This window comes from Streptococcus gwangjuense, assembly GCF_003627155.1.
Taxonomy (GTDB): domain Bacteria; phylum Bacillota; class Bacilli; order Lactobacillales; family Streptococcaceae; genus Streptococcus; species Streptococcus gwangjuensis.
In genome coordinates this window covers 690,777-748,447 of the sequence record NZ_CP032621.1, presented here as the reverse complement: position 1 = coordinate 748,447, position 57,671 = coordinate 690,777, and the positions used below count along the sequence as shown (strand labels likewise).

The window sequence follows — 57,671 nt, the reverse complement described above, 5'->3', positions numbered from 1 at the left end:
CTTTTCATCAAGACTTTCATCCTTAACTTGAGAAGTGAGTTTAGAGTGTCTCAGCACCTCCTGATAAGTCATGGAACGCAAAGTCACATCTTCCGATAAGGCTTCGACCAAGATATCAACTGCACCAGCCAAGGCTTCCTTACCAGTCGCAAATCCTTCACAGACGAACTTTTCTGCTTCCTTCTCTAAGTCAGTTACATTCTGCAAAATCAAGCGAGCAAGTGGGAAGAGTCCTGCTTCACGGGCAATAGTTGCCTTGGTCCGACGCTTTTCCTTGTATGGAAGATAGAGTTCTTCTACATCAGCTAATTTTTCGGCAGCTAAGATAGCTTCTTCCAACTCCTTGGTCAACTTGCCTTGTTCTTGAATCTTAGCTAAAACAGCTTCCTTACGGTCGTTGAGATTTGTCAGACTTTTATCCAAGTCAATAATGGCCTTAATCGCCACCTCATCCAGACTACCAGTCATGTCCTTGCGATAACGCGCGATAAAGGGAATAGTCGCCCCTTCAGCTGTCAAACTTAGAACGGTATCAATTTGCTTTAACGTCACTCCCAAATCCTGGGAGATTTTTTCATATTTTTTATCCATGAATCTATTATACCACAAGCTAAACGTTTCAAATTACCTCTTACAATTTTAAAACATAAGTTGGGAAATAAATTTACTTCATTTCAATATTCTATTCATTGAGAAGGTTTCAATTTAGAATTCTACTAGATTACAAAAGGATTAGTGATTAAATTTTCACTGTTTTTATTTTTGACAATAATGCGCCACTATTCTCCCTCTCTATTCATCAAGAAAACCCTTTTTTTGAACAATAGGATTGTAATTTCTGTTTCTAATCGTCCAAAATGCGTGTTTTTGAGAAATAAAAAAATCGCAAGCCTGAGCCTGCGGTGAGTGTAATCTATTTTGAAATTTTTAAACAAAAAAGGAGCATTTAAGCTCCCTCCTTTGAAATAACGGACACTTGGCTGGTCGGTGTACCCAGCATCTCAGATACCTTCTTCAAGGTGCGGCAGGAACCTTTCTGCCCTCAAATGTCTTTCGTTAATGTTATTCTAGCACTATCTACTTTTTTTGTCAAGCTTTCTCAATCTACCAGACTTAATACGACTTTGTAACTTGAAATCTTGTAAGCGATACATGGTCGGAACATAAAAGAAATCTCCACTTTTATGTAACTTGATGGCAACAAGAACATTATCATCAAATCTTTTAACATATTCAAAACTAGCATCTTTCTCTCGTGGATTGACCCCAACGAAATCTGGATTACTTAGTATAAGTTCCAGGTCTTCAATATGATGAATCACATCATTATGATGCCGTTTCAACATATGACTTCTTAAACCTTCTTTGTTAACTTTGATATCACTAGCTTCAAGAACAATATTAAAAATTTCTTTTACTTCGTCAGTCACCTGACCGATCTTTTTATGTTCCATCATTTCCTCCGTTATTCCACAATTATTATATCACAATCATAGTGTATATTAGGATATATCACGCTCTATTATTCGTTAGATCCTCAATTCTAACTTTTCCCTTTTCCTCAAAATAATAGTATAATAGAGGTAGAATTTAGAATCGAGGTGCACCTATGGCTGTAAAATTTACAAAAACGGACGACTTGGACAAGATGTTTGAGGAGTTTGCGAAACTCCCTGATTTGAAACAAGTTACTTTCCCTGATGACAAAGAGAAAAAAGCCAAAGCAGAAAAGAAAAACTAGATGACTGCTTTCCAACAACTCCCGTCTAGTGTGCTTCAAACTGGGGCTATTTTTCTCTCCATTATCATTGAAGCCCTACCCTTCGTTCTGATAGGAAGTATTGTCTCAGGACTGATTGAGGTTTATATCACACCTGACAAGGTTTATCATTTTCTCCCTCGAAATCGTTGGGGGAGAATCTTTTTTGGCACCTTCGTTGGGATACTTTTCCCTTCTTGTGAATGTGGAATCGTCCCCATTATCAATCGTTTTCTGGAAAAAAAGGTTCCCAGTTACACGGCCGTTCCCTTTCTCGTAACAGCACCTGTTATCAATCCTATTGTTCTCTTTGCGACCTATTCTGCCTTTGGCAACTCCTTCCATATCGCCCTTTTACGAGCTCTTGGTTCCATTCTTGTAGCTGTGATACTTGGGATTTTTCTGGGATTTTTCTGGCAAGAACCTATTCAAAAAGAAAATCGTTTTTCCTGTCATGAGCACGATTTTTCTCACTTGACCCCTGCAAAAAAAGTTTTTCAGGTTTTTGTGCAAGCCATTGATGAGTTTTTTGATATGGGACGCTATTTGGTATTTGGCTGTCTTTTTGCCTCTATGATACAGGTCTATGTTCCGACTCGTATTCTTACTTCTATCAGCGCAACCCCTCTTTTTGCCATCCTGCTCTTGATGCTTTTGGCCTTTCTTCTCTCTCTCTGTAGTGAGGCGGATGCCTTTATCGGTGCTTCTCTTCTCTCGAGTTTCGGTTTAGCACCAGTTCTGGCCTTTCTCGTTATTGGCCCAATGTTGGATATCAAAAATATTCTCATGATGAAAAATTACTTGAAAGCACGATTTATCGGTCACTTCATTATGATTGTGACTCTTGTCGTCTTAGTGTATTCTCTCTTGATTGGAGTCATCCTATGATTCGATTTTTAGTTTTAGCTGGCTATTTTGAATTGACTATTTATCTCCATCTGTCCGGAAAATTAAACCAGTACATCAACATGCACTATTCCTATCTGGCCTATTTTTCCATGGTACTTTCCTTTATTTTGGCAATTGTTCAACTGTATATCTGGATGAAGCAAGTCAAAACCCATAGTCATCTGAACAGCCGATTGGCGAAGGTGACGAGTATTGCTCTTCTGGTTATTCCTATTGTCGTCGGCTTAACTTTTCCAACTGTTAGCTTGGATTCTCAGACCGTTTCTGCCAAAGGCTATCACTTCCCCTTATCAGAAGGCACGGATCAAGCCATTCAGACAAGTGAAGGAACGACAAGCCAATATTTGAAACCAGATACCAGTTCTTATTTTTCAAAATCAGCTTATGAAAAGGAAATGCGAACTGCGGCGGATAAATACTTATCCCAAGATAGTATTCAGATCACTAATGAAAACTATATGGAAGTCATGGAGGCTATCTACGACTATCCAGATGAGTTTGAGGGTAAGACGGTCCAGTTCACAGGCTTTGTCTATAACGACCCCAGTCATGCCAATAGCCAATTTTTGTTCCGCTTCGGCATTATTCACTGTATCGCGGATTCAGGTGTCTATGGATTGCTGACCAAGGGAAATACCCGTCAGTATGAGAATAACACCTGGATAACAGCCAAAGGAAAACTGGTCAATCACTACCATAAAGAACTCAAACAAAATCTCCCAACCTTGGAAATCGATAGCTTTACCAAAGTCGATAAACCAGAAAATCCCTATGTGTATCGCGTGTTTTAAAAAAGTAGCCTGGAAAGGGCTACTTTTTCTATTTAGAAATAATAATCTAAAGTATGGATAATTTTATATAAAACTCCGATTTCCTACTCAGCATCCTTCCAATTCCGAGCAATTTCTTCATCCTTCTGGAGTTGGTCTACCAGTTCTTCAACGGAGTCAAATTTGACCATTTCTCGAACACGGTCTAGCCAGTAGACAATCACTGTTTCACCGTAAATGTCATCTGAAAAATCAAAAATATTTACTTCAAAACGTGGCTCTTCTCCATCGAAAGTAACGTTTTTCCCGACACTCGCCATTCCACGATATCTTTTACGCTGCACTTCAATATCGACTACGTAGACACCGTCTGCTGGCATATAAGTTCTATCTCTTAAAACTAAGTTTGCTGTTGGGTAACCGATAGTCCGTCCACGAGCATTGCCATGAACAACCATTCCACGTGATGGTAGAGGAGTGCCAAGTAACTGACCAGCTTCTCTGACATCTCCATCAAGAATAGCTTGACGAATACGAGTAGAACTAATTTTCCCCTTTTCATCCTCAACAGGAGGAACAATGATGATTTCTCCATCAAAATAATCCTTCAAATCATCCGCAGTTTTCTTATCAGAACCAAAGGTGTAATCAAATCCCGCTACAATAATCGCTGGTTTTAAAGCTCTAACATAGGTATCAAAGAACTCTTGCCCCGTTAAACTAGCAAATTTACTACTAAAGTCAAGTAAGAAAAGAGCCTCTACTCCATGCCATTTCATCTTATGTTCTCGTTCTTCATGGCTAACAATATGAAGCATTAATTCTGGCTTGTAAGGTTGCAAAGCGAGTTTAGGGGACTCTGTAAAGGTCATCACGACAACTGGTAGATAATCTTTCATAGAAGCCTTGCTAGCTACTTCAAAAAGCTTCTGATGTCCTTTGTGAATACCGTCAAAGTAGCCTAATACAAGAACTGTTTTATCAGGTACTGCGATGTCTTTTTCATTTTTTATAGGTACTGTTGTAATCATGAAACTATTATATCATAGAGAAAGCCTTTTCGCTAAAAGGAAATTCCAAATGTCGTTTTTTACTCCTGAATTGACCTTAAAAAATCATTCAAGATGTTAGTTTTAAAAAATAGCATCCCCTAAGAGATGCTATCGTTTGGTGCTTAGTCTAGTTTTTCATCCAAATCTTTTAACTTCACCGAAACAATTTTTGAGACACCCGATTCTTGCATAGTCACTCCATAAATAGAATCAGCCGCTGCCATGGTTCCCTTACGGTGGGTCACAACGATAAACTGGCTGTCCTTGTCAAAGCGGTTGAGGTAATCCCCAAAGCGTTTTACATTGGCTTCGTCTAGCGCAGCTTCTACCTCATCCAAAATGACAAATGGAATGGTCTTGACACGAATAATGGAGAAAAGCAAAGCAAGAGCTGATAATGCTTTTTCACCACCACTCATGAGGTTAAGCGACTGGATTTTCTTACCCGGAGGTTGAACAGAAATCTCAACCCCAGCTGTCAACAAGTCACCCTCAGTCAAGATTAAATCTGCCTGACCTCCACCAAACATCTGTTTGAAGGTCACTTTAAAGGATTCACGAATAGCTTCAAAGGTTGATTTAAAGCGTTCCTTGACCTCATCATTCATCTCTGTAATGGTCTCAAGGAGCAAGTTTTTCGCTGACAAAATGTCATCACGTTGACTATTCAAGAAATCCAGACGGTTATGGACTTCTTCATACTGGTCAATAGCTTCTATATTGACAGGACCAAGTGAGCGAATAGCCTTTTCTAAATCCTTAACCTCTTGCTCTGCCAGATTGAGATTTTCTAACTCATGCGCTTTTTCTAGAGCTTCAGTGTAGCTAATCTGGTACTGGTCTGTTAATTGACTTTGTAAATGACGCAAGCGCTCGCTGACCTTTTCTTTCTTGGCTTCAGCTCGTGTTTGCTTGCGAATCCACTCCTCGTTCTGCTGGCGAGCCTGGTCCAAATGACTAGCAATATCATCCAGCTGACCTTCAATATCATCCAACTCAAACTGCTTGCGAATCAAACCTTGTTGGAGGTTTGTTTTCTGAGTTTTGGCTTCTTCGGCCTGTTGACTGAGCAAATCCGTATCAACTTTCTCAAGATTGTCAACCTTTTCTTGAAGAAGGCGCTGGATTTCCTCTTGTTCGATATTCAGATTATCCAATTCCTTGCCTAAACGTTCAATGTCAGCCACTTCATAACGTTTTTGCCCTTGCAGTTCTGTCTTAAGCAGGCGAGCTTGCGCTACCTCTTCCTGCAAATTTTGATAACGTTCTTGGATGGCGTTTTTGTTAGACTTAATCTCTTCAATCTCAGCTTCCAGATTTTGCTTGTCACTGGCGATTGTAGCAAGGCGCTCTTGGCATTTTTCCTTATCTGCTTGCCAATCATCCTCAGTAAGACGATTTAATTCCTCTTCTTGAAGTTTCCAAAGAGTTTCCAGTTCCTCAACTTGCTGACTGGTCTGCTGATAAGCGAGGGACAAGCCTTGTTCCTGAATACGAGCCTGCTCCCCCTGAGACTTGATGGCTTCTAATCTTTCTGTCAATCTAGCCATCTCATCTTGCAAGGTCTTAAAAGTCTCCTCTTCTGAACGCAAGCTTGCTTCTTCTTCAACAATTTCTTTTTGTAATTGCTCCAGCTCTGGCTTAATAAAAATACTGTTATTCTGGCGATTGGCTCCACCTGCGTAAGAACCACCTGTGCGCAACTCTGTACCGTCCAAAGTCACCATACGAACCTGATAACGAACTTGTCGAGCAGCTGCACGCGCATGCTCTACAGTATCAAAAATAGCCGTCGTAGCTAGCAAGTTTTTGAAAATAGCTTCCAGTCTAGTATCGAATTTCACCAACTCATCTGCCATGCCCAGAAATCCCGGACTTGCAGCGATAGCATCTTGATTCTGGCTAGAAATCGTACGCGCCTTGATCGTTGTCAAAGGAAGGAAAGTTGCACGACCGGCTCTGTTCCGTTTGAGGAAATCAATAGCCTTAGTCGCCGCGTTCTCATCTTCTACGATGATATGCTGACTGCTTGCCCCTAAGGCAATCTCTAGAGCAGTTTGATAATGAACATCAAAGGTCAGGTGCTCACTGACTGCACCAATAATCCCACCAAGGCGGTCTTTTTCTTGGAGAACACTCTTAACACCCGCGTAAAAGTTGCTATGATTTCTCAGGATATTTTCCAAACTCTGAGCTCTGGCCTGCTTATTTTTAAGACTGTCCAGACGGTCAAAGAGTTGACTTTGTTGAGCTTGATAGGAAGTTTTCTGCTCCTCTTGCTCCTTGGCAATAGCTTGGTAGTCGGCCAATAATTTCTGAACTTGCTCCTTGGCAGTTTCAAGCTCAGCCTTTTGCTGACTTGCCTTCTCTTTAGCTGTAGTCAGCTGTTCTTTCAGCTTTTCTAGTTGATCTGCTTGTTTTTGAGAAAGCTGACGACTATTTTCCAACTCGTTTTCGACACGGGTCAGCTGGTTTGATACATCAGCTTCTTCTTGTAAAAGCGCCACAAAGCGTTCACGCAAAAGCTCAATCATCTGATCAGGATCATCTGAAAAAGCTAGCAATTCAGCTTCTAGTCGATTGAGTTTTTGATTATTTTGGACTAGATTTTCCTCTAAGAGGGCTAAAGAACTTTCTTTATCAGATTTTTCTTTGCTGAGTGAATTTCTCTTATCCTCCAAAGCAGTCAAACGAGCTTGCGCTTCCTGTTGATTGAGGGCTACTTGCTCAGATTCTAGTTTAGAAAGGGCTAATTTTCTCTCTAAATCACTAATCAGACTGGTCAAATCCATCAAACTGCCTTGGTCTTTGGCCATTTCAGCTTGTAAATCTTGACGTTGCTTCTTGAGATTCTGATTTTCTTCTTCTAATTTTTCACGCTTTTGGTAATAACTTGTCAATAATTCCTGAACCTGAGCCAACTCTTCTTCTGTCGACTCTAGTTCAGCCTTATTTTCCTTGATTTGAGCAACCAAAACATCCAAGTAAATAGCCTTGCGTTGGCCTTCCAAATCTAAAAACTTACGAGCATTTTCAGCTTGCTTCTCAAGAGGCTTGATTTGATTATCCAACTCGTAGATAATGTCTTCTAGACGATCCAGATTATCCTGAGTTTGCTGCAGTTTACTCTCAGTTTCTTTTCTGCGAGTCTTGTATTTCAAAACTCCAGCAGCTTCTTCAAAAATAGCTCGGCGTTCTTCAGGCTTGGAATTAAAAATCTCCTCAACCTTCCCTTGAGAAATAATAGAGAAGGAATCTCGGCCCAAACCTGTATCCAAGAAGAGGTCATGAATATCACGCAGACGGACTTTCTTGCCGTCAATCTTGTATTCGCTATCACCACTACGATAGATATGGCGTTCTACCCTGATTTCTTGACCTGCATCCTTGATAAATCCATCATTATTATCCAGAGTCACAACTACAGAAGCATAATTGAGCGGTTTGCGACTTTCAGTTCCAGCAAAAATTACGTCCGGCATCTTGCCCCCACGGAGACTCTTAACACTTGACTCCCCCAAGGCCCAACGCAGACTTTCAGTAATATTGGACTTTCCAGATCCATTGGGACCAACAACTGCCGTCACACCTTGGTCAAAGACGACCTTAGTCTTGTCAGCAAAAGACTTGAATCCCTGAATTTCGATTTCCTTTAAATACATGAATTCAGCCCTTTCTCAACGGCATTTTTGGCAGCTTCCTGCTCTGCTAATTTCTTAGAACGACCTTGACCTTGACCAATGCTCTTACCTTCCACCAGAACTTCTACATCAAAAACCTTATCGTGGGCAGGACCCGTTTCAGAAATCACCTGATAACGAATAGCCACATCGCCATTGACCTGAAGTAACTCTTGAAGATGGGTTTTGTAGTCTGTAATCATCTCAAATTCGCCTGCTTCAACCTTAGGAATCATGACTTGATAGATAAATTCCTTGACCTTGGCCACATCCTTGTCCAAAAGGAGAGCACCAAGAAAGGCTTCGAAGGTATCACCAAGAATGGTGTCACGATTGCGTCCACCAGACTTCTCTTCCCCCTTACCCAGCTTGATAAACTGGTCAAACTGGCAATCACGCGCAAAACCAGCCAAACTCTCCTCACGGACAATCATAGCACGGAGTTTGGACAAATCACCCTCAGGCTTTTTAGGATATTTTTTATACAGATATTCTGAAATCAATAACTGTAGAACAGCGTCTCCTAAAAATTCCAAGCGCTCATTGTGTGAAATTTTTAAGAGGCGGTGCTCATTGGCATAACTCGTATGAGTAAAGGCAGTCTCCAGTAAGTTTTTGTCTGCAAATTCGATTGCAAAATGGTTCTTTAGTACAGTTTGTAATTCTTTCATACCAACCTCTTTCTAACTGATAACAGTCCTTTTTATTATATCAAAAAAAGCCCCCTGAGTCACTTTAAAACGGGACTGGAGCGGATTTGGGTCAGAAAAAAGAAAAAAGCCCTACTAAAGGCTTTCTTAGGATGTTTACATCCACCCTGAGGGAATCGAACCCCCATCTCAAGAACCGGAATCTTACGTGATATCCATTACACTAAGGGTGGAAACTTGTTTTATTATAACAGAAATTTGCTCTAATAACAAGTTTTTTTCTGGTCAAATAGCCAGTCTTAGTGGGAAGCATCCCCATTCCAGATAGAGTTTTTCACGATCACATAATCAACGTGTTTAAGGTCAGCAACCTGACGTCCACCTGCATAAGAAATAGCACTTTGAAGATCTTGTTCCATCTCAGTCAAAGTGTCTTGGAGATGTCCTTTAGCAGGAAGTAAGATGCGTTTTCCTTCCACATTTTTGTAAGCACCTTTTTGATATTGTGAGGCTGAACCATAATATTCTTTGAACTGTTCACCATCGACTTCAATCGTTTTCCCTGGACTTTCAATATGTCCTGCAAAGAGGGAACCAATCATGACCATGCTGGCACCGAAACGGATAGACTTGGCAATATCACCGTGAGTGCGAATCCCTCCATCAGCGATAATCGGTTTACGCGCAGCCTTGGCACACCAGCGTAGAGCAGCCAACTGCCAACCACCTGTACCAAAACCAGTCTTAACCTTGGTGATACAAACCTTACCAGGACCGATTCCGACCTTAGTAGCATCCGCACCAGCATTTTCCAATTCACGCACCGCTTCTGGTGTTCCTACATTTCCAGCAATGACAAAGGTATCTGGCAATTCTTTCTTGATGTGTTGAATCATAGAAATCACGCTATCCGCATGACCATGGGCAATGTCAATCGTGATGTACTCAGGAGCATCAGCCTTGAGCTGGCTAACGAAATCATACTCGTAGTCCTTAACACCAACAGATATAGAAGCAATGAGCCCTTGCTCGTGCATGCGTTTAATAAAAGGAATGCGTCCTGCCTCATCAAAACGATGCATAATGTAGAAGTAACCACCTTTAGCCAGTTGCTCTGCTACATTTTCATCCAAAATTGTCTGCATATTAGCTGGCACAACAGGTAGTTTAAAGGTGTGATTTCCTAGAGTGACACTTGTATCTGCTTCTGCACGGCTTTTAATCACACATTTATTTGGGATCAATTGAATATCTTCATAATCAAAAATTGGAAATTCATTTAACATATCGATGTCTCGTTTCTTTTGTAATGACCTACCTATGCTCTCGCATCACTACGCCTTTTCCGACGTTTCCTTAATTCATTATAAACTAAAGTACAGTTTTTGTCAAATAATTTTATAAATTAAATTATATTGTTCGGATTTTACTTATATCAAAGACAAAAAAGTGGAGAGATTATTTTCTCCCCACTTCTTTAGTAATATTCCTTTTAAAAGTTTCTTCAGAGTTTTCCATCATTTCACAAAATTCACGATAAGATGAAGACTCTCTAGGAATTTGGATAGACCACTTCTTTAACAAAGCTCCATAACCTGCCAGCTTTCCTATCTCATTATCAACAACCTTGTCCTTGCTCGGAAAAACAAGACCAACCTTCTCAGCTTTTAAAATATAAGAATAGGAAATCAGCTGGAATAAGTCCTCACGGTTGATTCCTTTTTCAGTCAATTCCAGTTTTTTATACTTGGCATCTAATACTATTTTAAGCTCTTCTTGATAAAAATCTGGAAATACTTTTCTTTCTCGACTAGAAAATACTGAAATTCCGTCCGTCTTATCTTTATTTCGTGGATGGATGAAATCTTTTGGCAACAAAGTATGAACATACTCTTCCCAAAGCCAGGCAACATCAAAAAGAATACCATGAATTTTTTGATCTTGATACCCTAAACCGTGCTTTTCTTGGTTTAGAATCATCAGGCAAAGTTCTTGTAATTTTCTGTACTCGTGAAAGTATGCATGACGTATAGGTTTAGATTGATTTACCCGAATAATCTTAGCACGATCAGCTAGTTTATAAGAGGGCGTTACACGCACGATTTCAGCTACGTTTTCACGACTAGTTGAGAGATTATCTAGTACCCCTTGACCAATGCTTTTCTGATTCTTAATGTATTCAATAGTATGACGGACCAACTGCATGAGGGGATTATCATAGGTGAACTCTCTCGTTGTGTAGGCAATATTTCCCGTGAAAGGAAGGTTTTTCTTGAGATGGTTTCTTACATCAATCACTCCCTTAACATGACTGTCGTTATGAGAAAATCTCTGGTATTCCTTATAAAGACCTTTTCGCATTGCAGCTTGTAGATACTTGGGGAAGAGATACATCAAAAGTTGATAGAGCTTATCTTCACTCGACAAAGCTACATCTAAACTAGTGAGATTGATATGAAAAACCTTTTGTAAAAGATAATGCAAAAAATAGTCATTACTCTCATCAGAAAAGCGAGAGGAAATCGTTAATCTTTCCTGACCACACCCCAGAAAACCAATCACATTTCCAGTCTTGATTTTCTGATTAACTGTTTCAAAGATTTTTTGGTCCTTTTCTAAGTCAGGGGAATTCTTCAAATCGTTTGGAAAAATGAAAACACGTTCATCTTGGGATAGACTTTCCAAGGTTCTGTCTAAAAGAAGATTGCTTAGTTTAGGATATTCTTCAACAAATTCTTCTTTAACAATCTTGTGTTGATTATCAGTGATCCGCATCATCGTTTTCATCGCCTTCATTGTCATCAGCTACTGTCTGATCTTTTTGCTCATTCTTTGTCAGATCGAATGCTTTTTTCAATGTTTCCAGAGTTTCATCCTCTTCATAAGAACCCCGTAAGTAATCTTCCAAAAGTGGTTTGAGGTAATCAGACCAGAGCAATTCATAGTCAAAATCTACATCTTTCAACTTAAGGAAATAACTTGGTCCGATATGATAATGACTGTTTAACTCCTGAACATTTTCGATAGCAGCATTTAAGTTTCTTAAACGTTTTTTCGCTTCTTCTGCTTCATCACCGAGAACATCGTCTAGCATACCAACTTGACTCTCGGCAGTAACTTCAACAAAACGGAAACGACGGCGCATAGCAAAATCAAAGGTGTCCACCGAGCGGTCAATATCATTCATTGTTCCAATTATATAGACATTCTCTGGAATATAGAACTTGTCATCAGTCTTGTGTAAGTTAGCATACTGAGTAGAAACACTTCCCATTTCACCACGATAGCCAGGGTCGATAGAGAAAAAGAGTTCGCCAAAAATCTTAGAAATCTCCCCACGATTGATCTCATCGATGATGAAGACAAAATTCTTGTCTGTGTCAATCGTTGGAGACACATAATCACATAAGCCATAACTTTCTTTCATGTGATCTAAAACGATTTTTTGATAAGTTTCGTACTTTAACTTAGTCTCCTCACCCTTGTATAAAAGATACACTTTTTCTTTGGTAGCAACAGGAGAATCAAACTTCACATTCCCTTGACTATTTAAACTGGCTGGAACCGAACTACGATGGAAGAAGTATTGTCCTTGCTTTTCATTGATAGCATCCGTTAGCTTAGCCCACGTTTCTTCAAAATTATCTTGTCCTCCAGTTTTCTGAGCTTCTTTAGCCTTCTGGCAAAACTGCTTAAAAATACCATCTTGTAATTTAAACTCAATAGCTCCATCACCATTTGATACTGGTCTCAACCCCTCGACAAAATCCGTATAATCATAAGATGGATGAAACTGTACAAAGCCGATTTGCTCCTCATGACCTTCCGTTAACTCTTTAGCAATTTCTTTAGCAAGATAAGTTTTTCCTGTACCAGGTGCACCTCGGAGGATGAGATTTTTGGATTGTAATAAGATATTCTTATACTCGTTGATATTTTCTGACATGTTTATCTCTTCCTTTTCTGATTCTCTATAAAAACTAGTGAAATTATCATAAAACTCTTTTAAAATATCCTTAGGTTCAGCAGTTGATTCCAACTCTAAGTCCTTGACAAAGTATTTATAATCTAAATCTTCATCTCGATTATTACTATACCATTTTACTATTTTAAATTCTGTGAGTTTAAATCTCTGAAAACCACACCTTATATTTATCCATGAGTTATCCACGTCACTCAGCCGATAACCAAAGTAAGGTGATTTAATATATCCATTACCACTCTTTGGACCAAAATGACCTGTGTTAAGCATTTCAACTTTGTAGGGAATCCCCTCAATAGTCAGAGCAGGGTAAATATGTTCAGCTCCATCTAATTTTTGAGAACGTTTAATTTCTATATCTTTTGAATTATAGATATTTGCTTGATTCACAAATTTAGACAAAAATTCTTTGAAGACTTTATAACACTCTGATTTAATTCCACTTTTTACAAATTCATAAGATTTATTTATAAAAGGTAAAATCTCATTTAATGAATTTTCATCCTCAATAAAATACTCAGCATCAAGTGTCCAACCGAATGAATCAGACTTCTTATTAAACAACAAAATATCTGAATCATGAAGACTCTTAGAGAGAACGGCAATCTTTATTCCTTTATTTTGAAATTTAATCTCTATAAAATTTTGTAACTTCCCTTTCCTATTTTTAACCTGAAAAGAAATATAACTTTTTGTTTGATTTTCAATTGCATCTGGGAATTCTTTTTTTATTCTGTCAATGAAAGTTTGTTTTGAAACCATTGTGTTTTCCTTGCTTATTAAAAATTTATTGTTAGACGTAAATTATATTTGTTTCGTTCAAAGTAAGATATTTTACTTTGCAGAAACCACATTCTATTAATATATTCTGCATCTAGCATATCATATCCTATTAAAAAAGAAAAGAAACTCTAAATAAAAAGCCTAGTGTAAAGAGCTTTATTTCCTTATAACACTAGACTTCTTTTTTATCTTAATAATACTCACCCTGGCGGTAGTCCCATGAGTTAAAGGTGTCTGACAGGTGCATCATGATTTTATCAATGTCAAGCCCTTTACGGATCACAACTGGAGCTGGTGAAGTTGATCGCGCTCCTCCTTGTTCTGGGATGAGTTTGCCGTCCTTATCGACCATAGACACCATCACGCCTTGCTCGTAGCGAGTTTCAATCGTTTTGTCAGGCTGGATAGATGCCACATAGTCGTCTGCTTCGATGACAAGGTCCACTGCCCCTTCGATACGTTCTCCGATACCTTCTACCTTACCACGGTTTCCTTTTCCAGATGGGTTAGCAGATGAGGCATAGACCATCTTGCCTTCTTCCCAAAGTTTGGCAGCCAATTGTTCACCAGCTTTCCCGAATTTGATAACAAAACAGCTAGTACCACGCACGTCCGTCATGAGTTCTTCACGACCATCACCGTATGCTTTGAGTTTTTCAAAGGCTTCTGGTTTCCAAGGAAGGATACAACCAAGAAGAATATCTTCATCCCAATGTTTTTGGTAAAAGGCTTCAATTTCTGGGTTGAGTTGTGCTAAAGCGCGAAGCTCATCCATGCTACCGCAGAGAACAACACCTGGTTTGTTACGGTTACGTTCTTTGGCTTCAAACTTACGTTCAAGACCAGCCTTGTCACTAGTCATGATGATATAACCAACTTTTGTAGGACAAACGATACATCCGCCCTCACCTTTTAAAATGTCATAGCCTTCTTGTGAAAGTGTTCCGTTCCATTGAATGTGTTTTGTCATAGTTCTATTTCCTTTTCTATTTTTCTTCTAATCCTGCCAGTAGTCTGGTCGTTGTTTTTCATAAGCAGCAATCAAGTCTTCATACTGCAAAGTAATACCGATATCATCCAAACCATTTAAGAGCTTGTGTTTCCATTCGCTATCGATTTCAAAAGTGAATTCTCCAACTGGTGAGATGATTTTTTGTTGTTCCAAGTCCACAATTACCTGGTCACTTGGTTGTAGCTGAGCTAGTTTCTCTCGAACCTCTCTGGGCTGAACAATGGGCAACATGCCATTATTGAGTTCATTATTGTAATGAATATCACCAAAAGACCCCGCAATCACGACTTTAAAACCATAGTCAGCTAGGGCCCAAGCTGCGTGTTCCCTTGAAGAACCTGCCCCAAAGTTATCCCCTGAGATGAGTATAGTTGCTTTACGGTATTCAGGTCGGTTAAAGACAAAGTCTGGATCCTCAGTATACTTGTCATCCAAATAACGCCAAGCATACATGAGGTACTTACCAAAGCCTTTTTTATCAATCAGCTTGAGAAACTGCTTGGGTAGGATTTGGTCGGTGTCGATGTTATCATTCATGAGAGGAACGGTCGTTCCCGTATAAACTGTAAATTTCTCCATATCCTCTCCTTACTGGGCTTCTGGCATTTGCCGAACATCTACGAAACGCCCTGCAATAGCTGCCGCAGCTGCCATAGCTGGACTACAGAGATGAGTCTTAGCACCAAAGCCTTGTCTATCTTCAAAGTTTCGATTGCTGGTTGAGGCACAGTGGACACCATCAGGTACCTTGTCAGGATTCATCCCTAGGCACATAGAGCAACCTGGGTCTCTCCACTCAAAGCCAGCATCTAGAAAGACCTTGTCCAAACCCAACTTCTCAGCAGCTCGTTTGACAGGACGAGAGCCTGGAACTACAATTGCTGTTAGATTGGGAGCGATTTTCTTCCCTTTGACAAATCGAGCAGCTAGTTGCAAATCGCTGAGACGAGCATTGGTACAAGATCCGATAAAGATATAGCCCAGTTCAATATCTGCCGGCTTTTGACCTGGTTCCAAGTCCATGTAATTGTAGGCGCGCTCATCATTCATATCCTTAATTTCTGGGAAGCTACTGTCAAAGTCAACCCCCATAGCAGGATTGGTGCCCCAGGTCACCATTGGAGCCAAGTCTGAGACATCCATCTGGATAACCTTATCGTAAACAGCATCCTCATCACTGACAATTGTTTTCCAATCCGCCACAGCCTCTTCAAAGTCCTCTGGAACACATTCTCGTCCCTTGAGATAATCATAGGTAGTTTGATCCGGATTCATGATTCCCATCTTGGATCCAAACTCGATGGACATATTGCAGATGGTCATTCGCTCTTCCATGCTTAGTGCATCAATCGCTTGTCCATGATATTCCACCACATAGCCTACACCACAAGCAACGCCGTACTTGGCAATCAAGGCTAAAATGAAATCCTTGGAGTAAACTCCTTTTTGAGGAACACCAGTGAATTCCACCAACATTTTCTTGGGCTTGACCTGCCAAAGTGTCTGAGTAGCGAAGACATGCTCAACCTCACTGGTCCCAATTCCAAAAGCAATTGCTCCGAAAGCTCCGTGGGTTGCCGTATGGCTATCTCCACAGACGATAAATTTCCCTGGTTGAGTTCTTCCTGTTTCTGGACCTACCATGTGCACGATTCCCTGTTTTTCAGAACCGTGGGCTGCATGTTCAATCCCAAACTCCTCAACATTTTCAGCTAGCTTATCAATTTGAGCCTTGGAAATGACATCTCGAATATCGTAGATATTGACCGTCGGGACATTGTGGTCAAAAGTTCCAAATGTCAAGTCTGGTCGTCTCAATCTGCGACCTGCGTCTCGTAATCCTTGAAAAGCCTGAGGACTGGTCACCTCGTGGATATAGTGCTGGTCCACATACATGAGTTGGGGCTGCCCCTCTTCTCCTATGATGACATGACGGTCCCATAATTTATCAAAAATTGATTTTCCTGCCATCCATTACCTCCAAATAACATATAAGGCTACTAGTGTGGTCACCATCCCAAGAAACCAAACTGTTTTAAAATACCATTTTCGAGTCTTGTGGTGAAAGATGATTCCTGCTAACCAGGCCCCAAAACCACCACAAGTAAAGGCTAAAATAAGTAAGATTTTCTCAGGGATGCGCCAAGCTCTTCTCCTTGCCTTGGATTTGTCAATACCATAAATCAAGAAAACCATGACATTCCAAATCAAAAGGACTAGAGTAATTTTTTCGTCTAACTTCATAACCTTGCAATAATAGCTTCCGTCATTTCCTTGGTCGAAGCCTGTCCTCCTATATCTCTCGTTAAAATTCCAGCTGCTAAACTGGCCTCAACAGCACGCTCGATACGCTCCGCATCCTCATAACGTCCGAAACTATCTCTCAACATCATGGCAACTGATAAAATCATGGAAATAGGATTGGCGATTCCTAGGCCTGCGATATCAGGCGCCGAACCATGAATGGGTTCATAGAGACTTGGTCCATTTTCAGAATGACTGGCTGATGGCATAACTCCAAGTGTGCCAGATAGAACGCTTGATTCATCAGAGAGAATATCTCCAAAAAGATTCTCTGTTACAATAACATCAAACTTGGCAGGATTGGTAATCATAAGCATAGCAGCTGAGTCCACCAGCTGGTGTTCCAAGGTGACATCTGGGAAATCCTGTGCGACCTCCTCAGCTACTTTCCGCCAGAGTTTTGATGTTGCCAACACATTTTGCTTATCGATACTAGTAACGATTTTTCTCCGACTTCTTGCGATTTCAAAGGCTTTGCGAACAATCCGCTCCACTTCCTCATGGCTATAGTCGTTGATATCACGCGCTTTGCGCTCTTCAAGGATATGATCCCCAAAATAAATCCCACCTGTCAACTCACGCACCACAACAAAGTCCACCCCAGCAATTCGTTCTGATTTTAGTGGTGACAAATGCTTGAGACTCTCAAAAATCTTAACAGGGCGAATATTAGCGTAAAGATTGAGTTCCTTACGGATAGCTAGCAAGCCTTGTTCAGGCCGAATCGTTGCACTATCATACTGAGGACTACCGATAGCCGCTAGCAAAATGGCATCTGCTTCTCTACTTGCCTTGAGGGTTTCATCAGGCAAGGGATGCCCTGCAGCATCGATACCTGCACCTCCAAAAGGTCGTCTATCAATCTCATAGTCAAAACCTGTTTTTTCAGCTAGAGCTTCCAGAACCTCTAATCCAGCCTCCATGATTTCTGGACCAATTCCGTCCCCTGCTAGAGCTACTATTTTTTTTGTCATAGCCTTCTCCTTTACACACTAGGCATGTCACGATAGGAAACACTGCGTCCCATCTCACCAGCATTCTCTTTTTGAACAAAGGCATTCGCATTGATGTAAGCAATAGCCGAAGCCTTCAATACATCGAAATCAAGACCTGCTGCGTTAAAGATGGTTTCTGTATCTCTGTTTTCAACAGTGACCAAAACACGAGCCTGGGCATCGATTCCATCTGTCACAGCATCAATGGTATAGGACACCAAGCGGACAGATTGGTTAAAGAACTTATCGATAGCGTCAAAGATCGCTTCAACAGAGCCTTGTCCTGTCGCATTGAATTCGACTTTTTCACCATCCATGTTGGCTAGACTAACGAGCGCTTCGATGTCATTGTCCTCATGGGTTTGAAGTTGTAAATCATCAAAGTGGAAGCCTTCTGGATTTTCAACCATGGTTCCAGCTACCAGAGCACGAATATCTGCATCTGTGATTTCTTGTTTCTTGTCGGCCAGTGCCTTGAACTTAGCAAAGAGTGGCTTGATGTCCTCTTCTGTAAAGTCTAGGGCCAATTCTCTTAGTTTCTCGACAAAGGCATGGCGACCAGACAATTTTCCAAGTGGGAGGCTGTTACTCTTGACTCCGACCAATTCAGGAGTGATAATCTCATAAGTGAGAGGATTTTTAAGGACTCCGTCTTGGTGAATACCAGACTCGTGAGAGAAGGCATTGCCACCAACAACGGCCTTGTTTTTAGGAACTGGGATACCTGAGAAGCGAGAAACCATTTCTGACGTATTGATGGTTTCATTTAAAACAATACTAGTTTCTGCTTGGTAGTAATCTTGGCGAATATTGAGGGCCACTGCAATTTCTTCCAAGGCAGCATTACCAGCTCGCTCCCCAATACCGTTAATGGTTCCCTCTACTCGTCTTGCCCCATTCTTGACGGCAGCAAGGCTATTTGCCACTGCCATTCCAAGGTCATCATGACAGTGTGGTGAATAGATAATCTGACGATCTGTCTTGACATTCTCAATCAAGTATTTGAAGATAGCTCCGTATTCCTCTGGTGTGGTAAATCCTACCGTATCAGGGATATTGATATAAGATGCACCTGCATCAACCGCTGTTTGAACAACTTGCAGGAGGAAATCCAACTCCGTTCTGGTCGCATCTTCAGGAGAGAATTCGACCACTTCAAACTTGGAACGTGCATAAGAGACATGCTCACTGATTGCTTCCAAAATCTCTTCCTTGCTCTTATTGAGCTTATACTTTCGATGAATCGGACTGGTAGCGATAAAGACGTGAACCTGTGGATATTTAGCATCCTTGAGGGCTTCATAACAAGCATCAATATCAGACTTGACAGAGCGTGCCAAACCAGTCACCGCTGTTTTCTTCAAGACTTTGGCAATCTCCTGCACTGCTGTAAATGAATCAGGACTCGCCGCTGGAAAACCAGCTTCGATGGCTGAAATACCCCATTTCTCCAGCTGTCTTGCTATGGCAATTTTTTCCTTGATTGAAAAATTAACGCCAGGTGTCTGTTCTCCATCCCGAAGGCTGGTATCTAGAAATTCAACTGTTCTCATAAGATTTCCCCTTTTCCAAATGTGGTTTTAAAAAAACATCTCGCTCAGAAACCCAAGCGAGATGTTGATTCACTCCCGCTTGGTAAGCCAAACAGGACTAATGCTTTTTGCACTAGCCCGAGTACCTCAACAACAAAGCAAATTGATTAAACTTAGCTGCTTTCATGTTTGACTTTCTCCTTCGTTTGATATCTTGTTTAGTATTTTAGCATAGGCAAAAGTACTTGTCAAGAAAAAATCCAATATTTTCTGAAAATTTCTTCAGTAGAGAATATTTTGCTAATTGAAATTTCTTGAAAAATCTTGAAATATTTCATTTTTTAGTGGTTAAATTCCAGCTTCTTTCTATCAATTCCAGTACTTCTTCATCTGATAAAGTATCATCAAGCGCCACACTAATCCAGTATCGTTTGTTCATATGAAAAGCTGAATAAATACCTTTATTTAAAAGTAAATCAGCTACTTGATCATGTTTGAGGTTGACTGCTTCCACTTGCCCCTCTCTGCCCTTTTCCAACTTATCCCAAGAAATTTTCATCAAGACGGCATACCACTTTTGATTGCCTTCGTGTCTTAACACTGCTGTATCAGGCGATTTCTCCCACAAATACTCCAACTGATTTCCATACTTTTCCTGAACCTGAACCATGATACGCTTAGTCTGAGGACAGATAAAATCCTGTACCTCAAAACAAGCCTTCCGAATCTGGTAAAGAATCTCCAGACAAGCCTCACGGACACTTGCAACAAAACTTCCTTTAAAACTTTCCATATGGACTTGAGGATAGAGATCACCAGTCTCCTGGTCAAAGACTTGAAAACTCACATTATCAGTAATGATGGACACAGTCATGACAAAGTCACCTTGCAAAATCTGGCAACTATAGGTCCAGACTCCACTATTTTCTACAAAACCATAATCATGAGCCTTTTCTTGATTCAATTGATAGGATTTAAAAATTTCAAACATAAGTGAAAACTGCTACCCAAAGCTAGCAGTTCCTTTCTATTTTTTAAAAGACAACCTTAGTACCATGTAGTTGTGTCACTCCCAGTTGGTTGATAAAGGTTTGACGGTTGTCAAGGTCAATTCCCCCACCTGGTAGAATTTCAATTTTACCTTTAGCATGCTCCAAAATTCTGTGATAGTGAGCAAAACGTTTTTCTAAGGAGTCGCCAGACACACCAGCGCGAGTTAGGATACGAGTGACACCGGCTTGGCTGAGCCAGTCAATAGCTTCCAGTTGATCTTCATCACTTAGTTCATCAAAAGCCATGTGGAAGACAATTTCCATTCCTTTTGATGCAGATATCAACTTCTCCAGATTAGGTTTATCCAACTTCTTATCAGCAGTTAAAGCCCCAAATACAACCCCTTGACTTCCAGCCTGAGCAGTCAACCGAATGTCTTCTAGCATAATAGCAATTTCTAGTTCATTATAGACAAAATCACCACCACGTGGACGAATCATGGTCATGATGGTTGTATCGTAGTTAGCTGCCAATTCAACCGCTGCCTTGGTCACTCCATAGCTTGGTGTTGTTCCTCCCACTGCTAGATTATCACAGAGTTCGATTCGACGAGCTCCAGCCTGCATCGCTTTTTCAAGCAAGGTCACATTTTCAGCACAAAATTCGTAAATCATTTGATTCTCCTTGAAGATTACTTTAAATTTATTATATCATATTGTTGTGAATATGTTTTCAATTTTATCAAGGCAAATAACTACTATTTTAACTATTCTTTGTCTGGAATGACTTTAAATAGGTAATAGGTGATAAAGATGGTCAAGACTCCTAGACCAATTTTGACAGGTAAGAGAGGAGCAAAATAAATGGAAATTCCCATCAAGATGTAGATAGATACGATAATTTTTTTCTTACGTTCACGCGCAATAGACTTAGTCTCACGAAAATCAGCTACATATGCTTGATAGAGCTTAGTATGATAAAGCCAATCTTCGAAACGCTTGGAACTTCTAGAGAAACAAGCAATAGACAACAAAAGGAAAGGCGTTGTCGGCAACAAGGGTAAAACAACCCCAACAATAGCCAAGGCTAGTGATAAAAAACCAATGATCAGATAGATAAAACGCATAACTTCTCCTAGTTAAAATAATCTTCTTCTAGTTTCGCATACAATGATGAATTTTGTCAAGTTCTAACCAAAAAGAGCCTGAAATTCACTTTCAGGACTCTCTTCTTATTTAATCTTTTCTTCTTCGTAGTCACCCTTGCTACAAACAACCTGCTTGCCACCACCACGGACTTTTTTCTCCATGAGGAAGTTACCACATTTTGGACAGTCACGACCAACAGGCTTGTCCCAAGAGGTAAATTCACATTCTGGATAGCGATTGCAACCATAGAAGAGGCGATTACGTTTGGTTTTACGTTCAATAATTTGTCCCTGATGACAACTTGGACACTCAACACCGATTTCTTTCACGATTGCTTGGGTATGACGGCAATCTGGGAAATTGCTACAAGCGTAGAACTTACCAAAACGACCAAGTTTAATGACCATTGGACTGCCACACACTTCACAATTAAATCCAGCTGGTTCATCCTTGATCTGGATTTTCTCCATTTCTTCTTCAGCCTTGGCGACTTCCTTAGAGAATGGTTTGTAAAAGGCATCAATGACACGTTGCCACTGCTCTTTTCCAATTTCGACGTCATCAAGCTTGCCTTCCATTTCAGCTGTGAAGGTCACGTTTACAATATCCGGGAAATATTCAACGATGAGCTTGTTAACAATTTCTCCCAACTCTGTCGGTTCAAAGCGTTTGGCTGCAAGGCGAACATAATAACGTTTCTGAATGGTTTCAATGGTTGGTGCGTAAGTTGACGGACGGCCAACCCCATTTTCCTCCAAGGTCTTGATCAATGTCGCTTCAGAATAACGAGCAGGCGGTTGAGTGAAATGTTGCTCTGGTTTGCTATTGACCTGCTTAACCACATCTCCAACAGCCATGTCTGGTAACATCTTATTCTTGTCAGAATCATTGTAAATGGCAAGATAACCATCAAACTTAACCTGACTACCATTAGCAGCAAATTGAACCCCATTTTGAGACAATTTAACAGCCATAGTATCAAAGACAGCAGCTGTCATCTGACTCGCTACAAAACGATTCCAAATAAGAGTATAAAGCTTGAGCTGATCCTTGTCCAGATACTTAGCAATACTTTCAGGTGTATTAAAGACACTAGACGGGCGAATAGCCTCATGGGCATCCTGAGCTCCTGATGCATTTTTGACCTTGCTACCATGCTTAGAATACTTGCTACCAAAACGGTCCGTAATGAAGTTTGCTGCCTCATTTTGCGCCACTGGACTGATACGAGTCGAATCGGTACGCATATAGGTGATTAAACCTTGAACACCAGAACCAATATTAATTCCTTCATAAAGCTGTTGCGCAACCATCATGGTCTTTCGAGTACGGAAATTGATTTTATTAGCAGCATCCATCTGCATAGATGAAGTGGTATAGGGTAAAGGAGCATTGCGTTTGCGCTCTTTCTTATCTACCTGATCCACTGAAAAATCTTTGCTAGTCAGACGAGACAAGACTTCCTTGACCTCATCATTACTAGTCAGTTTCAGCTTTTTACCATCCACTCCATAGAAGGAAGCCTGGAATTGCTTGGTTCCCTTTTTAAAGACAGCATCAATTGTCCAATATTCTTCTGGTTGGAAGGCATTAATTTCATTCTCACGGTCAATGATGAGTTTAAGGGCAATGGACTGTACGCGCCCTGCTGATAAGCCCTTCTTGACCTTTTTCCACAAAATAGGCGAAATCGAATAACCTACCAAGCGGTCTAAGACACGACGAGCCTGTTGGGCATCGACCAAGTCCATATCAATCTTGCGAGGTTCTTTAAATGCATTTTTGACTGCATCCTTGGTGATTTCATTGAAGACCACACGGTTGGCATCATTTTCATCCAAGTTGAGAATATGGGCCAAATGCCAAGAAATCGCTTCTCCTTCACGGTCCGGGTCACTCGCCAGAAAGACTTTATTAGCTTTTTTAGCTTCTTTTTTCAAGTCATTGATAAGAGGACCTTTTCCTCGGATATTGATATATTGCGGTTCATAATTATTTTCAATATCGACGGACATACTAGATTTCTTCAAATCACGGATATGGCCGACGCTGGCTAAAACCTTGTAGTTTCTGCCGAGATATTTTTCAATCGTCTTGGCCTTAGCAGGCGACTCCACGATTACTAGATTTTTTTTAACTGTTGATTTTTTCTTTTTTGTTGCCGTAGCCACAGTATCACACCTTTTCAAAGTAATAAACTTTATAAAGTGTAAACCATTTTTTGAACCCTGTCAAGACTTAGCTACTATAATAGAAGAAAAGTTTGTCTAGTAAGCGGACTTTCTTCTTATACTCAATGAAAATCAAAGAGCAAACTAGGAAGCTAGCCGCAGGTTGCTCAAAACACTGTTTTGAGGTTGCAGATGGAAGCTGACGTGGTTTGAAGAGATTTTCGAAGAGTATTAAAATTCAAATTCCGCAAGAACATCCTTCCCACTTGTAACCAATTTTGCCCCTTCTTGAATCAAATGATGGCAACCGTCTGATAGTCCATCTAAAATGCTACCAGGAATAGCAAAGACATCGCGTCCTTCTTCCATTGCTCGCTCACAGGTAATGAGACTACCTGAGCGCATCTTGGCCTCTGCTACAATCACACCACGGCAAAGTCCAGCAATGATGCGATTACGGGCAGGAAAATGAAATTTCAGAGGTTGTTCGCCAGGTCCATATTCACTGAGAACCAGATGGTCATTGCCGATGTAGTTTTGCAAGCGTTTATTGGCTTTAGGATAAAACACATCCAGTCCTGTTCCAATCACTGCAATGGTTTTTCCGCCATTTTGAAGAGCTGCCATATGGGCTGCTGTGTCTATTCCCTTGGCTAATCCACTGACGATAACCAGTTCATTTTCCAATCCTTGAATGACTTTTTCAACTGACTTAGCTCCCTGTTTGCTACAAGCACGACTACCGACAACTGCTACCTTAGGGAATTTCAAGAGATCCAGATTTCCCTTGTAAAATAAAAGTACAGGCGCATCATAAATTTCACTCAAATCCCAAGGGTAACAGTCATCTAAAATAGAGAAAGATGGAAATTTTTGAAACTCCTTTTCCAAATGCGCATCGTCTATCTGAAAATAACGTTCCATAAAAACAGCTGGATTTCGGCAACCTGATATATCTGCAATATCACCCAACAAAAGCTCCTGATCGACATTTTCACCGTATTCTAGGACTTTCAAAATCTGTTGATTGGTCAAACCTGATTTTTTTAACTTATAGATTTCATAATTTGTTATTTTCATAAATATCTCCATTTCTTTTTCTACTCATCTATTTATTCGTAAAAAATCAAAAAAACATCCGACTATTTTAGCCAGATGTTGGAATTTTTAATTTTCGTTTTTAAGAATTTCTTCTAATTTATGATAGTCTTGGACACTATCGATTTCATAGATGCTATTGCCTTCTAATTCTTCAACATAGACATCTAGCTCTTTGATATTATCCTTAACCATATTGTCCCAGTAGAGATCAACAAATTCACCACTTGCATAGGCCTTGTCAATAAAGCTAACAATTTTTTCTGCTGTTGGAGCATCCCAGAAGGATACACCACTAAGAATGCGACCTGCCTTGCTATCAACAATAATGTCTTGAACCTTGTAGTCATCTCCATAGACCAAGAACCATTCGTTGGTACAATCTTCACGATAGACACTAAAATAAGTCGAACGAGTCAAATCATTGCGGAACATATTTTTAAAGAGATAATTATCGGCATCAATAACATAACTGTTGGCCAATTCTTCTTTTACAAGATAGAGAGAATAAAAGTTATTGTAGTCAGCGTATTTATCATTGAAGACGAGGTGAACACCATATTTTTCTTTCAAGTAATCGAATTGTTCTTTAAGGTAACCAACAATGATGATGATGTCATTGATTCCTTTTTCTTTTAAAAACTCAATTTGGTATTCAATCAAGGGTTTTTGATTAACTTGAACCAAGGCTTTAGGGGTATTTTCAGTCATAGGACGCAAGCGAGTTCCCAATCCCGCTGCTAAAATGATGGCTTTCACACGAATCTCCTTTATTCTTTAATAATAATATAAACTCCAGCAATGACGACAAGTGAAGTAATAATGGTCAGCATATCTAGCGGTGCACCCAAGAAAACAACTGCAAACAAGACTGTCCAAACTACATAACTCACGTTCAATCCTGTAGCCTTGGCTGGTTGCAAGCGATTGATAGCGATATAATAAGCCAAGTAAGAAATCATATCAAAGGCTACAAAGACAATCATAAGACCTAACAATTGTCCATTGGCCACTTCTGAAAATGACTGATGAGAGAAGAGCACAATCACAAGATAGGACAAGAATGAAGTCACTTGACGAATTAAGAGGGCTTCGATTTCACTCAATTCACTTTCCATGGCAAAAGAGCTAAGAACACTCTCACTTCCCCATGCAATAGCACAAACCAAAGCACAGAGAATTCCAATATAGAAAGAATTAACCTGTTCAACCTTATAGGTCTGAGCAATTATCCCTCCAATAATCAAGACAATCCCAAACACAGTATTTTTCGAAATCTTATGCTTCAAAAAGAAGAAAGCCAATAAAACTGAAATAGCAGGATAGATAGCGGATACAGATGAAGCTAAAGAACTTCCGATATACTTAACTGCATAAAGATTGGCCTGCATACCGATAGGGCCTGCTAGCAAGGCTCCGATGATCACACTCACATTGCGAATATTTAAGAAAATTGAGAGACGAACTTTTCCTTCTTTTACCAAGAGAAAAGCTAGTAGGATAAAGATACTCAAGAAATCGTGAGCAGCGGCCACCACAAAGGGCGACAAATCTGTAAAAATTGAAAAGATGTAAGCACTAATTGTTAGACCTAAACCCCAGAAAATACCTGAGAGTAGACCAAAAGAAACTCCATTTTTATTTTTCATCAGAACCTCCATAATTAGCCAGACCTTTAACAGCTCTTTGGTAACGACTCACACCATAGTCACCAAAATCTGCACCTTGCTCTTCTTTGTAGACTGTCCATAAACTCCAAATAGCATCTTGTAAAATTTTATAAATGGCAATCTTTTCACGAGAGACAGGTGTTTGCTCACTCTCATAGTGAGATAAGAAGGCTTCTTCCTCTTGACGAGTGAATTCAGACTCTAAAAAGAGGGCGGCCAAATCCCACATTGGATCGTTCATTGATGAATATTCCCAGTCAATCAGATAAAGTCGTCCTTGAGGTGATTCTATAAAGTTTTCAGGCACCAAATCGATATGACAAGATTTTCTGTCAACACCTAAGGCAGCCAGTCTTTTCTCTAAGGAGAAGACTTCTTCTCTAACTGCTTCATAGTTAGCATAAGGGATTTTTTCGTCAATCAAAGATTCGTATTTTTTGATTTCTTCAAAAGGAGCAAATTCTCCCCTTAATTCCTTACCAGAAGCATGAATGGTTTGTAAAATTGGAGCAATTTTATCGAACTTTGTCTTGATTGACGTTGAATCAAGTGTAATAGCAGATTCGATATACTCATTTACTTTGATACCAGCTTCAATATCAAAAAGATAATTTTTTACATCTAAATCTAAATCTTTTAGTAGTTCAAGATTGTACTTTTCATCTTGACGATTAATCAGTTTTTCTGTCCCTTTACCAAAGAATTTAACAATGTATTGCTTATTTGTTGTTTTGGCCAAATAGTTTTGATTGGTCATTCCCCCCAGTTGTTCAACACTGAGGACTTCCTCTTCTTGACTAAGTAAGGAAAAAATTTTTTCTTTAATGATTTTCTCCACAATTAACCTCCAGGACTTATACTTCCCACTTAAACACTGTTTTAAAGGCTGTGTTTAAATCGGTAGCAAAGACACGGTGAATATCTTTAATTTCTCTTACAGGTTCTTCTAGATAAAGGATATTTTTAAGACGATTGGCAAATTTCTTGACTTCCATCATTTGGATGGCATTTTCAAAATCAATGCGACCAGAACGAGAGGACCCAACCAAGAGCAAGCCCTTTTCTAAGGCATCGCGTGTATTGAGATTGACTTTATATTCGCTAACTCCCATCATGAGAATCGTTCCCTGAGGACGCATATAGCGAATCAAATCATTAATAGCTGGTCCAGTACCATCACCACCACAACACTCAAAAGCATGGTCAAAGGCCAAATCTTCAGGAATATTGTCAGTAATATAGCATTCTTTGGCAAAAGAGAAAAGTTCCAATTTTTCCCAATGACGACCAATAACCACAATCTCTGCTTCTGGCAAAGTATAGTTGATAATATTGGCAACCACAAAAGCTAAACTTCCATCTCCGATAACGGCGATTCGATCCCGCTTGCTATGAGCAAGGGTCAATAAGCGATTCATGGCATGCATACCAACACTGACAAACTCTGTAATGGCTGCAACCGTATCTTCAATAGCATCATAAGCCACCACACGGTCTTTAGGAAGAGAAACAAATTCTCTCATAAAGCCATCAAAGCCACTAGACAAGAAGTGGGTCCCTGTCATGTAGTTTTCATAGAATTCTTCATCACTCTGCATAGGAGGCTGATTGGGAATCATGACAACTTTTTGACCAACTTCATAGGTTCCTGTTGGGTCAGAAATAACGGTTCCACATGACTCGTGAATCATTGCCATTGGAAGTTTTTTATTCAAAATCTTTGGATCACGTTTTCCTTGATAGTAACGCTGATCCGCATGACAGACCGCCATATAATTAGGGCGGATGAGGATATGATTCTCTTGATCAATAGCCTCTTCCTGGTATTTGACATTGATAAACTTAGGCTTTGTTAGTTGGTAAATTTGATTAATCATTTTATTACTCTTCCTCAATCATGCTTTTTGCAATCTTCAGATCTGTTACTGTAGTAATTTTCAGATTTGAATATTCACCCTTGGCCAAGGCTACATTTTTTCCTTTGATCACAAAGATTTTACATGCATCTGTTAAGATTTCTTTCTCTTCGGCAGAGAGAGAACCGTAAAGGTCCATGAAGTCCTTACAACGGAATGTTTGAGGTGTTTGTCCTTGATAGAGGTGAGCACGATTTGGAATATCTGTAATAAATTGACCGTTAGTGCTTTCAACGATAGTATCAACCGCTTCTACCACTGTGTCCACTGCGTCATGATTTTGAGCAAGTTTGATATTGTCTTGAATCATGCGAAGCGTAATGAATGGACGAACAGAATCGTGGGAAACAACGATATCCTCTGGAGTAAGCGGACGATAAGCATCGATGGCTTCAATGATTTTCTCAATACTCGTATTACGGTCAGCACCACCTTTTGTAATGATGATACGATCCTTATGAAGGGGCAGATATTTATCTACAAGATCCTCTGCATGGGAAACCCAGTCTCCATGAACCCCAACTACAATTTTTTCAATGCTTGGTTCCAAGACAAATTTTTCAATTGTATGAACCAAGATAGGTCGATCACCTAGCTCTAAAAATTGTTTTGGCAAGTTACTGATTCCCATACGTGTGCCAGTTCCACCGGCAAGAATTCCTGCATAAATCATCTATTTTCTCCTTTGTCTTACTAAAAAACTTATTCTCTCTATTATACCACAATCTAGTCCTATCATAAAAGAAATACTAGTCATCCCGTTCTAGAATAGGAGGATTAAGGAGTTCTATTATTCAAAGAAACTAATCCATTTCTAGTAGTGACTAGGAATTCAATAGTCATTACTAATAAGTGGCTGTGAAATTTTAGAGTTCTTCAGAATAATATAGTTTTCTTAAAGAAAACTTAAATTTATATTTTCTTAATACAAGAAAAAGCTAGGAAATGGTAAATTGTCTGACAGAGACACACTTCCTAACTTATTATTTTTAGTAAAACTCACAAGTCTTACTCTTCCTTATCTTGATTTTCTGCTCCTTTAACTGCTTTTTTAAATTCAGATAGCATTTTACCGATTGACTCGCCTAGTTCAGGCAATCGTTTTGGTCCAAAAATCAATAGAGCTCCTAAAACGATAATAATCAATCCTGGTGCTCCGATATCACGTAAGATTCCCATTTCTCTCTCCTTTCTGCTTGCGTTTCATAATGTGTTTGCTGATAGCAATACTCAACTCATAAAGTAAAATCAAGGGGGCAGTCATTGCCAAATCGCTGACAAAGTCAGCTGGTGTTAAGATGACTGCAAGTACCAATAAGATAAAATAGGCATATCGGCGATAAGTAATCAATAATTCTGGCCCAATGAGTCCAATCGACGTCAAAAAGGCAATGATAACTGGCAATTCAAAAATCAGGGCCAAGGGCAAGGTCGTTTGAAAAACAAAGGACAGATAATTTTGGGCTGTTAACTGCGTTTCAAACAGTCCCTCTCCCAACCCTAATAAAACCTGAAGTAAGGCTGGTGTTACAAAGTAAAAACCAAAAGCCAGTCCAACTAGAAAACAAAGGAAACTAGCTGGAATATAGGCAAAAATAGCTCTAGCTTCTTCCTTCTTTAAACCAGGTTTAATGAAAGACCAAATATGATACACCGTGTAAGGTAGGGTGATAGTAAAGGCCATCAGACTAGCTAAGCGTATGTAAATCCATAAAATATCATTTGGCCCTAAAACAATCAACTTTTGCTGAAAAGATTGGGTCACATACTGGTAAATCTGGTCTGCAAAAAGCAGAGAAACACAGAATACCAAAAAGAAACAAATGACTACTGCCAATAATCTCTTTCTAAATTCTACCAGATGTTCAACGATTGTCAATTCTTTTCTATCCATTTATTTTTCACCCTGTCTGAAAGTGACAATCAAGACAATAATGGCAAAGAGTAGCTGGCTGGCCAAACCTTCCCAACTTGGGTAAATTCCAAGTAAGTCGATAGTTGGAAAGCCTGTCAGCAAGTGATTTGGTGCCATATTGGTCAACTGAAGAGCATGGATACTAACTCCCAGCATCTTGAATGCCAAAGCATAAATCATCCAAGTAAGGATAAAGAAGACCTTATGAGGTAGGAAGAATTGACTGGCCTTATTCATCACGATTGCAATAATTACAAGAACCAGCAAGGCAAGTGAAATGCCCAAGACAAATTCAAAACTGGAAATTCTTGGTAAAATCCCAACATAAAAGAGAATGGTTTCTGCTCCCTCACGGAAAACAGCTAGGAAACTGAGAGCAAACATGGAAATAAAGGAGCCTGTCTTAGTCACTGTTTCCATTTGTGACTCCATAAAGGTATTCCATTTTTTAACTGAAGATTTGCTGTGAAGCCAAATTCCAATCACAATCATCATTGCTACCGCAAAAATTCCAACTGCTCCTTCGATGATTTCACGATTGGAGCCTGATGTCACTGCTGGAAAAGCAATTTGCAGGATGAAAGCAATGACCAGACTGGCCATAATTCCGGTGATAGCACCACCATAAACCCACTTGAGTCCCTTTCGCATCTTAGCTGCTTTCAAGGTCGTTACCAAGGCCATAACGATTAAGAGAGCCTCTACTCCTTCTCTTAGGAGAATGAGCATAGCATCAAAGGCATTGTAACGTGCACTGGTATCAATTTGCGATAAATCTGCAATCAGTTTTTCTAATTTTTCTTGGTATTCCTTTTCGCTTCCCTTGACCATAATCACAGGGCTTTCGCTTTCCACTCGAGTATAGAGGGAAGGATTGGTCGTGCTAACAGAGCCCTCAATCGTTGGCCAGATAGTGATGAATTCCTTCATACTAGCTGCTCCTGCTACTTGGTCACCAGCTTGGAATTGTTCCAAAGCCTTTGTCAAAAGGACAATACCGTCTTTGAGAGTCAAATCAGAAGATGTTGCTACGACTTCTTTTCCAGTTACAAAATCATCAATAGACTTTTTTAAGTCCTCAAAGGAAGTCTGGATGGAGTTAAAATCAGTAGGCTCAGTTTCTATGCTACTACGCAAGAAGGATATGGCTGTTTCAACACGTCCATAATGGGCCGTACTATTGTCACGAACCACACTTTCATTAATGGTCCAAGTAGAATTCATTTTCTTAAAGGCTTCTCGAACCTTTTCCAAATCTTTGGAGGCAATAGCCTGTTCCAAGGCTTCAAAACGAGGACTTAGACGGTTCACCAATTTTTCTTTTTCCGCATCTAAGTCAACAGGATTTTGTTCTTTTTCAAAGGCTAACAGGGCTGCAGAAATTTCGGTGAGTTTGTCTTCAGTAATCTCGCCTGATTGAGCTAACTTTTCCTTAACGACTTTACCAGCCTCAGAATTGCTGTCTTCTACTCTTTCAAAGTCTATTGCTATCTCCGTAACGAGTTTCTTAGCCTCAGACTGATTCCCATTTTTCACTGCTTTAGACGCATCTGTGATTTTCACAAAGTAAGAACTCAGACTTTCTTGGGCACCTACTGGGGAAAGAATTAAAAGTGACAAAGTTAAAACCAAGAACCAGCTTTTAGCCTTCCAATAATTTCTGACCAATGTAGCCTCCTTTCTCCACACCACCAAAGCAAGCAAAGAGTCCACTACCGATGTGAGTGATGTATTCATTCATCTTATCTGTAGCACCTAGATTGGTTTGAACCTTAACAAAATTATCAGGATCCTTCTGGAAAGAAATGAAAAGCAAGCCCGTATCAAACTGACCAGTTTTTTCATCAATCCCATCTGAGTAAGAATAAGAACGACGCAAAAGTGGTTTCTCCACTTCCTTGGCCAAACGGACATGCGAATCATCAGGCAAAAGACTCAAATCCACTTCATCAAACTCATTTTTCTTACCAAAGGGGGCACCACTTTCCTTGTAACGACCAAAAGTATTTTCTTGTTCTTCAAGACTGGTGCGATCCCAGGTCTCTAAAAACATCTGAATCCGACGAACTGCCATATAAGAACCATTTTCCATCCAGTCCTTACTATCAGCCCAGATGACGCGGTCAAAATCTTTCTCTTTGCTTGGATTTGCTGTTCCATCCTTAAAACCAAAGAGATTACGCGGTGTCTCCATTCGATCTCCGATAGCTGCAAATCCAGACTGACTCCAACGAAGGGTCACTGCATTTCTCCCCTTACGGATGAGATTGCGAATAGCGTGAAAGGCAACTTGCTCATCATCGGCACAAGCCTGAATCACAATATCTCCACCTGTATATTTTTCACGCAATTGCTCTTTAGGAAAAGGCGGTAAATCCCTGAACACTTGAGGACGCTTATTTTCCAAGTTCATCTTTTTCAAGAAACTGGCAGACACACCAAAAGTCAGCGTTAAACGATGAGGATTGAGCCCGACTGTTTCACCAGTATCGCTCGGAGGCAAGAGAGTATTTTTCCCATCTTTTTTGACCAATTCCCCCTCGACCAATTTGGCACTATAATCCGTCCAATCCTTAAACAACTGGATAATCTTATCCTTATCCGTCGTATGCAAGTCCAAGACCACAAAATAAATATTCTTTTGCATGGGCGTACTAATCCCAGCTTGATGCTTGCCATAAAAAGCAATTTTTTCATTTCCGTACGAGATTTTTTCCTGACTTCCTAGCTTAGGTGCGAAAAAAGCAGAAGCACCAGAGAGTCCTAGCGCTAAACCAGCCCCTCCAATGCCTGCTTTTTTTAGAAATTCTCGACGGTCCATTTTCTTATCAAAAAACTTTTCGTCTTTTTCAGTCATGACTCTTATTCTCCACTAAGAAATTTACCCATTTGCGATAGAGGTTCACCAAGTTTTGTCACAGCTTCTGACAATTCTTTGGTATCTTCTTTTGTCAAATCAGTATAGAGCTTGTAGTGTTCCTTGTCGGTCATGTGTTTGTCCAACAAGCTATTAACAGATTTGAAATCTGCTTCCAATTCTTTAACTAGGTTAGCGTCTGATTTTTCAAGCAAAGGTTTAAAGAGTTGGAAAATCTTCTCAGCTCCCTCAATATTGGCACGGAAGTCATACAAGTCTGTATGAGAATAAACTTCCTCTTCACCTGTAATCTTGCTTGTCGCTACTTCATTGAGCAAGTCAACTGCCCCAGTCAACATAACCTTGTAGTCCACATCCACAGTTGCAATCTTGGCTTTCAATTCCTTGATATCATTGACCAACTGATCACCATAGCTTTCAGTTCCTTTAGTTGTATTGTCTTCCCAAAGGATACGCTCGATACGGTGGAAGCCTGACCAGCCTTCTTCTGTCTTGTTTTCGTCCATATAGTCTGCTAAACGGAAGTCAATCTTGACATCTGACTCACCAAAACTCTCGGCAATCGGTTCTGAACGCTCATAGGACATACGAATCAGTGGATAAACTTTCTTAGCCTCTTCTAATTTGCCTTCTTTCAACAATTTGACAAAGCCTTCCGTATCTGTCAACAGTTTATCGATTTGCTCTTGCACAAAAGTCTTATAGTCAGCTGTGGCCTTATCAAGCATTTTCTGCTTGTCTTCAGACAAGGCTGTCACCTTAGACGAATCACTCGTATTGCTTGGCTTAGATTGGTTGTTAGCACAAGCTGTCAATAGCAAGGCTGAAGATAAAAGGACAAATCCTAGTTTTTTCATTGTGTACTCCTATTGGTTCAGGAAACCTGAATTAATTTTACGTTTCATTATACCATGTTTTCACTCATTTTTCAATAAATTTTCAGACAATTTAATGTTGAGTAATTTATACTAATAATAGACTTTTAACCTCAAAATTGATAAAATAAAAAGGAAAATAATTGGAAAAGGAAACTATATATCACCATGATGAACATGCAAAACATGATGCGCCAAGCACAAAAACTTCAAAAACAAATGGAACAAAGTCAAGCTGAACTTGCGGCTATGCAATTTGTCGGCAAATCTGCTCAAGACCTTGTCCAAGCGACCTTAACTGGAGATAAGAAAGTTGTCAGCATTGACTTCAATCCAGCTGTCGTTGACCCAGAAGACATTGAAACTCTTTCTGATATGACCGTTCAAGCAATCAACTCTGCTCTTGAACAAATCGATGAAACTACCAAGAAAAAACTGGGTGCTTTCGCTGGGAAATTGCCATTCTGAGCATAAGAAAAAAGCTCCAAAGTATCTGTAGGTAAGTCCCCCTACAGATACTTTGGAGCCTATTTTATTGGCTTGGAAAAAGCCTGAAAATATCAAATCAATGCTTCTATTTAATATGAAAAGGCCTACTGGATTTTTTATCAAAATCAACATCCAGCAGCCTTTTCACTTTTTATTAATAAGTTCCTTCTTCACCTTGGCTAGTCAAGATAACAGGTCCGTCTTTCGTAATGACAAATTGGTGTTCATATTGACAAGATAGTCCACCGTCAATGGTTTTATGTGCCCAACCGGTCTTCATATCTGTATCAATTTCCCAGTCACCTGTATTGATCATTGGTTCAATAGTCAAGACCATCCCTTCACGAAGACGGAGTCCTCTACCTGCAATACCATAGTTAGGAACCATTGGTTCTTCATGCATAGTTGGGCCAACACCATGACCAACCAAATCACGCACTACACCGTATCCACGACTTTCAGCGTATTCTTGAATCGCCGCACCGATATCACCGATACGATTTCCAACAACAGCCTGCTCAATCCCCTTGTACATAGCTTCTTTAGTTACATCCATCAAGTTTTTCACTTCTTCGGTCGGTGTACCAACAGCATAAGCCCAACATGAGTCTGCAAGACCACCAGAATAGCTCTGAGTGTATTTCTTCATTTGCTCAACATTGTTGAAGTTTAATTTTGAGACATTCAGGTCAGATTTAGCAATTGGGCCTCCCAAAACCATGTCAACCTTGAGCAAATCACCATCTTTCAAGGTATAGTGACGAGGGAAAGCGTGAGCCACTTCATCATTAAGAGAGCAGCAGGTAGCATAAGGATAGTCCATCATGGCACCATCAACCCCAATCTGAAGTGGAAGGAAATTTTCTTCCTTGCAACGACGTCGGACATACTCTTCAACTTCCCACATATCTACGCCAGGCTTAATCAAATCACGCAAGCCAATATGGATACTTGCTAAAAAATCACCGGCCTTATCCATAGCTTCGATTTCACGAGCTGATTTTAATGTTATCATTTTTTCTCCTAGTTTCTAATTAATTTTAACGGTTACATTTGCTTTTGAAACAATCTGATGACCATGATAAATATCGTAATCAATAATAGCTGACCGTCTAGTATGGTGGATAATGCGTGCTTGAATGCGCAGTATATCATCTATCTGAACAGCCTGCAAAAAGTAGATTAGCATCTGCTCAATAATAAGATTTCGACCACTATTCACAACTAAATCTTGAGTCATGTGGGTTAGAATTTCTGCCAATACACCATTAGCCAAAACACCGTTCTTCTCTAGCATAAAGGGTTCCACTGTAATCACTACTTCATCATGGTGATAAGAAAGTTTTTGACCAATCTGCTCAGAAAAAGTAGGTAGAGCAGAAACTTGGGAACGACTCATCTTCTCCATGACATCTCGTCGTGTCACAACTCCAAGCAAGGTTTGATTATTCCGAACAACTGGTACCATTTCAAAGTCTTCAGCAATCATCCGTTGACTCACATTGGCAATATTTGTCGATAATCCAACCAAAAATAGACTACGAGACATGACCTTATCAATTGTCGTACTTGGTGACTTATCACCAGCGTCTCTCATGGTTACAACACCAACAACAACCTGATGTTGATTGATAACTGGAAAACGACTGCTACGATTCTTACGAACCAAGTCCAAATAATCTTTGACTGTGTCGGTTTCTCTCAGAAAACCATACTCATGACTTGGGCGATAAAGTTTCTCAACTGTCAGAATATCAGTCTTGATTTGTACATTTGACAGGGCTTTATTGATCATAGTCGCAATGGTAAAAGTGTCATTCTTGCTTCTCAGAACAGGAATCCCTTTTTGATTGGCCAGTTTAAGCACATCATCATGAACCTGAAATCCACCTGTAACCAGAACTGCATTTTCATTTTCCAGCGCTAGTAATTGGATACGGGTACGGTCTCCGACAATCAAAAGTCCCCCATCATGAAGGTAAGACAAAATATTTTGCTCAGTCATGGCACCGATTGAGAACTTACTAAATTCTCTCTCTAAACCTTCTTGACCAGCCAGAACCTCAGAAGAAGTCACTTCCGCAATTTCAGCAAAAGTTAATCTCTCTATAGCAACTTTCTGAGATTTAACACGAATAGTACCACTTCTTGGGCGAGTCTCTACAATTCCACGGTTTTCAGCTTCTTTAATAGCCCGATAAGCCGTTCCATCACTGACTCCTAGATGGTTGGAAATGCTTCGAACACTGACTCTTTTACCAACAGGTAATTCTTCCAAATAACTTAGAATTTCTTGGTGTTTACTCATTAATTTCTCCCTTTACAAAGCGAAACTCAAGATAATCTCGCATTTTCCTTGTATAGCGATCACTTCCTTTAAACTGACGGAACAAACGAAATCCAGACTTAAGAGCAACCCGTTGGCTAGCTTCATTTTCAAGGTGGGTAATAATGGATAATTGTTTTAAACCAAGTTCCTCAAAAGAAAGCTGACAAAGTTTTTTAACAACTTCTGTCATGAAACCTTTAGACCATGAATCTCTTCTTAAAAAATAACCAAGTTCTGCTTCTTTTTTTATTTCATCTAGCTTTTCAAACTTAATTGAACCAATCATTTTTTCTGTTTTCTTGTCACAAATAGCCCATACACCTAAAGGAGACTTCATAAAATAATTGGCCAGTGCATATTGACTCTCTTCCAAACTAGCTTGACTTGGAAAAATGAATTGTAAATTTTCTGGATTTGAAGCTATCTCATGGAAGTCCTTACTATCACTAAAAAAGAAAGGACGCAAATACAAGCGATCCGTTTCAAAAAAAGAAAACATTGCTAATTTGGTCCAAATATTCATAAACACCTCTACGGTTTATTCTTCAACAAGTGTAATATCCGCTCCTAGATTACGTAATTTTTCAATAATATCTGAATATCCACGTAAGATGAACTCAATATTCGTAATTTCAGTTTTGCCTTCAGCCATTAAACCAGCAATGACAAGTGCGGCCCCAGCTCTAAGGTCAGTAGCTTTTACATTCGCACCGCGCAAACCACGTCCACCAGTATATAAAATATGGTCGTTTGTAGTCGTAATATCCGCGTCCATCTTTGCTAGTTCAAAAACATGGTTTACACGTTTTTCATAAATGGTATCAATAATAGTACCACGCCCTTCCGCTGTTAACAAGAGAGGAGTAATTGGTTGTTGCAAGTCAGTAGCAAAACCAGGATAAGGAGCTGTCTTAATATTGATTGCTTTCAAATTAGACTGTTCCTCGACAAAAATGCTGTCTTCAGATACAGTCATTCGAACTCCCATTTCTTCCAACTTCGCAATGAAACCTTCTAAGTGCTCGTATAGTACATTATTAATACGAATTCCCTTACCAACTGCAGCAGCTAAAGAAATATACGTTCCAGCTTCAATACGATCTGGAATCACCTGATGACGCGTTCCGTGTAATCTTTCAACACCATCAATAATGATAATATTGGTTCCTGCACCACGGATATGAGCTCCCATATTATTCAAGAGAGTAGCTACATCAATAATCTCAGGCTCACGAGCTGCATTTTCAATAATAGTACGGCCACTTGCTTTAACCGCAGCAATCATTGTATTAATCGTCGCACCTACACTAACTGTATCCATGTAAATACTTGCACCATGGAGTCCTGAATCTTTAGCAGATAACTTCATGTTATCTCCCTCGTAGCTAACAGTGGCACCCATAGCTGCAAAAGCCTTAAGATGTAGATCAATCGGACGAGGGCCAAGATCACATCCTCCAGGTAGGCCAACTGTAGCTTCACCAAAGCGACCTAAAAGACTTCCATAAAAATAATAAGATGCACGAAGACTGTTAATTTTCCCATAAGGCATTGGAATATTTTGAACACCTCTTGGGTCAATCTCCAATACATCGTCATAACGCTTAACAGTAGCTCCCATCAATTCCATGATTTCGACAAGACTAGCAACATCAGAAATATCAGGTACACAATCTAAAGTCACAACATCATCTGCCAAAATAATAGCTGGAATTAAAGCTACAACACTATTTTTTGCACCACTAATGGTAATCTCACCTTGCAGGGGCAAGCCACCATTGATAACAATTTTTCTCATTTTAAATTTTTAATACTCTTTCAAAATTTCTAAAAAGGTCTTTCTAGTCTATTATACCATAAATTTTAATATTTTCCCATTGCTCTTATTAAAATCATCCCCCTTTTGCGCCCTGACACAAAAAAGCCCATCATATAGGCTAGAAAGCTTAATATGATAGGCTATTTTTCTATTAATTAACGTACTGTACGGATACGCATTGTGTTTGTACGTACAGCTTCTCCAACTGGTACACCAGCTACGATAACGATATCGTCACCAGATTGTACAAGACCTGCTTCAACTGCTTTACGTTCAGCAATTTCGAACATATCATCAGTTGATGATGGAGCATCTGTCAACATTGGGATAACACCCCAGTTCAACATCAATCCACGTTCTGTCAATTCGTCGAATGTTAATGCCAAGATGTCAGCATTTGGACGGTATTTAGAGATCAAACGTGCAGTGTGACCTGTCTTAGTAAGAGTTACAACCAATTTAATGTCCATTGAGTTAGTAGCATCTTTAACAGCTGAAGCCATTACTTCTGTCTTAGAGTTACGTTCAAATGAATCTGAGTTCAAACGACCGTATTCGTTAAGAAGAGTTTGAGCGTTCTTGTCGATTGTAGCCATTGTAGTTACTGACTCAAGTGGGTATTTACCGTTTGCAGACTCACCTGAAAGCATTGTAGCGTCAGTTCCATCGATAACAGCGTTGAATACGTCTGATACTTCTGAACGAGTTGCACGTGGTTTTTCAGTCATTGTTTCAAGCATGTTTGTTGCAGTGATAACAACTTTACCTGCAGCATTGACTTTCTTGATAATCATTTTTTGGTAAACTGGAACCATTTCGAATGGTACTTCGATACCCATGTCACCACGAGCGATCATGATACCATCAGCAGCTTCGATGATTTCATCCAAGTTGTCGATACCTTGTTGGTTTTCGATTTTAGCGAACAATTGAACGTGTCCGTTTCCAGTTTCTTTACAGATTGCACGAACTTCGTTCACGTCTTTTGCAGTACGTACGAATGAAATCGCGATGAAGTTAATTCCTTGTTCAAGACCAAAGCGGATATCGTCATTATCACGCTCAGCAAGAGCTGGGAAAGGAATTTTAGTGTTAGGGATATTAACACCTTTTTGTTTAGCAATTACGCCATCGTTTTCAACTTCAACTTCAAACTCACGAGTTGCGTCATCTTTAGCAACCACACGAAGACCAAGTTTACCATCGTCAACCAAAACTTGACGACCAACTTCAACATCATCATAGATATCAAGAGCACCAGCAACGTTTAATGCAATCACTTCACGAGTTGACTTGATTCCTTGTTTAGTCGCAACACGGATTTTTTCACCAGTTGTGTAAGAGTACTCTTTTGCATCTCCTTCAAACAATTCTGTACGGATTTCTGGTCCTTTTGTATCAAGAAGGAAACCAACTTTTTTACCTGCAAGTTTTTCTGCAAGTTTAACAGTTGCCATACGGTCACCTTGTTCTTGGTGGTCACCGTGTGAGAAGTTGAAACGGAATGTGTTAGCACCAGCTTCGATCAATTTGGCAATGTTTTTAGCTGAAGCTTCAACATCAAGTTTTTCACCCCAGTATCCGTCATCACCGAATTTTTTACCACCGCGGATTTCTACCGCAGGTCCCAAAGTTGCAACGATTTTTACACGTTTGTTCATGATTTTTGTGACTCCTTTATATATGACCTTTTTGGTCTTATTAACTAAATTATAAATTATGATAAGCTCTTATTCAAGCTAGATAGCTCAAGGTCAGCTTTATGTGGGTTGTTAACCACAATCTTACCATCTGCAGTAAGGCTAAACAATGCTCCTTCTTCTGCAGTTCCAAGAATTGGGTTTTCAACCATTTTTTCGTTACGGATACCAACCGCAACACCACCGATACCTTCTTTAAGAAGTTTAACGGCATGTGCACCCATACGTGATGCCAAAACACGGTCACGCGCAGTTGGAGAACCACCACGTTGAATATGTCCAAGTTCTGTCACACGAAGGTCGCTTGTATCTCCAGCTTCTTTAAGTTTTTGACCAAATTCAGCTGCTGACATCACACCTTCTGCCAAGACGATGATATTGTGTTTTTTACCACACTCGTATCCACATTTAATGCTTTCTACGATATCTTCAATCTTGAATCCTTCTTCAGGAATGATGATTTCATCAGCACCAGTTGCAATACCAGCCCAAAGAGCGATATCACCTGCGTTACGACCCATTACTTCGATAACAAATGTACGACGGTGACTTGATGATGTATCACGAATCTTATCGATAGCATCCATAGCAGTAGTAACCGCTGTGTCAAAACCGATTGTGAAGTCAGTACCAACAATATCGTTATCGATTGTACCAGGAAGACCGATAGCTGGGAAGCCATGTTCAGTCAAACGCATAGCACCGTGGTAAGATCCGTCACCACCGATAACAACTACACCTTCAATTCCGTGTTTTTTCAATTGCTCAATCCCTTTAAGTTGCCCTTCAAGCTGAGCGAACTCTGGGTAACGAGCAGAGTGAAGGAAAGTACCACCACGAGAAATGATGTCTCCTACTGAAGCTGCATCTAGGGGATGAATTTCACCAGCAACCATACCAGCATATCCATCATAGATACCAAATACTTCCATTCCTTCTGAAATTGCTTGACGAACAACTGCACGGATAGCAGCGTTCATACCAGGGGCGTCTCCACCACTAGTCAAAACAGCAATACGTTTCATATTGGTTATGCTCCTTTTTCTTTTAACATTCTTACTGATTATATCACATTTAAATGGAAAATTCTTCTATTTTCCGTAATTTTAGCGATAAATCGTTTTCATAACGATTCCACCTAATTTCGCTTCTAATTCAGTGGATTTAACTACAAAATGATGGGGGGAAACAATTGTTCTCTGTTCCTCTTCATACCTGATGATGACTGGGATTGGGCCTTTATATTGATCTAAAATTCTCGAAATTTCTTGATCTGAGTCATGATTTTTCACCTGAATCCAAAAACGCTCAGCTACTGCTTCTCTTATTTCTTGTGCAATCATTTGCAGACGGCCATCTCGTAACTGGATTTTTCCTTTTATATAGTAGAAAGCTCCTTCTCTTACTTCCTGTCCAACCTGTCGATATAAGTCTGAGAAGAGGGTAACATCCAATTTTTTCTTACTATCATCTACCTGTAAGAATGCCATGTTTTCACCCTTTTTGGTCCGAATCACTTTTATTTTCTGAATTTCAACCAATATAATGGCGTGACTATTTTCTGACAAATTTCCGATTGGTGTAATTGGGTAGATAGCCTTACTTGCAATAGCTTGTAGTGGATGTTTGCTAACTCCCACTCCTAGAAGCTCTTGTTCCATATAGAATTTTTCTTGTTCCGTCCAATCTTCCGATTCCTGCCAACTATAAGTAGTATCTCCAAACAAGCTTCCTAACTCTTTCACAAATTCAAATAGATTAGCTAAATTATTGAATACTTTTTGACGATTTTTTTCAAATGAATCGAAAAGACCAACTTTTACCAAAGGTTCTAGCAGAGGAAGTTTCAAATAATTCTCAGGTAATTTAGCTATAAAATCTTCAATGTTAGAATAAGGTCTATTTTCAATAATCCAAAGCGCCAAATCATTGCTGACTCCCTTAATCGATTTCAATCCTAGATAGATGGATTTGTTAGCAATTTTATCGTGATAGGGGATGGTATTGATGGACAACGGTGCTACTTCAAAGCCTGCTTCAAGAGCATCCGTTAGGTAATCACTGTTGGAAGAATTCAACATGACCTGATAAAAGATAGCTGGATAATGTGTTTTAAAATAAGCCAACTGGAAGGCCAAGGCTGAGTAGGCATAGGCGTGAGATCTGTTAAAGCCATAACCTGCAAACTTCTCCATGACATCAAAAACCTGCTCTGCCTTTTCTGTCGTATGACCTGCATTTAAGGAGCCTTGAATAAAGGAAGCCCTCATCTCATGCATGGCTGAAGCATCCTTTTTCCCCATAGCCCGACGCAAAATATCGGCTTTCCCAAGGCTAAATCCAGCAAATCGCTGAGCAACCTGCATAACCTGCTCCTGATAGAGCATAATGCCGTAGGTTGGAGCTAAAATATCCTCCAGAGCTGAATCTAGAACTGTCACTTTTTCCTGCCCATGCTTTCTTGCCACAAAATTATTGATATAATCACTAGCACCTGGTCGATTTAGGGAAGTAGTTGCTACGACATCTTCAAAACAGACTGGTTGGACACGTTTGAGCAAGCGAATGGCACCAGGTTGCTCAAACTGAAAGATACCTTTTGTATTGCCAGAAGCAAATAAAGCTAACGTTTCTTTGTCTTCCAAATCAATCTCGTTGATAGCTATCTTAACACCTTCTGTTTCAGCAAGCAACTCTTGCATCTTTTGGACAAAGGTCAAATTTCGTAGTCCCAGAAAGTCCATCTTCAAAAGCCCACTAGCTTCAACTCCATGAGCATCATACTGAGTCAGTGGAATTTCATCGCCATGCTTTAGAGGAATGTAGTTGGTCAAGTCTTGGTCACTAATCACAACACCAGCTGCATGGACAGAGGTTTGTCTTGGATAACCCTCAATCTTGCAGGCAATTTCAAAGGCTTTTTGGTATTCTAACTTACTATTGATTTGCTGACGAAACTGGAGATTGCCCTCATAGGCTGACTTTAGATTATCTCGAAAATTGATTTTCTTGGTAATTGCGGACAATTCATACTCTGGCACACCATAGCGCTTCAAGACATCTCGAAGAGCTTGCTTGGCGCCAAAGGTAGAAAAAGTAACGATTTGAGCCGCATGTTTACTACCATATTTATTGCCAACATATCTGATAAAATCTGGACGATAAATATCTGGGATATCAATATCAATATCAGGCATAGTATAGCGTTCACGATTGAGGAAACGTTCAAAAATGAGATTTTTCTGAACTGGGTCAATCCCTGTAATATCCAAGGCATAGGAAACCAAACTACCGACTGCAGAACCCCGTCCCATTCCCATATAATAGCCATTTGAACGTCCAAAACGCAACAAATCCCAAACAACTAAGAAATAATCATCAAAGCCCATATCATGAATAACAGCCAACTCTTGGTCTAGACGGTCTTGATATTCTTTACCAGTCAACCCCTTCTGAACAAGCCCCAATTCAGCGCGTTCTCTCAACTCTTCTACTGCTGGTCTAGCAGGATTAAAGCGAGGCAATTTCAGACTAGTATCCAAGTCATAAGAAATACCTGAAATAAGCTTTTCTAAATTGTCTAAGGCTTGAGGAAAATGTTCTTGGAATAGTTTCTCTAAAGAACTTGCTGATATAAAGACATCTTGTCGTGAGCGCAAGGGAACTTCTCTGAGGGGAAGATTTTCTTTAATCGCTGTTAACACTTGCAGAATTTCTCTATCCTTACTTTCAAAAGCATTGACCCGATAGAGGGGTATAATAGGATGATGAAATTCGCTGGCCAGTGTGTCTGGATAAACTCCTATATAGTAATCACAGCCTAGATTTAACAACTCAAGCTCTTCAAAATAAGGCACAATTACCGCAATATCCTCTAGATACTGATTCAGGACTGACCAATTTTTCTCCCCCTGCATCTTGGCTGTTGAAAGTTTCATCAACTGCTGATAGCCAACACTAGATAGGGCTAAAAAGCGCAGATTCACATCCTTATCATCTACAAGCACATTCATTTCAAGCCCTAACAAAGGATGAATGTCGTATTTTTTTGTAACCTCTAGAAAATCGAAAGCCCCGTAAAGATTGTCAATATCCATCATAGCCAGATGAGTGTAGCCATAGTCTTTAGCTGCTCTCACATACTTGTCTATCGAAATGACACTCTCCATAAAACTATAGACTGTTTTTGTATCTAGTTGTGCGATCAATTTACACTTCTCCTCTATCATTCTCACTATATTATACCATTTTCTTTAAATTTCTATTACTATTACTGATGCTTTAATATCTAATAGATCAAATCATAGTTGACTAGACAATCCTTGCACGATTTTTAACAGTATCACTAATATTTTTGTATTTAGGCTTATCATTTTACATGTTTATTTCATAAATACTCATTTTTATTTATTATAATTTCTGTTAATTTTTATAGTTTCTTTTCTCACTATTTTTTGATATAATAACTGTAATATATTTCATAAATAGGAGGTCTTATGCGTTTTAATCAATTCGGCTATTTAGCGCTACCTAGAGATACAATTATCTTTGAATTAAAAAAGTATGGATTTGATTTACCAGTCAACATCACAAATAAAAAAATGCTTGAAGCGTTTCTTATTCGTTTCTTTTTTAATTTTAAAAACAACTCCTATCCTCTATCCAGTTTAGCAGTTGATACAGAAACTGACTTACTGACATTTTTTCAATCTGACAAAGAGTTGACTGCAGATATTTTCTATACTGTGGCTTTTCAACTTTTAGGTTTTTCTTATTTGGTTGACTTCGAAGACAGTGAAGCTTTTCGTAAAGAGACTGGATTTCCTATCGTATATGGTGACTTGATTGAAAATCTCTATCAGTTACTCAATACTCGCACTAAAAAGGGGAACACTCTTATCGACCAACTTGTCAGTGACGGTCTTATTCCTGAGGATAATGACTATCACTACTTTAACGGCAAAAGTTTAGCAACTTTTTCTAGCCATAATGTCATTCGAGAAGTCGTTTACGTTGAGTCTCGTGTCGATACTGACCAAAAAGGTCTACCAGATCTAGTCAAGGTCAGCATTATTCGTCCTCGTTATGACGGGCAAATCCCTGCTATCATGACAGCGAGTCCTTATCATCAGGGAACCAATGATAAGGCTAGCGACAAGGCTCTCTACAAGATGGAGGGCGAGCTTGAAGTGAAGCCTGCTCACAAGATCGAGCTAGAGGAGCCTCAACTAAATCTCATCCAAGCCCAAGGTCAAGCCGAGCTTGTAGCAGAGGCGGAGGAAAAGCTAACTCACATCAACGCTAGCTATACACTCAACGACTACTTCCTTCCACGAGGATTTGCTAACATATATGTGTCAGGTGTTGGTACCAAAGACTCCACAGGTTTCATGACTAATGGGGACTACCAACAAATCGAGGCTTATAAAAATGTTATCGATTGGCTCAATGGTCGTTGCCGTGCCTTTACTGACCACACGCGCCAGCGTCAAGTCAAGGCTGATTGGTCAAACGGAAAAGTAGCTACAACTGGACTTTCCTATTTAGGTACCATGTCCAATGGGCTTGCGACTACAGGCGTCGATGGTTTAGAGGTTATCATTGCTGAGGCTGGCATTTCTTCATGGTACAACTACTACCGTGAAAACGGTCTGGTGACTAGTCCAGGCGGTTATCCAGGTGAGGACTTTGACTCTCTTGCTGAGCTAACCTATTCTCGTAATCTCTTGGCTGGCGACTATATCCGTGGCAATGAAGCTCACCAAGCTGACTTAGAAAAAGTAAAAGTGCAACTGGATCGCAAGTCTGGCGACTATAACCAGTTTTGGCATGATCGCAACTATCTGCTCAATGCCCATAATGTAAAAGCTGAGGTTGTCTTTACCCACGGTTCACAGGATTGGAATGTCAAACCACTTCATGTTTACCAGATGTTCCATGCTCTTCCTGCTCATATAAATAAGCACCTCTTTTTCCATAATGGCGCACATGTTTACATGAACAACTGGCAGTCCATTGACTTCCGTGAGTCCATGAATGCTTTGTTGACAAAGAAATTACTGGGACAAGATACAGATTTCCAACTTCCGACCGTTATCTGGCAGGACAATACAGCTCCTCAGACTTGGCAGACTCTTGATGATTTTGGTAATCAGGAAAGCTCAGAAACTTTCTCACTTGGTCAAGAAGAGCAAGTCATTCAAAACCAGTACCCAGATAAGGATTTTGAGCGCTATGGTAAAACATACCAGACCTTTAATACAGACCTCTATCAAGGGAAAGCCAATCAAATGACTATTGACCTTCCTGTAACCAAGAACCTCCACCTGAACGGTCACGCACAGCTCAATCTGCGTATCAAGTCCAGTACAAACAAGGGGCTCTTATCTGCCCAATTACTGGAACATGGACAAAAGAAATACCTACAACCTTATCCAGCTGTTTTAAGTGCTAGAACCATTGATAATGGACGCTACCACATGTTGGAAAATCTCTGTGAATTGCCATTTCGTGAAAATGCGCAACGAGTCGTGACAAAAGGCTATCTCAATTTACAAAATAGAAATGATTTACTGTTGGTAGAGGAGATTACTGCAGATGAATGGATGGATATCCAGTTTGAACTGCAACCAACTATTTATAAGCTAAAAGAAGGAGATACTCTTCGTTTAGTTCTCTATACTACTGACTTTGAAATCACCATACGTGACAATACCGCATACCAGCTGACTGTTGATCTTGAACAGTCTAGTCTTATCCTACCTTGTCAAAAGGTATAATATCAGACTTTCAATATGGAAGATTTCCACTTGAACTGTTAAACTACACATAAACTTGGTATCAAATTCAATCCTAGTCTAGGCCTATGACATGCCTAAAACTGGATCTTGGACAAAAGATACTAAGACCCTAACCAACATGTGCAATCATTTATAATAGTCGCTACCAGACCACATGTTGGAAAATCTCTGTGAATTTCCATTTGACATAAATTCACAACAAGTCGTGACAAAAGGCTACCTAAATTCAATGATTTACTGTTAGTAGAGGACACCAATGTAAATAAACGGATAGAGAGCCAATTCATCTCCACCCAACTAGTGACAAGTTAAAAGAGGGAGATTCTCTCCGTTTAGTCCTATACTACTGACTTTGAAATCATCATACGTGACAATACCGCTTACCACCCGACTGACAATCTCGTTCAGTCCACGCTTTCTGTATCTAGTACAAGGAGTAACATTTTATGAATAAATCTGAACACCGACACCAACTCATACGAGCTCTTGTAACAAAAAACAAGATTCATACTCAAGCTGAGCTACAAGCTCTTCTTGCCGATAATGATATTCAAGTTACACAAGCTACACTTTCGAGAGATATTAAAAGTATGAACCTTTCAAAAGTACGAGAAGAAGACAACTCTTACTACGTGCTCAATGCAGGTTCAACCTCAAAATGGGAAAAACGTCTCGAAATTTACATGGAAGATGCTCTTGTCTTGATGCGTCCGGTTCAACACCAAGTCCTACTAAAAACCCTTCCTGGACTTGCTCAATCCTTTGGTTCTATCATTGATGCTTTGAGCTTCCCTGACGCTATCGCTACCCTCTGTGGCGATGATGTCTGTCTGGTCATCTGTGAAGATGTAGAAGCTGCTCAAAAATGCTTTGAAGAACTGAAAAAATTCGCTCCACCATTTTTCTTTGAAGAATAAAAAAATTCCGTGTCTAGTGTGGCACGGAATTTTTTTATCTATTTTACTGAGATGGATTGTCTTTTTTAGTTCGTGCCAATCTCAGGGCACGATTTGGATTGAGACGATTAAACAGTTCTTCCAATTTCTTTTCATTCCAAACATCTGCGGCTGAAACAAAATTGCCATCCGCGTCTCGGAAAGATATCGGTTTATCTCCCATACCAGTCTCCTAGTCTACAAATTCAAACTCAAATTTACCAATGCGGACCAAGTCCCCATCTTTAGCACCACGAGCACGAAGGGCTTCATCAACCCCCATCCCACGAAGCTGGCGGGCAAATTTCATGACAGACTCGTCACGATCAAAGTTGGTCATATTAAAGAGTTTCATGAGTTTTTCACCAGAAAGTACCCATGTCGCATCGTCATCACGGCTAATTTCAAAGGATTTTTCTTCCTCGTCAAATCCATAGTAAGCTTCTTCTTCCATATCTGACTCGTCGTAGAGCAAGAATTCTGGTGTCTTATCTAACAATTCAGCTGTCGCATCCAAAAGCGTTGCCAAACCTTGCTTGGTTAAACCAGATATTGGGAAAATAGCTGGCAACTCTTCAAATTCATCGTAGTTTTCAGCTAATTTTTTCTTGAATTCTACAAGATTTTCTTGACTCTCAGGCATGTCCATCTTATTAGCTACAATAATCTGTGGACGCTCCATGAGGCGAAGATTATATGACTCCAGCTCCTTATTGATGGCAAGATAATCCTCATAAGGATCACGGCCTTCGCTAGCTGACATATCAATGATGTGAAGGATGACACGTGTACGCTCGATGTGACGGAGGAACTGGGTTCCCAAACCAACACCTTGACTAGCCCCTTCAATCAAACCTGGTAAATCAGCTACTGCAAAGGATTCACCTGATTGGGTACGAACCATTCCTAGATTTGGCACAATGGTCGTAAAGTGGTAGGCACCGATTTTTGGTTTAGCAGATGTGATAACACTTAAAAGTGTTGATTTCCCTACAGATGGGAAACCTACCAAACCAACATCTGCCAAGATTTTTAGTTCCAATTGTAACTCACGTTCCTGACCTGGTTCTCCATTTTCAGAGATTTCCGGTGCAGGATTTTTTGGTGTCGCAAAGCGAATATTTCCACGTCCACCACGACCACCGTGGGCTACAATAAATTCTTGCCCGTGTTCAATCAAATCTGTCAAGACCTTGCCAGTCTCCGCATCACGCACAGTCGTACCTTGCGGCACTCGAACTCTAAGATCCTCAGCACCACGCCCATGCATCCCTTTAGTCATCCCTTTTTCACCAGAATCAGCCTTGAAATGGCGATTGTAGCGGAAATCCATCAAAGTACGTAGTCCTTCGTCTACAACAAAGACCACATTTCCTCCACGACCACCGTCACCACCCCAAGGACCGCCATTAGGGACATATTTTTCACGACGAAAGGCAACCATGCCATCGCCACCATTACCAGCCTTGACCTTAATCCTAGCTGTATCTAAAAACATACTCATTTTTTCTTCTCACTTTAAAAAAGGGCTGGGAAATCCCAGTCACAAAATTTTCTTGAATCTTTTTATAGATTACTGAGGGCGCTAATTGCAGTTGCAAAAATACCAAATATACTCGCTAAAAGCATAATAATCACGATGATTAAAGTTAATTTCTCAAACAAGGTTTTTTTACGATTTCCATTATCTCCAAATGCCATTTTTCTCTCCTTCGTTACATTCTATTTTCTATTATCTTAGCATGAATTTAGCTAGTTTTCAATAGTCAGTTGCTACAGGTGCAATAATCCATAAAATGATATAGGCTACAATTCCAGCTCCGTAACAGCAAGCAAGGACACCCCATATTACGCGAACGATAGTAGGATCGATATCAAGATAATGGGCCACTCCAGCACAAACACCAGCAATCTTTTGGTCACGACCGCTTCTCATTAATCGTTTATTCATAGCTTGTCCTCTTTCTATTCTTCATGGTCTTTCCAATAATCTCTTATACTGATCAACTGTGTTTTTGAAGCCTTCAGCATGCGTCTAGAGCCTTTTACGGGTACAGCAACCACCTGTTGTGGAAGATACAAAACTGTCTTAAAGATACGCTGACTGACCGTATCATCTTTCACTAAATCTTTCTGGAAATTATTTGAAATAATAGCATCCAGATAAAATTCATGCACCCGTTTTCCAAAGTTCTCAGCTGAAATCTCGTATAATTTAGCTGATAAGGTATGCTCATTCATGTCTGGCGTTGCAATCAGGGCTTCTAAAATAGCCCCAGCCAAATCATGTTCACCATAGTATAAGGTTCCAAACATCTTGTCATTGATAAGATTGTCCAGATAAGGATTTCCATGAGCAATGACAGGCGTTCCACTGGCCAAGCTTTCCAAGTATGTCAAACCTTGCGTTTCACTTGTCGATGCCGAGATGAAGAAATCTGCCGCCTTATAGTAAAGAGCCGTCTCACTAGGAGCAATCATTCCTGTATAGATAACCGAGTCTTGAATCTCTAATTTCTGAGCTTGATCTTTGAGGTCATTCAGATAAGGTCCATCCCCAGCAACTACCAGTTTAACCTTGTCTTCCTCTTTCAGAACTTCTGCAAAGGCTGCTAGTACTGCTTGAATATTTTTTTCATAAGAAATTCTGGAAAGACTCAGTAACATCTGTTCATCATCTTGAATCCCTAATTTACTACGCAGTTCTTTTAAATTTTCTTGCTTGATTTCTGGACGCTCAAACTTGGCTAATTCAATCCCAGTTGGAATGACCCGTTTTTCAACCTTGACCTTATAGTCAGATAGCAAATCACGGACAATCTCACTCGGGCAAATAACCCCATCCACGTCATGAAGGAAACCTCTGACCAGATACTTGACCATGCTAGGACGAATCAACATCCCCTTGGCAATATAATGCACATAGTCTTCATACTGGGTGTGATAGGTATGAATAACGGGAATCTTCAATTCACGCGCAATCCAAATCCCCAACAGGCCAAGAGAAAATTCTGTCTGAGTGTGAATAATATCTAGCTGATACTGTTTGGCAATTTCAAGCGCCTTGCTAAAACCTCGGTAGGCAAAGCGACGATCCTTAAAAGCAAAAAAGGGAACACTTGGAATACGGATAATTTGCCAATCTTCATAGCGATTGACATCCTTATCTGTCGTCGTAAAGATAAAAACTGCATGTCCTTGCTTTTCAAGTTCTGTTTTCAAGGTTCGAATACTGGTTGCAACACCAGAAACCTGAGGAAAATAGGTATCTGTAAATAAACCAATTCGCATAGATTACCTCACTTTTTTACTTTCTCCCTAAAGCGGCTTGTTTCTCATAAAAGTCCAACCAAATTTGTAACAGATGCTCTTCTGAATACTCTCTGGAAATATTCTTAGCTTTTTCTTTGAGGTCTTTTAAAGCAACAGGATTTGCTTGATATTCTAAAATAGCCTCTTTCATCTCTTCTCTATCTGCTGTCGCTCGATAATTTCCCTCTAAAATCACCTTATAAAGATCCAAATCACGTAGCATAATAGGAGATTCACAACTAGCAGCCTCTAAAATAGTCATCGGAAAGAGTTCATTGTAACTAGGCAACAAGAAAAGGTCTGCTAGGGCATACAATTCGCGCATCCGCTCTGGTGATACAATACCTGGAAAAATCAAATTCTTAGGAGGATTTTCCATTATTTTCTTGTAGCGCTCATAACCATCTGTCATGCCACCAAAAGAGAATCCACCGGCCCAAATAAAGGTAATCTGAGGCAATTCCTCAGCCAGACGGATAAAATCATCAATCCCTTTGCGTTTCTGAACTTGACCAGCACCTACTACGATAAACTGATTGTCACTAAGACCTAGCTCTGTTCGCAGTATCGCTACCTCTTCCTGTGGAAGAGGATGCCATTTTTCCTTGTTTACAAAGTTAGGAATATAGGTCACTTTTTCACGTGGAATACCAGCTGCCACCAAATCCTCGATAAACATCGGATTTACCACAACCAAGTGCTCCATCCGGTTGTAAAAAGAAAATACATAGCGTTTGACAATTCCCTTTAAGAAAAATGGAATTTTCAAACTTCCCTCAAGTGTATCAGGTAAGAAATGCACATAGCCAATCTTTCTTCCTGAGCGTTTCTTTTGGAATGTTGATAAATAATAGGGGAAATCAATCGTATGAAAGTGAGTTACATCTGCCTCTATTGGAAGATTTTCTGTAACAATCAATTGGTCCTTGGCATCACGGTGAAGAAGACGAACTAATTCACGGTAAGCACCTGAGACTCCCTGCCCTGCTACTTTCTCACTTGAACTCAACATATTGATGCGTAATTTCTTTTTTTCCATAACTACTATTATATCATTTTCTTTGAATAAAATCAGCAAAAGAAAGGAGAGACTAGAGGAAAAGAGGGGGGAAATTTCCTCGCTTTTCCAATAATCTCTCACATGCTTTTATATGTTTACTTAATGCCTAGGGCAATACGTGCATAGCGACTCATTTTTTCAACAGTCCAGGCTGGATACCAGACTAATTTAACCTCAGTATCCGTTACTTCTGGCACCTCTGTCATGGCATCATAAATCTGATCTGTCAAAAGGTCGGCTAGGGGACACCCCATGGTTGTCAAAGTCATATCAATCTCTGTTTGTCCTGTGTCACCGTCAAAACGAATCTCATAGATCAAGCCAAGATTAACAATATCGATTCCCAACTCAGGGTCGATAACTTCTTCCAAGGCTGTTAAAATCCGTGTTTTGATATTTTCAATTTGCTCTTCTGTATAAGCCATATTTATCCTCACTCTTAGTCTTCAATAAAATCACGAAGCGGTTTGCTGCGACTTGGTTGGCGTAATTTTCTCAAAGCCTTGGCTTCAATCTGACGGATACGCTCACGGGTTACGTTAAAGACTTTACCCACATCTTCAAGGGTGCGCATTTTTCCATCATCTAGCCCAAAACGCAGACGCAGAACATTTTCTTCACGGTCTGTAAGAGTATCCAAGACCTCATCCAACTGCTCACGCAAGACGATACGAGTTGTATAGTCCACAGGATTTTCAATCACTTCATCTTCGATAAAGTCCCCAAGGTGGCTATCATCTTCTTCACCGATAGGAGTTTCAAGGGATACCGGTTCTTGGGCAATCTTCAAGATTTCACGAACCTTGTCAGGGGTCATATCCATACGTTCAGCGATTTGCTCAGGTGTTGGATCTTGCCCCAATTCTTGAAGGAGATTACGCTGTTCACGAACCAATTTATTGATGGTTTCAACCATGTGGACTGGGATACGGATGGTACGAGCTTGATCCGCAATGGCACGAGTGATAGCCTGACGAATCCACCAGGTTGCATAAGTTGAGAACTTGAATCCTTTAGAATAGTCAAACTTGTCAACCGCCTTCATCAAGCCCATGTTCCCTTCTTGAATCAAGTCAAGGAACTGCATACCGCGGCCGACATAGCGTTTAGCAATAGAAACAACCAAACGAAGGTTAGCTTCTGCCAGACGTTGTTTGGCTTCGATATCACCAGCTTCAACAGCCAGTGCCAATTCTTTTTCCTCTTCATTGGTCAAGAGAGGCACGACACCAATTTCTTTCAAGTACATACGAACAGGGTCATTAACCTTAGCCGAAGTTGATCCAATTAAGTCTTCATCGCTGAGTTCTGGTTCTTCTTCAGCACTAAGAACACGCGCACTTGGATTTCCTTCGTTATCTGTGATAGAAATTCCTGCATCCTGAATTCGTTGCAAGAGATCTTCAATCCCATCAGCATCCAAGGTAAAAGGAATCACCAGACTTGCATTAATTTCATCATCAGTTGCTGTCCCTTTTTGTTTATGATTACGGATAAATTCTGCTACTTGTACGTCAAATGTTGTTACTTCTTTTTGTTTTGTTGCCATTATTACTCCATTCTTCTCTTTTGGGAAATTAAACGTTCCAATTCTTCTAAGGCTGTGTCGGTATCTCCTACATGGCTAGCTTCCTGCACCTTCTTTTTGATTCTCATATTGTCCTGATTCAAGAGAGCCTTGTTTCGAGTCATTTCTACTTCACTAAGTTCCTGAGGTGACATCTCAGATGGTAAATCCTGAGCTAAGACTTGATACCAAGCTCTCTCAACTTCCTCTGTCTGTTCTGCTAGAACTTCTGGAGGAAGATTTCCATACTGGCCAAGCAAGTCATATAAAACCTGAAATTCAGGTGTGTCAAATGCAAAGTCTTCTCGCAAACGGTAATCGTTTAAAACAAGAGGGGATTCCATCATTCGATAAAGTAGATGGGCTTCTGCCCTCATAATAGCCGATAACTGCTTGGTAACAGGCATAGTGATTGGCGTCGGTCTGGAAATTCCTTCCATGCGATTCTGCCTTTGCGCCTGACGACTCTCATTAACAATCTGCTCAATCTGAGCATAATCAAAGGACGCCAAACTGTCAGCTAAAATATGAATATAACTGTTTTGAGCAGTGATAGACTTTTCTTGAACAATCAAGGGAGCTATTTTTTCAATAAACTCAATCTGAGCCTGCAGATTTTCACTATTTTCAGGCTTATACTGGTGAATGTAGAACTCAATCGGACTAATACGAGTTTTCGTTAATAGATAGGCCAAGTCTTCTGGACCGTTTTTTTGTAGATACTCATCCGGATCCAAGTTATCAGGCATGCTGACGATTTGCACAGGCATATCACCAATTTCATCCAATGCTTTCAAAGTCGCGGCTTGCCCAGCCTTATCGCCATCGTAAACAAGAACCAACTTCTTGGTTAACCTTTTCAAATGCTCAACATGCTCTCGACTCAACGCTGTTCCCATAGATGCGACAGCGTTTTCGATTCCAGCCCGATAGGCTGCAATAACATCCATGAATCCTTCCATCAGATAAATCTCACTGGCTTTTCCAGAAGATTTTTTAGCCCTATCCATATGATATAATTCGTAACTTTTGTTAAAAATTGCAGTCGATCGGCTATTTTTATACTTAGAAGTTTGTGAATCCGTTTTCTGCCAGATACGACCTGAAAAGGCAATAACCTTTCCCTGGTCATTTGTCAGGGGAAACATAATCCGATTGTGAAAGGTATCTACAAATTGATTAGCATCCGAGAGATAAAACAGTCCTGAATCTAGGAAATCCTCATCACGATACTGACCAGACAAACGTTGATAGAGATAGTTTCGTTCTGGAGGTGCCAAACCAATCCGAAAATGCTTTAGCACTTCATCTGTTAAACCACGCTGATAAAGGTAGTTTCTGGCCTCTTCCCCCATAGTCGTTGTCATGAGAATAGCATGATAAAATTTGGCAGCATCTTCATGCATATCATAAAGAGCTTGGTGGGGTGAAGCTGGCTTCTGTTCACTATAAAGCGGTTTTTCCACCTCTATCCCGACACGCTGACCTAAGATTTGGACAGCCTCCATAAAGGGAACCCCTTGGTACTCCTCGATGAATTTAAAGACATCACCTGAGCGACCACAACCAAAACAGTGGTAAAACTGCTTGTCCTCTACAACGTTGAAAGAAGGTGTTTTTTCACCATGAAAAGGACAGAGCCCTAGATAGTTCCGTCCTGCCTTTTGTAAAGAAATCACATCTCCTATGACTTCCACAATGTTGGCATTGTTTTTGATTTCTTCAATGACTTGTTTGTCAACCATACACAATACCTCCATGTTATCATAGTTTACTTTATATAGTATACTTTATTTCAGAAAAAAAGTAAACCATTTCACTCATTTTCCCTACTTTATTCAAAGAGTTGATAATAATCAGAGATTTTCATTTTTGCTTTTTCTTCTTGGGTCAAATCTTGGATGATACGACCTTCCTTCATGACAATCAGACGATTACCATATTTGAGAGCATCTTCCATATGATGAGTAATCATAAGGGCTGTCAGCTGATCTTTCTTGACAAATTCATCTGTCAACTCCATGAGTGCGACACTTGTCTTTGGATCAAGGGCTGCAGTATGCTCATCTAATAGGAGTAATTCAGGTCGCTTCAAGGTTGCCATCAAGAGACTCAAAGCCTGTCTTTGTCCACCGGATAAGAACTCAATCGGTGTATTCAAGTGTTTCTCAAGACCATTTCCTACTTTTTCAATGGTAGCCTGAAATTCATCCTTGTAGCTAGCCAGTCGTCTCGGAAACAGTCCACGTTTTTCACCACGAAACTTGGCAATCAAAAGATTTTCAGCGACCGTCATACGAGGAGCTGTCCCCATCTTGGGATCTTGGAAGACTCGAGACAGATACTTGGCTCTCTTCTCTGGTGAAAACTTGGTAACATCTTCACCCAAAATACGAATGGTTCCACTGGTTAATGACAAGGTTCCTGCAATAGTGTTAAAGAGGGTTGATTTCCCAGCTCCATTTCCACCTAAAATCGTGATGAAATCCTGTTCAAAAATTTCTAAGGAAACATCATTTAAAATAATCTTTTCTTCATCAAAGCCATTTTTAACGACTTTGGTTGCATTTTTTAATTCTACAATTGCTGTCATTTACTTAACTTGGCTCCTTTCAAGATTGTTTGCTTAAATGTTGGAATCATGAGGCAGACCGCTAAAATCAAGGCACTGTATAAACGAAGGTAACTTGTATTAAAGCCAAGGGCAATAACTGCCCATACTAAGAATTGATAGGCGATAGAACCTACAACGATGGCAACCAGACGCTCTGCCAAGCTCAAACTCTTGAAAATAACTTCCCCAATAATCAAACTTGCAAGACCTACAACGATAACCCCAATTCCTCGAGATACATCGGCATAACCTTCTTGCTGGGCAATGAGAGCTCCTGCAAGGGCAATAACACCATTTGATAAGACCAAGCCCATAAGCTCCATGCGTCCAGTATGAATCCCGAAACTTCTAGCCATATCAGGATTGTCACCTGTAGAAATATAGGCTTGTCCGAGTTTAGTGTCCAAGAAAAAGAGCATGAGAGCAATGACAAGACTTACAAAGATGAGACCTGTCAAGAGTTGATTCAAATCTGAATCAAAAGGCAAAACATCCTGAATTTGCTTAGTTCCAAGCAGGCCTAAATTCGCACGTCCCATAATCAAGAGCATGATAGAGTGACAGGAAGTCATCACCAAAATCCCAGAGAGCAAAGTTGGGATCTTCCCTTTTGTATAAAGAAGTCCTGCTGCCATTCCAGCCAAACAACCTGCTCCTACAGCAACAAGCGTCGCTAAAAAGGGATTCACGCCTTTGGTTATCAAAGTGACAGCAACAGCTCCCCCAAGAGGGAAGGAACCTTCTGTCGTCATATCTGGAAAGTTTAAAATCCTAAATGTCATAAAGATTCCCAGACCTAGAATAGCCCAGACAAATCCTTGAGAAATAATAGATAATACCATCTGTTTCTTAACCTTTTCTATATGATGTCTATTGTAAAAAATTGGAGGAGATGTCCCCAACTCCTCCATTACAGATTATTCGATCACTTGTCCTGCTTCTTTTAGAACAGAT

Annotated in this window: 54 protein-coding genes, 1 tRNA gene and 1 pseudogene (2 of these 56 cut by a window edge); 7 read left to right on the top strand and 49 right to left on the bottom strand. The window is 40.0% G+C overall.

Features of this window, described 5'->3' with window-relative positions; genetic code table 11:
- On the bottom strand, positions 1-591 hold the start of the coding sequence (locus D7D53_RS03695; RefSeq protein ID WP_120770168.1) for a Tex family protein. The gene continues 1,539 nt to the left of window position 1, outside the view; 591 of the gene's 2,130 nt are visible here — the first part of the coding sequence; its start codon is at positions 589-591; its stop codon lies beyond the left edge, outside the window.
- Positions 592-1,073: 482 nt separating this feature from the next.
- The gene (locus D7D53_RS03690; RefSeq protein ID WP_004269701.1) at positions 1,074-1,454 is read right to left on the bottom strand and encodes a PBECR3 domain-containing polyvalent protein; all 381 of its coding nucleotides are present in this window, start codon (positions 1,452-1,454) and stop codon (positions 1,074-1,076) included.
- A gap of 155 nt (positions 1,455-1,609) precedes the next feature.
- Between D7D53_RS03690 and D7D53_RS10260 the strand changes: the two genes are divergently transcribed.
- From D7D53_RS10260 to D7D53_RS03675, 3 genes are read left to right on the top strand one after another with little or no spacing between them, the layout of a single operon-like run.
- On the top strand, positions 1,610-1,741 hold the full coding sequence (locus D7D53_RS10260) for an SPJ_0845 family protein (protein ID WP_004234728.1): 132 nt from the start codon (positions 1,610-1,612) through the stop codon (positions 1,739-1,741).
- The gene (locus tag D7D53_RS03680; RefSeq protein WP_120770167.1) at positions 1,742-2,647 is read left to right on the top strand and encodes a permease; all 906 of its coding nucleotides are present in this window, start codon (positions 1,742-1,744) and stop codon (positions 2,645-2,647) included.
- The gene (locus tag D7D53_RS03675) at positions 2,644-3,459 is read left to right on the top strand and encodes a TIGR03943 family putative permease subunit (RefSeq protein WP_120770166.1); all 816 of its coding nucleotides are present in this window, start codon (positions 2,644-2,646) and stop codon (positions 3,457-3,459) included. The genes D7D53_RS03680 and D7D53_RS03675 overlap by 4 nt, the downstream gene beginning before the upstream one ends.
- Before the next feature lie 83 nt (positions 3,460-3,542).
- Here the strand turns inward: D7D53_RS03675 and D7D53_RS03670 are convergent, their stop codons facing one another.
- From D7D53_RS03670 to efeO, 28 genes are all read right to left on the bottom strand, one after another.
- Entirely contained in the window at positions 3,543-4,469 is a 927-nt protein-coding gene (locus D7D53_RS03670) for a bifunctional riboflavin kinase/FAD synthetase (RefSeq protein ID WP_120770165.1), read from the bottom strand.
- 143 nt (positions 4,470-4,612) lie between these two features.
- Positions 4,613-8,152: a chromosome segregation protein SMC gene (smc, locus tag D7D53_RS03665; protein ID WP_120770164.1), complete on the bottom strand. Its 3,540-nt coding sequence runs from the start codon at positions 8,150-8,152 to the stop codon at positions 4,613-4,615.
- Positions 8,143-8,841, bottom strand: a complete 699-nt coding sequence (rnc, locus tag D7D53_RS03660; RefSeq protein ID WP_120770163.1) for a ribonuclease III — start codon at positions 8,839-8,841, stop codon at positions 8,143-8,145. Before rnc ends, smc begins: the two co-directional genes overlap by 10 nt.
- 140 nt (positions 8,842-8,981) lie before the next feature.
- Positions 8,982-9,053, bottom strand: a tRNA-Arg gene (locus tag D7D53_RS03655).
- 66 nt (positions 9,054-9,119) lie between these two features.
- The gene (locus tag D7D53_RS03650) at positions 9,120-10,106 is read right to left on the bottom strand and encodes a GMP reductase (RefSeq protein ID WP_000931175.1); all 987 of its coding nucleotides are present in this window, start codon (positions 10,104-10,106) and stop codon (positions 9,120-9,122) included.
- Positions 10,107-10,278: 172 nt separating this feature from the next.
- Complete coding sequence (locus D7D53_RS03645; protein WP_174705273.1) at positions 10,279-11,598, bottom strand: McrC family protein; 1,320 nt, start codon at positions 11,596-11,598, stop codon at positions 10,279-10,281.
- A complete protein-coding gene (locus tag D7D53_RS03640; protein ID WP_120770161.1) occupies positions 11,582-13,564 on the bottom strand; it encodes an McrB family protein in 1,983 nt (660 codons plus the stop codon). The genes D7D53_RS03645 and D7D53_RS03640 overlap by 17 nt, the downstream gene beginning before the upstream one ends.
- Before the next feature lie 211 nt (positions 13,565-13,775).
- Positions 13,776-14,555 carry an L-threonylcarbamoyladenylate synthase gene (locus tag D7D53_RS03635; protein WP_000160505.1) on the bottom strand — a complete coding sequence of 260 codons (780 nt, stop codon included), beginning with the start codon at positions 14,553-14,555 and terminating at the stop codon, positions 13,776-13,778.
- 27 nt (positions 14,556-14,582) lie between these two features.
- Positions 14,583-15,176, bottom strand: coding sequence for a 3-isopropylmalate dehydratase small subunit (gene leuD / locus D7D53_RS03630; protein ID WP_120770160.1), 594 nt, complete (start codon positions 15,174-15,176; stop codon positions 14,583-14,585).
- A gap of 9 nt (positions 15,177-15,185) precedes the next feature.
- Complete coding sequence (gene leuC, locus D7D53_RS03625; protein WP_120770159.1) at positions 15,186-16,568, bottom strand: 3-isopropylmalate dehydratase large subunit; 1,383 nt, start codon at positions 16,566-16,568, stop codon at positions 15,186-15,188.
- A gap of 3 nt (positions 16,569-16,571) precedes the next feature.
- Complete coding sequence (locus D7D53_RS03620; RefSeq protein ID WP_033680381.1) at positions 16,572-16,841, bottom strand: DUF1294 domain-containing protein; 270 nt, start codon at positions 16,839-16,841, stop codon at positions 16,572-16,574.
- Positions 16,838-17,875, bottom strand: coding sequence for a 3-isopropylmalate dehydrogenase (gene leuB, locus D7D53_RS03615; protein ID WP_120770158.1), 1,038 nt, complete (start codon positions 17,873-17,875; stop codon positions 16,838-16,840). Before leuB ends, D7D53_RS03620 begins: the two co-directional genes overlap by 4 nt.
- Before the next feature lie 11 nt (positions 17,876-17,886).
- A complete protein-coding gene (locus tag D7D53_RS03610) occupies positions 17,887-19,449 on the bottom strand; it encodes a 2-isopropylmalate synthase (protein WP_120770157.1) in 1,563 nt (520 codons plus the stop codon).
- A 313-nt stretch (positions 19,450-19,762) separates the two neighbouring features.
- Positions 19,763-20,419 (bottom strand): MmcQ/YjbR family DNA-binding protein, encoded by a 657-nt coding sequence (locus D7D53_RS03605; RefSeq protein ID WP_120770156.1) that lies wholly within the window; start codon positions 20,417-20,419, stop codon positions 19,763-19,765.
- Positions 20,420-20,462: 43 nt separating this feature from the next.
- Positions 20,463-21,095, bottom strand: a complete 633-nt coding sequence (locus D7D53_RS03600; protein WP_120770155.1) for a copper homeostasis protein CutC — start codon at positions 21,093-21,095, stop codon at positions 20,463-20,465.
- Positions 21,096-21,187: 92 nt separating this feature from the next.
- Positions 21,188-21,547: a YbaN family protein gene (locus D7D53_RS03595; protein WP_120770154.1), complete on the bottom strand. Its 360-nt coding sequence runs from the start codon at positions 21,545-21,547 to the stop codon at positions 21,188-21,190.
- 105 nt (positions 21,548-21,652) lie between these two features.
- Positions 21,653-23,740 (bottom strand): type I DNA topoisomerase, encoded by a 2,088-nt coding sequence (topA, locus tag D7D53_RS03590; protein ID WP_120770153.1) that lies wholly within the window; start codon positions 23,738-23,740, stop codon positions 21,653-21,655.
- A 231-nt stretch (positions 23,741-23,971) separates the two neighbouring features.
- On the bottom strand, positions 23,972-24,820 hold the full coding sequence (gene dprA, locus D7D53_RS03585) for a DNA-processing protein DprA (RefSeq protein ID WP_120770152.1): 849 nt from the start codon (positions 24,818-24,820) through the stop codon (positions 23,972-23,974).
- An 87-nt stretch (positions 24,821-24,907) separates the two neighbouring features.
- Positions 24,908-25,597, bottom strand: coding sequence for a CTP--phosphocholine cytidylyltransferase (locus D7D53_RS03580; protein ID WP_004269681.1), 690 nt, complete (start codon positions 25,595-25,597; stop codon positions 24,908-24,910).
- Positions 25,598-25,608: 11 nt separating this feature from the next.
- Positions 25,609-26,487, bottom strand: a complete 879-nt coding sequence (locus tag D7D53_RS03575; protein ID WP_120770151.1) for a DMT family transporter — start codon at positions 26,485-26,487, stop codon at positions 25,609-25,611.
- Positions 26,477-27,346 (bottom strand): phosphotransferase family protein, encoded by an 870-nt coding sequence (locus tag D7D53_RS03570; RefSeq protein ID WP_120770150.1) that lies wholly within the window; start codon positions 27,344-27,346, stop codon positions 26,477-26,479. The genes D7D53_RS03575 and D7D53_RS03570 overlap by 11 nt, the downstream gene beginning before the upstream one ends.
- A 16-nt stretch (positions 27,347-27,362) precedes the next feature.
- A complete protein-coding gene (locus D7D53_RS03565) occupies positions 27,363-28,385 on the bottom strand; it encodes a ribitol-5-phosphate dehydrogenase (RefSeq protein WP_120770149.1) in 1,023 nt (340 codons plus the stop codon).
- A gap of 4 nt (positions 28,386-28,389) precedes the next feature.
- Entirely contained in the window at positions 28,390-29,097 is a 708-nt protein-coding gene (locus D7D53_RS03560) for an IspD/TarI family cytidylyltransferase (protein WP_120770148.1), read from the bottom strand.
- Between the two features lie 335 nt (positions 29,098-29,432).
- A complete protein-coding gene (tatA, locus tag D7D53_RS03555) occupies positions 29,433-29,603 on the bottom strand; it encodes a twin-arginine translocase TatA/TatE family subunit (RefSeq protein ID WP_061864669.1) in 171 nt (56 codons plus the stop codon).
- Entirely contained in the window at positions 29,587-30,318 is a 732-nt protein-coding gene (gene tatC, locus D7D53_RS03550; RefSeq protein WP_120770147.1) for a twin-arginine translocase subunit TatC, read from the bottom strand. Before tatC ends, tatA begins: the two co-directional genes overlap by 17 nt.
- Complete coding sequence (locus D7D53_RS03545; RefSeq protein ID WP_120770146.1) at positions 30,319-32,007, bottom strand: FTR1 family protein; 1,689 nt, start codon at positions 32,005-32,007, stop codon at positions 30,319-30,321. It abuts the gene before it with no gap.
- The gene (efeB, locus tag D7D53_RS03540; RefSeq protein WP_120770145.1) at positions 31,982-33,196 is read right to left on the bottom strand and encodes an iron uptake transporter deferrochelatase/peroxidase subunit; all 1,215 of its coding nucleotides are present in this window, start codon (positions 33,194-33,196) and stop codon (positions 31,982-31,984) included. Before efeB ends, D7D53_RS03545 begins: the two co-directional genes overlap by 26 nt.
- Before the next feature lie 5 nt (positions 33,197-33,201).
- A complete protein-coding gene (gene efeO, locus D7D53_RS03535) occupies positions 33,202-34,074 on the bottom strand; it encodes an iron uptake system protein EfeO (protein WP_120770144.1) in 873 nt (290 codons plus the stop codon).
- A 186-nt stretch (positions 34,075-34,260) separates the two neighbouring features.
- Between efeO and D7D53_RS03530 the strand changes: the two genes are divergently transcribed.
- A complete protein-coding gene (locus D7D53_RS03530; RefSeq protein WP_049534377.1) occupies positions 34,261-34,560 on the top strand; it encodes a YbaB/EbfC family nucleoid-associated protein in 300 nt (99 codons plus the stop codon).
- A 175-nt stretch (positions 34,561-34,735) separates the two neighbouring features.
- Here the strand turns inward: D7D53_RS03530 and D7D53_RS03525 are convergent, their stop codons facing one another.
- The 7 genes from D7D53_RS03525 to D7D53_RS03495 form a co-directional block, all read right to left on the bottom strand.
- Positions 34,736-35,596 (bottom strand): methionyl aminopeptidase, encoded by an 861-nt coding sequence (locus tag D7D53_RS03525; protein WP_120770143.1) that lies wholly within the window; start codon positions 35,594-35,596, stop codon positions 34,736-34,738.
- Positions 35,597-35,611: 15 nt separating this feature from the next.
- Positions 35,612-36,889 carry a CBS-HotDog domain-containing transcription factor SpxR gene (spxR, locus tag D7D53_RS03520; protein WP_045606875.1) on the bottom strand — a complete coding sequence of 426 codons (1,278 nt, stop codon included), beginning with the start codon at positions 36,887-36,889 and terminating at the stop codon, positions 35,612-35,614.
- Entirely contained in the window at positions 36,882-37,433 is a 552-nt protein-coding gene (locus D7D53_RS03515; protein WP_120770142.1) for a GNAT family N-acetyltransferase, read from the bottom strand. Before D7D53_RS03515 ends, spxR begins: the two co-directional genes overlap by 8 nt.
- A gap of 15 nt (positions 37,434-37,448) precedes the next feature.
- The gene (locus D7D53_RS03510; protein ID WP_120770141.1) at positions 37,449-38,708 is read right to left on the bottom strand and encodes a UDP-N-acetylglucosamine 1-carboxyvinyltransferase; all 1,260 of its coding nucleotides are present in this window, start codon (positions 38,706-38,708) and stop codon (positions 37,449-37,451) included.
- Positions 38,709-38,884: 176 nt separating this feature from the next.
- Positions 38,885-40,390, bottom strand: coding sequence for a pyruvate kinase (pyk, locus tag D7D53_RS03505; protein ID WP_120770140.1), 1,506 nt, complete (start codon positions 40,388-40,390; stop codon positions 38,885-38,887).
- 56 nt (positions 40,391-40,446) lie between these two features.
- Entirely contained in the window at positions 40,447-41,454 is a 1,008-nt protein-coding gene (pfkA, locus tag D7D53_RS03500) for a 6-phosphofructokinase (protein ID WP_000820863.1), read from the bottom strand.
- 81 nt (positions 41,455-41,535) lie between these two features.
- The gene (locus D7D53_RS03495) at positions 41,536-44,637 is read right to left on the bottom strand and encodes a DNA polymerase III subunit alpha (protein WP_162927867.1); all 3,102 of its coding nucleotides are present in this window, start codon (positions 44,635-44,637) and stop codon (positions 41,536-41,538) included.
- A 288-nt stretch (positions 44,638-44,925) separates the two neighbouring features.
- Between D7D53_RS03495 and D7D53_RS03490 the strand changes: the two genes are divergently transcribed.
- The 3 genes and pseudogenes from D7D53_RS03490 to D7D53_RS03485 all read left to right on the top strand — a co-directional run bounded on the left by D7D53_RS03490 (position 44,926) and on the right by D7D53_RS03485 (position 48,146).
- Positions 44,926-47,208, top strand: coding sequence for a Xaa-Pro dipeptidyl-peptidase (locus D7D53_RS03490; protein WP_120770138.1), 2,283 nt, complete (start codon positions 44,926-44,928; stop codon positions 47,206-47,208).
- Positions 47,209-47,380: 172 nt separating this feature from the next.
- Positions 47,381-47,679: pseudogene (locus D7D53_RS10310) on the top strand (Xaa-Pro dipeptidyl-peptidase); the annotation flags it as partial.
- Complete coding sequence (locus D7D53_RS03485; RefSeq protein WP_120770137.1) at positions 47,676-48,146, top strand: arginine repressor; 471 nt, start codon at positions 47,676-47,678, stop codon at positions 48,144-48,146. The pseudogene D7D53_RS10310 and the gene D7D53_RS03485, both read left to right, overlap by 4 nt.
- Before the next feature lie 43 nt (positions 48,147-48,189).
- Here the strand turns inward: D7D53_RS03485 and D7D53_RS03480 are convergent, their stop codons facing one another.
- The 12 genes from D7D53_RS03480 to trpX form a co-directional block, all read right to left on the bottom strand.
- Entirely contained in the window at positions 48,190-48,348 is a 159-nt protein-coding gene (locus tag D7D53_RS03480) for a hypothetical protein (protein WP_007284777.1), read from the bottom strand.
- Between the two features lie 9 nt (positions 48,349-48,357).
- Positions 48,358-49,668 carry a GTPase ObgE gene (gene obgE / locus D7D53_RS03475; RefSeq protein WP_120770136.1) on the bottom strand — a complete coding sequence of 437 codons (1,311 nt, stop codon included), beginning with the start codon at positions 49,666-49,668 and terminating at the stop codon, positions 48,358-48,360.
- 62 nt (positions 49,669-49,730) lie between these two features.
- Positions 49,731-49,865 carry a DUF4044 domain-containing protein gene (locus tag D7D53_RS03470; RefSeq protein ID WP_084951397.1) on the bottom strand — a complete coding sequence of 45 codons (135 nt, stop codon included), beginning with the start codon at positions 49,863-49,865 and terminating at the stop codon, positions 49,731-49,733.
- Between the two features lie 58 nt (positions 49,866-49,923).
- Positions 49,924-50,100 carry a PspC domain-containing protein gene (locus tag D7D53_RS03465; RefSeq protein ID WP_084951394.1) on the bottom strand — a complete coding sequence of 59 codons (177 nt, stop codon included), beginning with the start codon at positions 50,098-50,100 and terminating at the stop codon, positions 49,924-49,926.
- A 29-nt stretch (positions 50,101-50,129) separates the two neighbouring features.
- A complete protein-coding gene (locus tag D7D53_RS03460; protein ID WP_120770135.1) occupies positions 50,130-51,455 on the bottom strand; it encodes a glycosyltransferase family 4 protein in 1,326 nt (441 codons plus the stop codon).
- 16 nt (positions 51,456-51,471) lie between these two features.
- A complete protein-coding gene (cpoA, locus tag D7D53_RS03455; protein ID WP_162927866.1) occupies positions 51,472-52,515 on the bottom strand; it encodes an alpha-galactosylglucosyldiacylglycerol synthase in 1,044 nt (347 codons plus the stop codon).
- A 116-nt stretch (positions 52,516-52,631) separates the two neighbouring features.
- A complete protein-coding gene (locus D7D53_RS03450) occupies positions 52,632-52,961 on the bottom strand; it encodes a metal-sulfur cluster assembly factor (protein WP_000331929.1) in 330 nt (109 codons plus the stop codon).
- Between the two features lie 14 nt (positions 52,962-52,975).
- Entirely contained in the window at positions 52,976-54,085 is a 1,110-nt protein-coding gene (gene rpoD / locus D7D53_RS03445) for an RNA polymerase sigma factor RpoD (protein WP_004259586.1), read from the bottom strand.
- Between the two features lie 2 nt (positions 54,086-54,087).
- A complete protein-coding gene (dnaG, locus tag D7D53_RS03440) occupies positions 54,088-55,848 on the bottom strand; it encodes a DNA primase (RefSeq protein ID WP_120770134.1) in 1,761 nt (586 codons plus the stop codon).
- Positions 55,849-55,937: 89 nt separating this feature from the next.
- Positions 55,938-56,696, bottom strand: coding sequence for an ABC transporter ATP-binding protein (locus D7D53_RS03435; RefSeq protein WP_120770133.1), 759 nt, complete (start codon positions 56,694-56,696; stop codon positions 55,938-55,940).
- Positions 56,693-57,559: an ABC transporter permease gene (locus D7D53_RS03430; protein ID WP_120770852.1), complete on the bottom strand. Its 867-nt coding sequence runs from the start codon at positions 57,557-57,559 to the stop codon at positions 56,693-56,695. The genes D7D53_RS03435 and D7D53_RS03430 overlap by 4 nt, the downstream gene beginning before the upstream one ends.
- Before the next feature lie 75 nt (positions 57,560-57,634).
- Positions 57,635-57,671 carry the 3' portion of a tryptophan ABC transporter substrate-binding protein gene (gene trpX, locus D7D53_RS03425; RefSeq protein ID WP_120770132.1) on the bottom strand. Its footprint extends 959 nt past the window's final position, so only the last 37 of its 996 coding nucleotides appear in the window; the start codon falls outside the window, past its right edge; the stop codon is at positions 57,635-57,637.

Excerpts from the sequence above, each read along its gene's own strand:
- D7D53_RS03525 (WP_120770143.1), bottom strand. The coding sequence starts at position 35,596 with ATGATAACATTAAAATCAGCTCGTGAAATCGAAGCTATGGATAAGGCC.
- pyk (WP_120770140.1), bottom strand. The coding sequence starts at position 40,390 with ATGAACAAACGTGTAAAAATCGTTGCAACTTTGGGACCTGCGGTAGAA.
- leuC (WP_120770159.1), bottom strand. The coding sequence starts at position 16,568 with ATGGCAGGAAAATCAATTTTTGATAAATTATGGGACCGTCATGTCATC.
- D7D53_RS03620 (WP_033680381.1), bottom strand. The coding sequence starts at position 16,841 with ATGAAGTTAGACGAAAAAATTACTCTAGTCCTTTTGATTTGGAATGTC.
- rnc (WP_120770163.1), bottom strand. The coding sequence starts at position 8,841 with ATGAAAGAATTACAAACTGTACTAAAGAACCATTTTGCAATCGAATTT.
- D7D53_RS03460 (WP_120770135.1), bottom strand. The coding sequence starts at position 51,455 with ATGCGAATTGGTTTATTTACAGATACCTATTTTCCTCAGGTTTCTGGT.
- pfkA (WP_000820863.1), bottom strand. The coding sequence starts at position 41,454 with ATGAAACGTATTGCTGTTTTGACTAGTGGTGGAGACGCCCCTGGTATG.
- dprA (WP_120770152.1), bottom strand. The coding sequence starts at position 24,820 with ATGAAAATAACAAATTATGAAATCTATAAGTTAAAAAAATCAGGTTTG.
- D7D53_RS03610 (WP_120770157.1), bottom strand. The coding sequence starts at position 19,449 with ATGAGAACAGTTGAATTTCTAGATACCAGCCTTCGGGATGGAGAACAG.
- D7D53_RS03650 (WP_000931175.1), bottom strand. The coding sequence starts at position 10,106 with ATGTTAAATGAATTTCCAATTTTTGATTATGAAGATATTCAATTGATC.
- D7D53_RS03465 (WP_084951394.1), bottom strand. The coding sequence starts at position 50,100 with ATGAGAAGCGGTCGTGACCAAAAGATTGCTGGTGTTTGTGCTGGAGTG.
- efeB (WP_120770145.1), bottom strand. The coding sequence starts at position 33,196 with ATGACTGAAAAAGACGAAAAGTTTTTTGATAAGAAAATGGACCGTCGA.
- D7D53_RS03450 (WP_000331929.1), bottom strand. The coding sequence starts at position 52,961 with ATGGCTTATACAGAAGAGCAAATTGAAAATATCAAAACACGGATTTTA.
- tatA (WP_061864669.1), bottom strand. The coding sequence starts at position 29,603 with ATGGGAATCTTACGTGATATCGGAGCACCAGGATTGATTATTATCGTT.
- efeO (WP_120770144.1), bottom strand. The coding sequence starts at position 34,074 with ATGAAAAAACTAGGATTTGTCCTTTTATCTTCAGCCTTGCTATTGACA.
- D7D53_RS03515 (WP_120770142.1), bottom strand. The coding sequence starts at position 37,433 with ATGAATATTTGGACCAAATTAGCAATGTTTTCTTTTTTTGAAACGGAT.
- D7D53_RS03640 (WP_120770161.1), bottom strand. The coding sequence starts at position 13,564 with ATGGTTTCAAAACAAACTTTCATTGACAGAATAAAAAAAGAATTCCCA.
- D7D53_RS03430 (WP_120770852.1), bottom strand. The coding sequence starts at position 57,559 with ATGGTATTATCTATTATTTCTCAAGGATTTGTCTGGGCTATTCTAGGT.
- leuB (WP_120770158.1), bottom strand. The coding sequence starts at position 17,875 with ATGACAAAAAAAATAGTAGCTCTAGCAGGGGACGGAATTGGTCCAGAA.
- D7D53_RS03600 (WP_120770155.1), bottom strand. The coding sequence starts at position 21,095 with ATGATTTACGAATTTTGTGCTGAAAATGTGACCTTGCTTGAAAAAGCG.
- D7D53_RS03565 (WP_120770149.1), bottom strand. The coding sequence starts at position 28,385 with ATGATTAATCAAATTTACCAACTAACAAAGCCTAAGTTTATCAATGTC.
- D7D53_RS03645 (WP_174705273.1), bottom strand. The coding sequence starts at position 11,598 with ATGATGCGGATCACTGATAATCAACACAAGATTGTTAAAGAAGAATTT.
- D7D53_RS03485 (WP_120770137.1), top strand. The coding sequence starts at position 47,676 with ATGAATAAATCTGAACACCGACACCAACTCATACGAGCTCTTGTAACA.
- leuD (WP_120770160.1), bottom strand. The coding sequence starts at position 15,176 with ATGGAGAAATTTACAGTTTATACGGGAACGACCGTTCCTCTCATGAAT.
- D7D53_RS03435 (WP_120770133.1), bottom strand. The coding sequence starts at position 56,696 with ATGACAGCAATTGTAGAATTAAAAAATGCAACCAAAGTCGTTAAAAAT.
- D7D53_RS03530 (WP_049534377.1), top strand. The coding sequence starts at position 34,261 with ATGATGAACATGCAAAACATGATGCGCCAAGCACAAAAACTTCAAAAA.
- dnaG (WP_120770134.1), bottom strand. The coding sequence starts at position 55,848 with ATGGTTGACAAACAAGTCATTGAAGAAATCAAAAACAATGCCAACATT.
- D7D53_RS03670 (WP_120770165.1), bottom strand. The coding sequence starts at position 4,469 with ATGATTACAACAGTACCTATAAAAAATGAAAAAGACATCGCAGTACCT.
- D7D53_RS03560 (WP_120770148.1), bottom strand. The coding sequence starts at position 29,097 with ATGATTTATGCAGGAATTCTTGCCGGTGGAACTGGCACACGTATGGGA.
- D7D53_RS03605 (WP_120770156.1), bottom strand. The coding sequence starts at position 20,419 with ATGTTTGAAATTTTTAAATCCTATCAATTGAATCAAGAAAAGGCTCAT.
- obgE (WP_120770136.1), bottom strand. The coding sequence starts at position 49,668 with ATGAGTATGTTTTTAGATACAGCTAGGATTAAGGTCAAGGCTGGTAAT.
- D7D53_RS03490 (WP_120770138.1), top strand. The coding sequence starts at position 44,926 with ATGCGTTTTAATCAATTCGGCTATTTAGCGCTACCTAGAGATACAATT.
- D7D53_RS03575 (WP_120770151.1), bottom strand. The coding sequence starts at position 26,487 with ATGAAAAATAAAAATGGAGTTTCTTTTGGTCTACTCTCAGGTATTTTC.
- spxR (WP_045606875.1), bottom strand. The coding sequence starts at position 36,889 with ATGAGTAAACACCAAGAAATTCTAAGTTATTTGGAAGAATTACCTGTT.
- D7D53_RS03635 (WP_000160505.1), bottom strand. The coding sequence starts at position 14,555 with ATGACAAAACACATTCAATGGAACGGAACACTTTCACAAGAAGGCTAT.
- D7D53_RS03595 (WP_120770154.1), bottom strand. The coding sequence starts at position 21,547 with ATGCGTTTTATCTATCTGATCATTGGTTTTTTATCACTAGCCTTGGCT.
- D7D53_RS10260 (WP_004234728.1), top strand. The coding sequence starts at position 1,610 with ATGGCTGTAAAATTTACAAAAACGGACGACTTGGACAAGATGTTTGAG.
- cpoA (WP_162927866.1), bottom strand. The coding sequence starts at position 52,515 with ATGGAAAAAAAGAAATTACGCATCAATATGTTGAGTTCAAGTGAGAAA.
- D7D53_RS03690 (WP_004269701.1), bottom strand. The coding sequence starts at position 1,454 with ATGGAACATAAAAAGATCGGTCAGGTGACTGACGAAGTAAAAGAAATT.
- D7D53_RS03675 (WP_120770166.1), top strand. The coding sequence starts at position 2,644 with ATGATTCGATTTTTAGTTTTAGCTGGCTATTTTGAATTGACTATTTAT.
- rpoD (WP_004259586.1), bottom strand. The coding sequence starts at position 54,085 with ATGGCAACAAAACAAAAAGAAGTAACAACATTTGACGTACAAGTAGCA.
- D7D53_RS03510 (WP_120770141.1), bottom strand. The coding sequence starts at position 38,708 with ATGAGAAAAATTGTTATCAATGGTGGCTTGCCCCTGCAAGGTGAGATT.
- D7D53_RS03470 (WP_084951397.1), bottom strand. The coding sequence starts at position 49,865 with ATGGCATTTGGAGATAATGGAAATCGTAAAAAAACCTTGTTTGAGAAA.
- tatC (WP_120770147.1), bottom strand. The coding sequence starts at position 30,318 with ATGGATAGAAAAGAATTGACAATCGTTGAACATCTGGTAGAATTTAGA.
- smc (WP_120770164.1), bottom strand. The coding sequence starts at position 8,152 with ATGTATTTAAAGGAAATCGAAATTCAGGGATTCAAGTCTTTTGCTGAC.
- D7D53_RS03680 (WP_120770167.1), top strand. The coding sequence starts at position 1,742 with ATGACTGCTTTCCAACAACTCCCGTCTAGTGTGCTTCAAACTGGGGCT.
- D7D53_RS03480 (WP_007284777.1), bottom strand. The coding sequence starts at position 48,348 with ATGGGAGATAAACCGATATCTTTCCGAGACGCGGATGGCAATTTTGTT.